The sequence below is a fragment of the Rhizobium sp. SVR5-9E genome, assembly GCF_056755095.1.
In genome coordinates, this window is sequence record NZ_JBNDHS010000036.1 from 1 (window position 1) to 53,407 (window position 53,407).

At 60.5% G+C, this 53,407-nt stretch carries 66 protein-coding genes and 1 pseudogene (1 of these 67 cut by a window edge); 42 read left to right on the plus strand and 25 right to left on the minus strand.

Annotated elements, in window-relative coordinates; genetic code table 11:
- Positions 1-810 (plus strand): annotated as a pseudogene (locus ACPYOJ_RS17140) (DNA-directed RNA polymerase subunit beta'); the annotation flags it as partial.
- 170 nt (positions 811-980) lie between these two features.
- On the opposite strand, the gene ACPYOJ_RS17145 reads toward ACPYOJ_RS17140, so the two are convergent.
- Complete coding sequence (locus ACPYOJ_RS17145; RefSeq protein ID WP_168829313.1) at positions 981-1,274, minus strand: transcriptional regulator; 294 nt, start codon at positions 1,272-1,274, stop codon at positions 981-983.
- 500 nt (positions 1,275-1,774) lie between these two features.
- Here ACPYOJ_RS17145 and rpsL point away from each other — a divergent pair, with 500 nt between their 5' ends.
- The 32 genes from rpsL (at position 1,775) to ACPYOJ_RS17305 (ending at position 21,658) form a co-directional block, all read left to right on the plus strand.
- On the plus strand, positions 1,775-2,146 hold the full coding sequence (gene rpsL / locus ACPYOJ_RS17150) for a 30S ribosomal protein S12 (protein WP_003547537.1): 372 nt from the start codon (positions 1,775-1,777) through the stop codon (positions 2,144-2,146).
- A gap of 76 nt (positions 2,147-2,222) precedes the next feature.
- A complete protein-coding gene (gene rpsG, locus ACPYOJ_RS17155; RefSeq protein WP_168829314.1) occupies positions 2,223-2,693 on the plus strand; it encodes a 30S ribosomal protein S7 in 471 nt (156 codons plus the stop codon).
- A 30-nt stretch (positions 2,694-2,723) separates the two neighbouring features.
- The gene (gene fusA, locus ACPYOJ_RS17160; protein ID WP_481417336.1) at positions 2,724-4,823 is read left to right on the plus strand and encodes an elongation factor G; all 2,100 of its coding nucleotides are present in this window, start codon (positions 2,724-2,726) and stop codon (positions 4,821-4,823) included.
- Positions 4,824-4,891: 68 nt separating this feature from the next.
- Complete coding sequence (tuf, locus tag ACPYOJ_RS17165; protein WP_039844630.1) at positions 4,892-6,067, plus strand: elongation factor Tu; 1,176 nt, start codon at positions 4,892-4,894, stop codon at positions 6,065-6,067.
- Positions 6,068-6,375: 308 nt separating this feature from the next.
- The gene (gene rpsJ, locus ACPYOJ_RS17170; RefSeq protein ID WP_003547547.1) at positions 6,376-6,684 is read left to right on the plus strand and encodes a 30S ribosomal protein S10; all 309 of its coding nucleotides are present in this window, start codon (positions 6,376-6,378) and stop codon (positions 6,682-6,684) included.
- 34 nt (positions 6,685-6,718) lie between these two features.
- Positions 6,719-7,360 carry a 50S ribosomal protein L3 gene (rplC, locus tag ACPYOJ_RS17175; protein WP_008521348.1) on the plus strand — a complete coding sequence of 214 codons (642 nt, stop codon included), beginning with the start codon at positions 6,719-6,721 and terminating at the stop codon, positions 7,358-7,360.
- 13 nt (positions 7,361-7,373) lie between these two features.
- Positions 7,374-7,994, plus strand: coding sequence for a 50S ribosomal protein L4 (gene rplD, locus ACPYOJ_RS17180; RefSeq protein WP_168829316.1), 621 nt, complete (start codon positions 7,374-7,376; stop codon positions 7,992-7,994).
- Entirely contained in the window at positions 7,991-8,284 is a 294-nt protein-coding gene (locus ACPYOJ_RS17185) for a 50S ribosomal protein L23 (RefSeq protein WP_022718390.1), read from the plus strand. Before rplD ends, ACPYOJ_RS17185 begins: the two co-directional genes overlap by 4 nt.
- An 11-nt stretch (positions 8,285-8,295) precedes the next feature.
- Complete coding sequence (gene rplB, locus ACPYOJ_RS17190) at positions 8,296-9,132, plus strand: 50S ribosomal protein L2 (protein ID WP_168829317.1); 837 nt, start codon at positions 8,296-8,298, stop codon at positions 9,130-9,132.
- Between the two features lie 15 nt (positions 9,133-9,147).
- Positions 9,148-9,426, plus strand: a complete 279-nt coding sequence (gene rpsS / locus ACPYOJ_RS17195) for a 30S ribosomal protein S19 (protein WP_003573797.1) — start codon at positions 9,148-9,150, stop codon at positions 9,424-9,426.
- 2 nt (positions 9,427-9,428) lie between these two features.
- Positions 9,429-9,818 carry a 50S ribosomal protein L22 gene (gene rplV / locus ACPYOJ_RS17200; RefSeq protein WP_022718388.1) on the plus strand — a complete coding sequence of 130 codons (390 nt, stop codon included), beginning with the start codon at positions 9,429-9,431 and terminating at the stop codon, positions 9,816-9,818.
- Positions 9,818-10,537 (plus strand): 30S ribosomal protein S3, encoded by a 720-nt coding sequence (rpsC, locus tag ACPYOJ_RS17205; protein ID WP_168829318.1) that lies wholly within the window; start codon positions 9,818-9,820, stop codon positions 10,535-10,537. The genes rplV and rpsC overlap by 1 nt, the downstream gene beginning before the upstream one ends.
- Before the next feature lie 36 nt (positions 10,538-10,573).
- Positions 10,574-10,987 carry a 50S ribosomal protein L16 gene (gene rplP, locus ACPYOJ_RS17210; protein WP_003573792.1) on the plus strand — a complete coding sequence of 138 codons (414 nt, stop codon included), beginning with the start codon at positions 10,574-10,576 and terminating at the stop codon, positions 10,985-10,987.
- A 10-nt stretch (positions 10,988-10,997) separates the two neighbouring features.
- Positions 10,998-11,198: a 50S ribosomal protein L29 gene (rpmC, locus tag ACPYOJ_RS17215; RefSeq protein ID WP_007531673.1), complete on the plus strand. Its 201-nt coding sequence runs from the start codon at positions 10,998-11,000 to the stop codon at positions 11,196-11,198.
- Between the two features lie 12 nt (positions 11,199-11,210).
- On the plus strand, positions 11,211-11,450 hold the full coding sequence (rpsQ, locus tag ACPYOJ_RS17220) for a 30S ribosomal protein S17 (RefSeq protein WP_168829319.1): 240 nt from the start codon (positions 11,211-11,213) through the stop codon (positions 11,448-11,450).
- A 264-nt stretch (positions 11,451-11,714) separates the two neighbouring features.
- The gene (rplN, locus tag ACPYOJ_RS17225) at positions 11,715-12,083 is read left to right on the plus strand and encodes a 50S ribosomal protein L14 (RefSeq protein WP_018900268.1); all 369 of its coding nucleotides are present in this window, start codon (positions 11,715-11,717) and stop codon (positions 12,081-12,083) included.
- 12 nt (positions 12,084-12,095) lie between these two features.
- Complete coding sequence (gene rplX / locus ACPYOJ_RS17230) at positions 12,096-12,398, plus strand: 50S ribosomal protein L24 (protein WP_168829320.1); 303 nt, start codon at positions 12,096-12,098, stop codon at positions 12,396-12,398.
- Positions 12,398-12,955 carry a 50S ribosomal protein L5 gene (gene rplE / locus ACPYOJ_RS17235; RefSeq protein WP_037127220.1) on the plus strand — a complete coding sequence of 186 codons (558 nt, stop codon included), beginning with the start codon at positions 12,398-12,400 and terminating at the stop codon, positions 12,953-12,955. The genes rplX and rplE overlap by 1 nt, the downstream gene beginning before the upstream one ends.
- Positions 12,956-12,987: 32 nt before the next feature.
- Positions 12,988-13,293 (plus strand): 30S ribosomal protein S14, encoded by a 306-nt coding sequence (gene rpsN / locus ACPYOJ_RS17240; protein WP_018115514.1) that lies wholly within the window; start codon positions 12,988-12,990, stop codon positions 13,291-13,293.
- 12 nt (positions 13,294-13,305) lie between these two features.
- Positions 13,306-13,704 carry a 30S ribosomal protein S8 gene (gene rpsH, locus ACPYOJ_RS17245; protein ID WP_003547562.1) on the plus strand — a complete coding sequence of 133 codons (399 nt, stop codon included), beginning with the start codon at positions 13,306-13,308 and terminating at the stop codon, positions 13,702-13,704.
- Between the two features lie 42 nt (positions 13,705-13,746).
- Entirely contained in the window at positions 13,747-14,280 is a 534-nt protein-coding gene (gene rplF / locus ACPYOJ_RS17250) for a 50S ribosomal protein L6 (RefSeq protein WP_088691790.1), read from the plus strand.
- A 12-nt stretch (positions 14,281-14,292) separates the two neighbouring features.
- Positions 14,293-14,655, plus strand: coding sequence for a 50S ribosomal protein L18 (gene rplR / locus ACPYOJ_RS17255; protein ID WP_168829322.1), 363 nt, complete (start codon positions 14,293-14,295; stop codon positions 14,653-14,655).
- A gap of 131 nt (positions 14,656-14,786) precedes the next feature.
- Positions 14,787-15,356, plus strand: coding sequence for a 30S ribosomal protein S5 (rpsE, locus tag ACPYOJ_RS17260; RefSeq protein ID WP_481417337.1), 570 nt, complete (start codon positions 14,787-14,789; stop codon positions 15,354-15,356).
- A gap of 14 nt (positions 15,357-15,370) precedes the next feature.
- On the plus strand, positions 15,371-15,580 hold the full coding sequence (gene rpmD, locus ACPYOJ_RS17265; RefSeq protein ID WP_168829323.1) for a 50S ribosomal protein L30: 210 nt from the start codon (positions 15,371-15,373) through the stop codon (positions 15,578-15,580).
- Between the two features lie 16 nt (positions 15,581-15,596).
- On the plus strand, positions 15,597-16,070 hold the full coding sequence (rplO, locus tag ACPYOJ_RS17270) for a 50S ribosomal protein L15 (protein ID WP_168829324.1): 474 nt from the start codon (positions 15,597-15,599) through the stop codon (positions 16,068-16,070).
- A gap of 235 nt (positions 16,071-16,305) precedes the next feature.
- Positions 16,306-17,646: a preprotein translocase subunit SecY gene (gene secY / locus ACPYOJ_RS17275; protein ID WP_168829325.1), complete on the plus strand. Its 1,341-nt coding sequence runs from the start codon at positions 16,306-16,308 to the stop codon at positions 17,644-17,646.
- On the plus strand, positions 17,643-18,293 hold the full coding sequence (locus ACPYOJ_RS17280) for an adenylate kinase (RefSeq protein ID WP_481417338.1): 651 nt from the start codon (positions 17,643-17,645) through the stop codon (positions 18,291-18,293). The genes secY and ACPYOJ_RS17280 overlap by 4 nt, the downstream gene beginning before the upstream one ends.
- Positions 18,294-18,519: 226 nt before the next feature.
- The gene (gene rpsM, locus ACPYOJ_RS17285; protein ID WP_168829327.1) at positions 18,520-18,888 is read left to right on the plus strand and encodes a 30S ribosomal protein S13; all 369 of its coding nucleotides are present in this window, start codon (positions 18,520-18,522) and stop codon (positions 18,886-18,888) included.
- Between the two features lie 132 nt (positions 18,889-19,020).
- Complete coding sequence (gene rpsK, locus ACPYOJ_RS17290) at positions 19,021-19,410, plus strand: 30S ribosomal protein S11 (protein WP_022718372.1); 390 nt, start codon at positions 19,021-19,023, stop codon at positions 19,408-19,410.
- 100 nt (positions 19,411-19,510) lie between these two features.
- On the plus strand, positions 19,511-20,521 hold the full coding sequence (locus ACPYOJ_RS17295; protein ID WP_481417339.1) for a DNA-directed RNA polymerase subunit alpha: 1,011 nt from the start codon (positions 19,511-19,513) through the stop codon (positions 20,519-20,521).
- A gap of 45 nt (positions 20,522-20,566) precedes the next feature.
- A complete protein-coding gene (gene rplQ, locus ACPYOJ_RS17300) occupies positions 20,567-20,989 on the plus strand; it encodes a 50S ribosomal protein L17 (RefSeq protein ID WP_168829329.1) in 423 nt (140 codons plus the stop codon).
- 168 nt (positions 20,990-21,157) lie between these two features.
- Positions 21,158-21,658, plus strand: coding sequence for a type III-B CRISPR module-associated protein Cmr5 (locus tag ACPYOJ_RS17305; RefSeq protein WP_481417340.1), 501 nt, complete (start codon positions 21,158-21,160; stop codon positions 21,656-21,658).
- On the opposite strand, the gene msrQ is transcribed toward ACPYOJ_RS17305, so the two are convergent.
- Together msrQ and msrP are read right to left on the minus strand one after the other, a co-directional pair.
- On the minus strand, positions 21,639-22,304 hold the full coding sequence (msrQ, locus tag ACPYOJ_RS17310) for a protein-methionine-sulfoxide reductase heme-binding subunit MsrQ (RefSeq protein WP_481417341.1): 666 nt from the start codon (positions 22,302-22,304) through the stop codon (positions 21,639-21,641). The genes ACPYOJ_RS17305 and msrQ overlap by 20 nt on opposite strands.
- Positions 22,304-23,251, minus strand: a complete 948-nt coding sequence (gene msrP / locus ACPYOJ_RS17315) for a protein-methionine-sulfoxide reductase catalytic subunit MsrP (protein ID WP_481417342.1) — start codon at positions 23,249-23,251, stop codon at positions 22,304-22,306. Before msrP ends, msrQ begins: the two co-directional genes overlap by 1 nt.
- Before the next feature lie 326 nt (positions 23,252-23,577).
- Here msrP and ilvD point away from each other — a divergent pair, with 326 nt between their 5' ends.
- Both ilvD and ACPYOJ_RS17325 read left to right on the plus strand, forming a co-directional pair.
- Positions 23,578-25,416, plus strand: coding sequence for a dihydroxy-acid dehydratase (gene ilvD / locus ACPYOJ_RS17320; protein ID WP_481417343.1), 1,839 nt, complete (start codon positions 23,578-23,580; stop codon positions 25,414-25,416).
- A gap of 49 nt (positions 25,417-25,465) precedes the next feature.
- On the plus strand, positions 25,466-25,849 hold the full coding sequence (locus ACPYOJ_RS17325; RefSeq protein ID WP_481417344.1) for a YybH family protein: 384 nt from the start codon (positions 25,466-25,468) through the stop codon (positions 25,847-25,849).
- A gap of 30 nt (positions 25,850-25,879) precedes the next feature.
- On the opposite strand, the gene ACPYOJ_RS17330 is transcribed toward ACPYOJ_RS17325, so the two are convergent.
- Together ACPYOJ_RS17330 and ACPYOJ_RS17335 are read right to left on the minus strand one after the other, a co-directional pair.
- A complete protein-coding gene (locus ACPYOJ_RS17330) occupies positions 25,880-26,230 on the minus strand; it encodes a lysozyme inhibitor LprI family protein (RefSeq protein WP_481417345.1) in 351 nt (116 codons plus the stop codon).
- 35 nt (positions 26,231-26,265) lie between these two features.
- Positions 26,266-26,637 carry a YkvA family protein gene (locus ACPYOJ_RS17335; RefSeq protein ID WP_481417346.1) on the minus strand — a complete coding sequence of 124 codons (372 nt, stop codon included), beginning with the start codon at positions 26,635-26,637 and terminating at the stop codon, positions 26,266-26,268.
- A gap of 139 nt (positions 26,638-26,776) precedes the next feature.
- Here ACPYOJ_RS17335 and ACPYOJ_RS17340 point away from each other — a divergent pair, with 139 nt between their 5' ends.
- Positions 26,777-28,180: a DegQ family serine endoprotease gene (locus ACPYOJ_RS17340; protein ID WP_481417347.1), complete on the plus strand. Its 1,404-nt coding sequence runs from the start codon at positions 26,777-26,779 to the stop codon at positions 28,178-28,180.
- Positions 28,177-29,493 carry a replication-associated recombination protein A gene (locus tag ACPYOJ_RS17345; protein WP_481417348.1) on the plus strand — a complete coding sequence of 439 codons (1,317 nt, stop codon included), beginning with the start codon at positions 28,177-28,179 and terminating at the stop codon, positions 29,491-29,493. Before ACPYOJ_RS17340 ends, ACPYOJ_RS17345 begins: the two co-directional genes overlap by 4 nt.
- A 10-nt stretch (positions 29,494-29,503) precedes the next feature.
- On the opposite strand, the gene ACPYOJ_RS17350 is transcribed toward ACPYOJ_RS17345, so the two are convergent.
- The 6 genes from ACPYOJ_RS17350 to ACPYOJ_RS17375 form a co-directional block, all read right to left on the minus strand.
- Complete coding sequence (locus tag ACPYOJ_RS17350) at positions 29,504-29,806, minus strand: DUF1883 domain-containing protein (RefSeq protein ID WP_481417349.1); 303 nt, start codon at positions 29,804-29,806, stop codon at positions 29,504-29,506.
- Positions 29,807-29,932: 126 nt separating this feature from the next.
- On the minus strand, positions 29,933-30,196 hold the full coding sequence (locus tag ACPYOJ_RS17355; protein WP_168829338.1) for a hypothetical protein: 264 nt from the start codon (positions 30,194-30,196) through the stop codon (positions 29,933-29,935).
- 113 nt (positions 30,197-30,309) lie between these two features.
- Positions 30,310-31,233: a 4-hydroxy-tetrahydrodipicolinate synthase gene (gene dapA / locus ACPYOJ_RS17360; protein WP_481417350.1), complete on the minus strand. Its 924-nt coding sequence runs from the start codon at positions 31,231-31,233 to the stop codon at positions 30,310-30,312.
- On the minus strand, positions 31,230-31,397 hold the full coding sequence (locus tag ACPYOJ_RS17365; protein ID WP_481417351.1) for a hypothetical protein: 168 nt from the start codon (positions 31,395-31,397) through the stop codon (positions 31,230-31,232). The genes dapA and ACPYOJ_RS17365 overlap by 4 nt, the downstream gene beginning before the upstream one ends.
- Before the next feature lie 85 nt (positions 31,398-31,482).
- Complete coding sequence (locus tag ACPYOJ_RS17370; protein WP_481417352.1) at positions 31,483-32,496, minus strand: ketopantoate reductase family protein; 1,014 nt, start codon at positions 32,494-32,496, stop codon at positions 31,483-31,485.
- Between the two features lie 99 nt (positions 32,497-32,595).
- Complete coding sequence (locus tag ACPYOJ_RS17375) at positions 32,596-32,817, minus strand: hypothetical protein (protein ID WP_481417353.1); 222 nt, start codon at positions 32,815-32,817, stop codon at positions 32,596-32,598.
- 195 nt (positions 32,818-33,012) lie between these two features.
- On the opposite strand from ACPYOJ_RS17375, the gene ftsZ reads away from it, so the two are divergent.
- On the plus strand, positions 33,013-34,035 hold the full coding sequence (ftsZ, locus tag ACPYOJ_RS17380; protein WP_168829341.1) for a cell division protein FtsZ: 1,023 nt from the start codon (positions 33,013-33,015) through the stop codon (positions 34,033-34,035).
- A gap of 77 nt (positions 34,036-34,112) precedes the next feature.
- On the opposite strand, the gene ACPYOJ_RS17385 is transcribed toward ftsZ, so the two are convergent.
- Positions 34,113-34,958: an oxidoreductase gene (locus tag ACPYOJ_RS17385; RefSeq protein ID WP_481417354.1), complete on the minus strand. Its 846-nt coding sequence runs from the start codon at positions 34,956-34,958 to the stop codon at positions 34,113-34,115.
- 129 nt (positions 34,959-35,087) lie between these two features.
- On the opposite strand from ACPYOJ_RS17385, the gene ACPYOJ_RS17390 reads away from it, so the two are divergent.
- Positions 35,088-35,975, plus strand: coding sequence for a LysR family transcriptional regulator (locus ACPYOJ_RS17390; protein WP_481417355.1), 888 nt, complete (start codon positions 35,088-35,090; stop codon positions 35,973-35,975).
- A gap of 48 nt (positions 35,976-36,023) precedes the next feature.
- Here ACPYOJ_RS17390 and ACPYOJ_RS17395 read toward each other — a convergent pair whose 3' ends face one another.
- Positions 36,024-36,617, minus strand: a complete 594-nt coding sequence (locus tag ACPYOJ_RS17395; protein WP_481417356.1) for a carboxymuconolactone decarboxylase family protein — start codon at positions 36,615-36,617, stop codon at positions 36,024-36,026.
- Positions 36,618-36,791: 174 nt separating this feature from the next.
- On the opposite strand from ACPYOJ_RS17395, the gene ACPYOJ_RS17400 reads away from it, so the two are divergent.
- Positions 36,792-38,573, plus strand: a complete 1,782-nt coding sequence (locus ACPYOJ_RS17400; RefSeq protein WP_481417357.1) for an adenylate/guanylate cyclase domain-containing protein — start codon at positions 36,792-36,794, stop codon at positions 38,571-38,573.
- A 75-nt stretch (positions 38,574-38,648) separates the two neighbouring features.
- Here the strand turns inward: ACPYOJ_RS17400 and ACPYOJ_RS17405 are convergent, their stop codons facing one another.
- The 12 genes from ACPYOJ_RS17405 to ACPYOJ_RS17460 form a co-directional block, all read right to left on the minus strand.
- Positions 38,649-38,915: a hypothetical protein gene (locus ACPYOJ_RS17405; protein WP_168829346.1), complete on the minus strand. Its 267-nt coding sequence runs from the start codon at positions 38,913-38,915 to the stop codon at positions 38,649-38,651.
- A 311-nt stretch (positions 38,916-39,226) separates the two neighbouring features.
- On the minus strand, positions 39,227-40,555 hold the full coding sequence (locus ACPYOJ_RS17410; RefSeq protein WP_481417370.1) for an MFS transporter: 1,329 nt from the start codon (positions 40,553-40,555) through the stop codon (positions 39,227-39,229).
- Positions 40,556-40,735: 180 nt separating this feature from the next.
- Positions 40,736-41,830, minus strand: coding sequence for an extracellular catalytic domain type 1 short-chain-length polyhydroxyalkanoate depolymerase (locus tag ACPYOJ_RS17415; protein WP_481417358.1), 1,095 nt, complete (start codon positions 41,828-41,830; stop codon positions 40,736-40,738).
- 166 nt (positions 41,831-41,996) lie between these two features.
- Positions 41,997-42,638, minus strand: coding sequence for a dihydroxyacetone kinase subunit DhaL (gene dhaL / locus ACPYOJ_RS17420; protein ID WP_481417359.1), 642 nt, complete (start codon positions 42,636-42,638; stop codon positions 41,997-41,999).
- Positions 42,639-42,640: 2 nt separating this feature from the next.
- Entirely contained in the window at positions 42,641-43,651 is a 1,011-nt protein-coding gene (locus tag ACPYOJ_RS17425) for a dihydroxyacetone kinase subunit DhaK (protein ID WP_481417360.1), read from the minus strand.
- Between the two features lie 203 nt (positions 43,652-43,854).
- A complete protein-coding gene (gene derI / locus ACPYOJ_RS17430; RefSeq protein WP_481417361.1) occupies positions 43,855-44,310 on the minus strand; it encodes a D-erythrulose-4-phosphate isomerase in 456 nt (151 codons plus the stop codon).
- A gap of 10 nt (positions 44,311-44,320) precedes the next feature.
- Positions 44,321-45,091: a triose-phosphate isomerase gene (locus ACPYOJ_RS17435; protein WP_481417362.1), complete on the minus strand. Its 771-nt coding sequence runs from the start codon at positions 45,089-45,091 to the stop codon at positions 44,321-44,323.
- Positions 45,088-45,864, minus strand: coding sequence for a DeoR/GlpR family DNA-binding transcription regulator (locus ACPYOJ_RS17440; RefSeq protein WP_481417363.1), 777 nt, complete (start codon positions 45,862-45,864; stop codon positions 45,088-45,090). The genes ACPYOJ_RS17435 and ACPYOJ_RS17440 overlap by 4 nt, the downstream gene beginning before the upstream one ends.
- Positions 45,865-45,937: 73 nt before the next feature.
- Positions 45,938-46,927 (minus strand): sugar-binding transcriptional regulator, encoded by a 990-nt coding sequence (locus ACPYOJ_RS17445; RefSeq protein ID WP_481417364.1) that lies wholly within the window; start codon positions 46,925-46,927, stop codon positions 45,938-45,940.
- A 147-nt stretch (positions 46,928-47,074) separates the two neighbouring features.
- The gene (locus ACPYOJ_RS17450; protein WP_481417365.1) at positions 47,075-48,007 is read right to left on the minus strand and encodes a sugar phosphate isomerase/epimerase family protein; all 933 of its coding nucleotides are present in this window, start codon (positions 48,005-48,007) and stop codon (positions 47,075-47,077) included.
- Between the two features lie 11 nt (positions 48,008-48,018).
- Entirely contained in the window at positions 48,019-49,530 is a 1,512-nt protein-coding gene (locus tag ACPYOJ_RS17455; protein ID WP_481417366.1) for a glycerol-3-phosphate dehydrogenase, read from the minus strand.
- A gap of 38 nt (positions 49,531-49,568) precedes the next feature.
- The gene (locus ACPYOJ_RS17460; RefSeq protein WP_481417367.1) at positions 49,569-51,143 is read right to left on the minus strand and encodes an FGGY family carbohydrate kinase; all 1,575 of its coding nucleotides are present in this window, start codon (positions 51,141-51,143) and stop codon (positions 49,569-49,571) included.
- A 906-nt stretch (positions 51,144-52,049) separates the two neighbouring features.
- Here ACPYOJ_RS17460 and ACPYOJ_RS17465 point away from each other — a divergent pair.
- Positions 52,050-52,703, plus strand: a complete 654-nt coding sequence (locus ACPYOJ_RS17465; RefSeq protein ID WP_481417368.1) for a DUF2291 domain-containing protein — start codon at positions 52,050-52,052, stop codon at positions 52,701-52,703.
- Positions 52,700-53,407 carry the beginning of a sugar ABC transporter ATP-binding protein gene (locus ACPYOJ_RS17470; protein WP_168829359.1) on the plus strand. Its footprint extends 837 nt past the window's final position, so 708 of the gene's 1,545 nt are visible here — the first part of the coding sequence; it begins with the start codon at positions 52,700-52,702; its stop codon lies off the right edge, out of view. Before ACPYOJ_RS17465 ends, ACPYOJ_RS17470 begins: the two co-directional genes overlap by 4 nt.

Here is a 53,407-nt window from a genome sequence, read left to right on the forward strand (position 1 = left end):
GTTGCCGAACTGTTCGAAGCTCGTCGTCCGAAGGACCACGCCATCATCGCTGAGATCGATGGTACGATCCGCCTCGGCCGCGACTACAAGAACAAGCGTCGCGTCATCATCGAGCCGGCGGAAGACGGTGTCGAGCCTGTCGAGTACCTGATCCCGAAGGGCAAGCCGTTCCATCTGCAGGATGGCGACTATATCGAAAAGGGTGACTACATCCTCGACGGTAACCCGGCACCGCATGACATCCTGGCGATCAAGGGCGTGGAGGCTCTGGCTTCCTACCTCGTCAACGAAATCCAGGAAGTCTACCGCTTGCAGGGCGTTGTCATCAACGACAAGCACATCGAAGTGATTGTCCGTCAGATGCTGCAGAAGGTGGAAATCACCGATGCGGGCGACTCGACCTATATCGTCGGCGACAATGTCGACCGTATCGAACTCGAGGACGTCAACGACGCGCTGATCGAACAGGGCAAGAAGCCTGCCTACGGCGATCCGGTTCTCCTCGGCATCACCAAGGCGTCGCTGCAGACTCCGTCCTTCATCTCGGCGGCTTCCTTCCAGGAAACGACGAAGGTGCTGACGGAAGCTGCGATCGCCGGCAAGACCGACGGCCTGCAGGGTCTCAAGGAAAACGTCATCGTCGGCCGTCTCATCCCGGCTGGTACGGGCGGCACCATGACCCAGATCCGGCGTATCGCCACATCGCGCGACGAGCTGATCCTCGAAGAGCGCCGCAAGGGCACGGGTGCGGAGGCCGCAACGCCGATGCTTCAGGACATGGCCAGCGAAAACGCCCCGGCTGCCGAGTAACGGCAGCTTCGGCCAGCGAATTGAAAACCGCCCGGAGCGATCCGGGCGGTTTTTGTTTTTCGTCGTGATGGCCTGCAGTTTGCTCAGCCCTCGCGATTTTCCAGGGACAATCCGCGGTCTCTTTCGTGGGAGGGCTGGAGACTGGCCGGTCGTCCGGCTCCGTCATGCTTTCAATTGAATCGAATGATGGAGACTTCGCCTTCGAGGGCGCCCTGGTAGGCCGAGGCGTGCGGCTCCTCTTCCGGCACATCGGTCAGCAGGCCGATCTGGTCGAGGTCGGCTTCGATGAAGCCTTCTTCGGCGAGCGCGTTCAGCGCCTCGCGCACCGCGCTGTCATCGTCGGCCGCCCTCAACATGACGTGCAGGTCGACGCCCTCGCTGCCATCGGACTCGTATCCCTTGCCAATGATGATGAAGATCATCGGCTCGGCGGTGTTATTGTCGTTGTCGGGCTTCTCGATCATTCATCATCCTTTTGAACATTAACGATTCGAACACTCGAATCCGTTTACACGGGCGCGCAGCCTGCCAAGGCCGATTCCTTAGCCGCTTTTGCTGCAATGCCCAAGTTCAAGTTGGAGCGCAGCGTGCAATTCGTCTAAAAGCCTTCAAAGAGCGCAGGAAGCCCGGGTTTCAAGGCGATCCGCCGAAGATTATTTCTTAACCGGCCTTGACGAAGCTGTGGGAAACCAGTAGTACCCGCGCCATCGGAACCCATGTGAGGCATGGCTGTCTGGAGCGTCGCGCTCTGGAGTTTTCCTCAAACAAGGTTCGAAACGCACGTTGAAGATATGATGCCTGCACGCATGACGCATGTCTTTTTTGCGTCCTCTGCCTCCAGTGGTCCATCTGCGCAAGCGGATCGGGCCACATTTTGCGCATTGACGACAGCCGTGTGGTCTTGCCGGAGACGGCGTGAGTTGCGCCCGCAAGGGTTCGAAAGATAAACGTAAGGGATGGTTGAATGCCTACCGTAAACCAGCTGATCCGCAAGCCTCGCCAGGCGAACGTAAAGCGTAACAAGGTTCCTGCGCTGCAGGAGAACCCGCAGAAGCGCGGCGTTTGCACCCGCGTCTACACCACGACGCCGAAGAAGCCGAACTCGGCTCTGCGTAAGGTTGCCAAGATCCGCCTCACCAACGGCTTTGAAGTCATTGGTTACATCCCCGGCGAAGGTCACAACCTTCAGGAACACTCTGTCGTCATGATCCGTGGCGGCCGCGTCAAGGACCTTCCGGGTGTTCGTTACCACATCATCCGCGGCGTTCTCGATACTCAGGGTGTCAAGAACCGCAAGCAGCGCCGTTCGAAGTACGGTGCGAAGCGTCCGAAGTAATTCGGTTTTGGTTTTCCGGCGCTGCGCGAGGTTCTCCGCGTGATAAAGCGCCTTAACAGTTAAAGAGACGAGAAGTATGTCCAGACGTCACAGAGCAGAAAAGCGCGAGATCAACCCGGACCCGAAGTTCGGCGACCTGGTTGTCACGAAGTTCATGAATGCCATCATGCTCGATGGCAAGAAGTCCGTCGCCGAAAACATCGTCTACGGTGCGTTCGACTCCGTACAGGGCAAGTCCAAGCAGGAGCCGCTCGCGGTTTTCCATGCTGCGCTCGACAACATTGCCCCGCACGTTGAAGTCCGCTCGCGCCGCGTCGGTGGCGCGACCTACCAGGTTCCTGTCGATGTTCGTCCGGAGCGCCGTCAGGCTCTTGCCATTCGCTGGCTCATCGCTGCTGCCCGCAAGCGCAACGAAACGACCATGGTTGACCGCCTTTCCGGCGAGCTTCTCGATGCATCCAACAACCGCGGCAGTGCCGTGAAGAAGCGCGAAGACACGCACAAGATGGCTGATGCCAACCGTGCGTTCTCGCACTATCGCTGGTAATCCCGAACGGGTATCGAAAGGCAGTCCACAATGGCTCGCGAATATAAAATCGAAGACTACCGAAATTTCGGTATCATGGCGCACATTGACGCCGGCAAGACCACGACCACCGAGCGTATTCTCTATTACACCGGCAAGTCGCACAAGATCGGTGAAGTTCACGATGGCGCAGCCACCATGGACTGGATGGAGCAGGAGCAGGAGCGTGGCATCACGATCACCTCCGCTGCGACCACGACCTTCTGGAAGGGCCGTGACGGCAAGATGCGCCGCTTCAACATCATCGACACCCCCGGCCACGTCGACTTCACCATCGAAGTCGAGCGTTCGCTGCGCGTTCTCGACGGTGCTATTGCTCTTCTTGACGCCAACGCCGGTGTTGAGCCGCAGACGGAAACCGTCTGGCGTCAGGCTGAGAAGTACAATGTTCCGCGCATGATCTTCTGCAACAAGATGGACAAGACCGGTGCGGACTTCTACCGCTCCGTCGAGATGATCAAGACTCGTCTCGGCGCAACGGCTGTCGTCATGCAGCTGCCGATCGGCGCAGAAAGCGACTTCAAGGGCGTTGTCGACCTGGTCGAGATGAACGCTCTCGTGTGGCGCGACGAGTCGCTTGGCGCACAGTGGGACGTGGTTGAAATTCCGGAAGACCTTAAGGCCAAGGCTGAAGAATATCGCGAAAAGCTGATCGAGACCGTTGTCGAGATCGACGAAGCCGCGATGGAAGCCTACCTCGAAGGCAACATGCCCGACAACGATCAGATCCGCGCGCTCGTCCGCCGCGGCACGATCGACGTCAAGTTCCACCCGATGTTCTGCGGCACCGCCTTCAAGAACAAGGGCGTTCAGCCGCTTCTCGACGCTGTTGTCGACTACCTGCCGTCGCCGCTCGACATTCCGGCGATCAAGGGCATCGACTTCAAGACCGAAGCCGAAATCGAGCGCCACGCTGACGACAGCGAGCCGCTTTCCATGCTCGCGTTCAAGATCATGAACGACCCGTTCGTCGGCTCGCTGACCTTCGCGCGCATCTACTCGGGCAAGCTCGAAAAGGGCTCCTCGGTTCTGAATACGGTCAAGGACAAGCGCGAGCGCGTCGGCCGCATGCTGCAGATGCACTCGAACTCCCGTGAAGACATCGAAGAAGCCTTCGCAGGCGACATCGTTGCTCTCGCCGGTCTCAAGGAAACCACCACGGGTGACACGCTCTGCGACCCGCTGAAGCCGGTTATCCTCGAGCGCATGGAGTTCCCGGAGCCGGTCATCCAGATCGCTATCGAGCCGAAGTCCAAGGGCGACCAGGAAAAGATGGGCCTCGCGCTCAACCGCCTGGCAGCCGAAGACCCGTCCTTCCGCGTGAAGACGGACCAGGAATCCGGTCAGACGATCATCGCCGGCATGGGCGAACTGCACCTCGACATCATCGTCGACCGCATGCGTCGTGAGTTCAAGGTAGAAGCAAACGTCGGCGCGCCGCAGGTTGCTTACCGCGAAACCATTACCCGCATGACCGAAGAAGATTACACGCACAAGAAGCAGACCGGTGGTACCGGCCAGTTCGCGCGCGTCAAGATCATCTTCGAACCGAACCCGGAAGGCGAAGACTTCAAGTTCGAATCGAAGATCGTCGGTGGTTCCGTTCCGAAGGAATACATCCCGGGCGTCCAGAAGGGCATCGAAAGCGTTCTGTCCTCTGGCCCGCTCGCTGGCTTCCCGATGCTGGGCGTCAAGGCGACGCTCATCGACGGTGCCTTCCACGACGTCGACTCGTCGGTTCTGGCGTTCGAAATCGCCTCGCGTGCTTGCTTCCGTGAAGCAGCCAAGAAGGCCGGCGCTCAGCTCCTCGAGCCGATGATGAGGGTCGAAGTCGTCACGCCGGAAGACTACGTCGGTGACGTTATCGGCGACCTCAACTCCCGCCGTGGTCAGATCCAGGGCCAGGAAAGCCGCGGTATTGCCGTCGTCATCAACGCCAACGTTCCGCTGGCGAACATGTTCAAGTACGTGGATAACCTGCGCTCCATGTCGCAGGGCCGTGCTCAGTACACGATGACCTTCGATCACTACTCGCCGGTCCCGTCGAACGTCGCAACTGAAATCCAGGCAAAGTATTCCGGTCAGAAGTGACCGGAATACCAATTGACCGATAACAAGAATTAGATCCCTTCGGGGGCTAGCAAAATGGAGAGCCGAAAATGGCAAAGAGTAAGTTTGAGCGCAACAAGCCGCACGTTAACATCGGCACGATCGGCCACGTTGACCACGGCAAGACGTCTCTGACGGCAGCGATCACCAAGTACTTCGGCGAGTTCAAGGCGTACGACCAGATCGACGCCGCTCCGGAAGAAAAGGCCCGCGGCATCACCATTTCGACGGCGCACGTCGAATACGAGACGGCCAACCGCCATTATGCTCACGTCGACTGCCCCGGCCACGCCGACTACGTCAAGAACATGATCACCGGTGCCGCCCAGATGGACGGCGCGATCCTGGTTTGCTCGGCCGCCGACGGCCCGATGCCGCAGACCCGCGAGCACATCCTGCTTGCCCGTCAGGTCGGCGTTCCTGCTATCGTCGTGTTCCTCAACAAGGTCGACCAGGTTGACGACGCCGAGCTTCTCGAACTCGTCGAGCTCGAAGTGCGCGAACTGCTGTCGTCCTACGACTTCCCGGGCGACGACATTCCGGTCGTCAAGGGTTCGGCTCTGGCCGCTCTCGAAGACAGCGACAAGAAGATCGGCGAAGATGCGATCCGCGAGCTGATGGCTCAGGTCGACGCCTACATCCCGACGCCTGAGCGTCCGATCGACCAGCCGTTCCTGATGCCGATCGAAGACGTGTTCTCGATCTCCGGCCGCGGTACGGTCGTGACCGGCCGCGTCGAGCGTGGCATCGTCAAGGTTGGCGAAGAAGTCGAGATTGTCGGCATCCGCCCGACCTCGAAGACGACGGTGACCGGCGTTGAAATGTTCCGCAAGCTGCTCGACCAGGGCCAGGCCGGCGACAACATCGGCGCGCTGATCCGCGGTGTGAACCGTGACGGCGTCGAGCGTGGCCAGATCCTGTGCAAGCCGGGTTCGGTGAAGCCGCACAAGAAGTTCAAGGCCGAAGCCTACATCCTGACGAAGGAAGAAGGCGGCCGTCATACGCCGTTCTTCACCAACTACCGTCCGCAGTTCTACTTCCGCACGACTGACGTGACGGGCATTGTCACGCTGCCGGAAGGCACGGAAATGGTCATGCCGGGCGACAACGTCACGGTTGACGTCGAACTGATCGTTCCGATCGCCATGGAAGAAAAGCTGCGCTTCGCCATCCGCGAAGGCGGCCGCACCGTCGGCGCCGGCATCGTTGCAAGCATCGTAGAATAATGGAATTCGGCGCAGACCTGGTCTGCGCCGATTGCATGGAAATCTTTTAAGCAAGCGGCGGATAGCCGCTTGCTTATGACATAAAAATGTAGCAAATGGCGCGCGAGCGCGATTTGCGCCCTGCTTCGTTCACTGAAGCGGGGGAATACAACGAACAATAAGGTGGCCGTAAGGCCTGAAGACTGGATAGGGATACCGCATTCCGGTGTCCCTCTCGATCTTTGAAACCGGTGGTCCGCCTTAGGAAAAAGAACAACCCGTGTCCTGCCTGACAGGCACGTGGGAAACAAAGACAAGGATAACGTCGAATGAACGGCCAAAATATCCGCATTCGCCTGAAGGCGTTCGATCACCGAATTCTCGATGCTTCCACGCGCGAGATTGTGTCGACGGCGAAGCGCACCGGAGCTAGTGTCCGGGGCCCCGTTCCGCTTCCGACCCGCATCGAGAAGTTTACGGTCAACCGGTCCCCGCACATCGACAAGAAGAGCCGCGAGCAGTTCGAGATGCGCACGCATAAGCGCCTCCTCGACATCGTAGACCCGACCCCGCAGACGGTAGACGCGCTGATGAAGCTCGATCTCGCCGCCGGTGTCGATGTTGAGATCAAGCTCTGAGCTTTGCTCGAGCGGATTTGGAAGGATTGAACCGATGCGTTCAGGTGTGATTGCACAGAAGGTGGGCATGACCCGCGTCTACAACGACGCAGGTGAACATGTTCCGGTAACGGTACTGCGTATGGACGGCTGCCAGGTCGTCGCGACGCGCACTGTAGAAAAGAATGGCTATACCGCAGTTCAGCTCGGTGCTGGCCAGGCGAAGGTTAAGAACACGTCCAAGGCGATGCGCGGCAACTTTGCCGTTGCCAACGTCGAGCCGAAGGCCAAGCTCCAGGAATTCCGCGTTTCGGAAGACAACCTGCTTGAAATTGGCACCGAGCTCAAGGCTGGTCACTTCGCAGCAGGTCAGCTTGTCGACGTGACGGGCACGACCATCGGTAAGGGCTTTGCCGGCGCCATGAAGCGCCACGGCTTCGGCGGTCTGCGCGCTACGCACGGTGTGTCTGTTTCGCACCGCTCGCATGGTTCGACGGGTTCGCGCCAGGATCCGGGTAAGGTTTTCAAGAACAAGAAGATGGCTGGTCACATGGGCCAGACGCGCGTAACGACCCAGAACCTGGAAGTGGTTTCGACCGATGAAGATCGCGGTCTGATCCTGATCAAGGGTGCAGTACCCGGTTCCAAGGGTGCCTGGATCATCGTGCGCGATGCCGTCAAGTCGGCAGCGAAGTAAGGGAGCCGGACCAATGGAATTCAACGTCAAGACCCTCGAGGGAAAAGACGCAGGGAAGGTTTCTCTCTCTGACGCAATTTTCGGCCTCGAGCCCCGCCAGGACATCCTCGCCCGCGTCATCCGCTGGCAGCTTGCCAAGAAGCAGCAGGGCACGCACCAGGCAAAGGGCCGCGCAGACGTCGCGCGCACCGGCGCCAAGATGTACAAGCAGAAGGGTACGGGCCGCGCTCGTCACCATTCGGCTCGCGCTCCGCAGTTCCGCGGCGGTGGTAAGGCTCATGGACCTGTCGCCCGCAGCCACGAGCATGACCTTCCCAAGAAGGTTCGCGCTCTCGGCCTGCGTCACGCTCTTTCGGCAAAGCTGAAGGCCGATGATGTCATCATCATCGACAACCTCGTTGCTACAGAAGCAAAGACCAAGGCTCTGGCCGCGACTTTCGAGACGCTCGGCCTGACCAATGCGCTCTTCATCGGCGGCGCTGAGCTCGACGGCAACTTCAAGCTCGCTGCCCAGAACATCCCGAACATCGATGTTCTGCCGATCCAGGGCATCAACGTTTACGACATCGTGCGCCGCGGCAAGCTCGTGCTTTCCAAGGCTGCCGTTGAAGCTCTAGAGGAGCGTTTCAAGTGACCGATCTTCGCCACTACGATGTGATCGTCTCGCCGGCGATCACCGAAAAGTCCACTCTGGTATCGGAAAACAACCAGGTTGTTTTCAATGTCGCCAAGGCGGCCACGAAGCCGGAAATCAAGGCTGCAGTCGAGGCGCTCTTCGGCGTCAAGGTCACGGCCGTCAACACTCTGCTCCGCAAGGGCAAGACCAAGCGTTTCCGCGGTTTTGTCGGCAAGCAGAAGGACGTGAAGAAGGCTGTCGTGACGCTGGCTGAAGGCCAGACGATCGACGTCTCCACCGGTCTCTGAGGATTAAGAAAATGGCATTGAAAACATTCAATCCGACGACCCCGAGCCAGCGCCAGCTGGTCATCGTCGACCGCTCTTCGCTCTACAAGGGCAAGCCGGTCAAGACGCTGACGGAAGGTCTGACCAAGAGCGGCGGTCGTAACAACCTCGGCCGCATCACCGCCCGTTTCATCGGCGGCGGTCACAAGCGCACTTATCGTCTGGTCGACTTCAAGCGTCGCAAGTTCGATCTCGAAGGCACCGTTGAGCGTATCGAATACGATCCGAACCGCACGGCTTTCATTGCGCTGGTGACCTATGCTGATGGTGAGAAGGCTTATATCCTCGCTCCGCAGCGCCTCGCTGCCGGCGACAAGGTCATCGCTTCGGAAAAGGCTGTCGACGTAAAGCCCGGCAACACCATGCCGCTGCAATTCATCCCGGTCGGCACCATCATCCACAACGTGGAAATGAAGCCGGGCAAGGGTGGTCAGATCGCACGTTCGGCTGGCGGTTACGCACAGCTCGTCGGTCGCGATGCCGGCATGGCGATCCTTCGCCTGAACTCGGGCGAACAGCGCCTCGTTCATGGCTCCTGCCTTGCTTCGATCGGCGCCGTTTCCAACCCTGACCATGCCAACATCAACGACGGCAAGGCCGGTCGTACGGTTTGGCGCGGCAAGCGTCCGCATAACCGCGGCGTCGTCATGAACCCGGTCGACCATCCGCACGGCGGTGGTGAAGGCCGCACCTCGGGTGGCCGTCATCCGGTTACCCCGTGGGGCAAGCCGACCAAGGGCAAGCGCACCCGGTCGAACAAGTCGACCGACAAGATGATCATGCGCTCGCGTCATCAGCGTAAGAAGTAAGAGAGGAAGTCTCCAATGGCTCGTTCAGTATGGAAAGGTCCGTTCGTTGACGGCTATCTTCTCAAGAAGGCTGAGAAGGTTCGTGAAGGCGGACGTGCAGAAGTAATCAAGATCTGGAGCCGTCGCTCCACGATCCTGCCGCAGTTCGTGGGTCTGACCTTCGGCGTCTACAACGGCAGCAAGCATATTCCGGTCAGCGTCAATGAAGACATGGTCGGCCACAAGTTCGGTGAATTCTCTCCGACCCGTACCTACTACGGTCACGGTGCGGACAAGAAGGCAAAGAGGAAGTAACAATGGGCAAGGCAAAAGCCGAACGCCGGCTGAAGGACAACGAGGCGCAAGCAGTCGCCCGCACGCTCCGCGTCAGCCCACAGAAGCTCAACCTGGTTGCTGCGGCCATCCGCGGCAAGAAGGTTGACCGCGCACTCGCTGAGCTGGAATTCTCCCGCAAGCGCATCGCAGGCGCCGTCAAGAAGACGCTGGAATCCGCGATCGCCAACGCTGAGAACAACCACGATCTCGACGTTGACTCGCTGGTCGTCGCAGAAGCCTACGTTGGCAAGTCGATCGTCATGAAGCGTTTCCACGCTCGTGGCCGCGGCCGTGCATCTCGCATCGAGAAGCCGTTCGCGCACCTGACGATTGTTGTCCGCGAAGTGCAGGCACAAGAGGAGGCCGCATAATGGGTCAGAAAATCAATCCAATCGGTTTCCGTCTTGGCATCAACCGTACCTGGGATAGCCGCTGGTTCGCGGACAATGCCGAGTATGGTCAGCTGCTGCACGAAGACCTGAAGATGCGCAAGTTCGTCATGAGCGAACTGAAGCAGGCTGGTATCGCAAAGGTCGTCATCGAGCGTCCGCACAAGAAGTGCCGCGTCACGATCCACTCGGCTCGCCCGGGTCTGATCATCGGCAAGAAGGGTGCAGACATCGACAAGCTCCGCAAGAAGCTGTCGGACATGACGAGCTCCGAAACGCACCTCAACATCGTTGAAGTGCGCAAGCCGGAAGTCGACGCGACGCTCGTCGCACAGTCGATCGCCCAGCAGCTCGAACGCCGCGTGGCTTTCCGCCGCGCCATGAAGCGCGCTGTTCAGTCTGCAATGCGTCTTGGCGCCGAAGGCATCAAGATCACCTGCGCGGGCCGTCTTGGCGGTGCGGAAATCGCTCGTACCGAATGGTACCGCGAAGGCCGCGTTCCGCTGCACACCCTGCGTGCGGACATCGATTACGGTACGGCTGAAGCTGAAACCGCATTCGGCATCTGCGGCATCAAGGTCTGGATCTTCAAGGGCGAAATCCTTGAGCACGATCCGATGGCCTCCGAGCGCCGCGCACTCGAGGGTGACGCTCAGGGTCCGGCAAGCCGCGACCGCGATCGTCGCCGCGACAACGCTTGATAGCGTTGGTGGCAAAGAAGTTCGGAGAATAAGAAAATGTTGCAGCCAAAGCGTACCAAGTACCGCAAGCAATTCAAGGGCCGCATCAAGGGCGTTGCCAAGGGAGGTTCCGACCTCGCCTTCGGTGAATTCGGCCTGAAGGCTCAGGAGCCCAACCGCGTCAATGCACGCGAGATCGAAGCGGCCCGCCGCGCGATCACGCGCTACATGAAGCGTGCCGGCCGTGTATGGATCCGCGTGTTCCCGGATGTTCCGGTAACCGCAAAGCCGACCGAAGTCCGCATGGGTAAGGGTAAGGGCTCCGTTGAATACTGGGCATGCAAGGTCAAGCCCGGCCGTATGATGTTCGAGATCGACGGCGTCAGCGAAGAGATCGCCCGCGAGGCGCTGCGCCTCGGCTCCGCCAAGCTCTCGGTCAAGACGCGCTTCGTTCAGCGCATTGCAGAGTAAGGAGAGGCAGATGAAAGCCGAAGAAGTCCGCGGCCTCACGGCCGATCAGCTCAAGGACAAGCTTGCCGACCTCAAGAAGGAGCAGTTCAACCTGCGCTTCCAGAAGGCGACCGGCCAGCTCGAAAAGTCCTCGCGCATCAACGAAGTTCGCAAGGACATCGCCCGCGTGAAAACCATTGCCCGCCAGAAGGCGGCAGAAGCAAAGGCGTAAAGGAAGAAAAAAATGCCGAAGCGCATTCTGCAGGGCGTCGTCGTTGGCGACAAGAACGAGAAGACTGTCGTAGTTCGCGTTGAGCGCCGTTTCGCTCACCCGCTGCTTCAGAAGACCGTTCGTCGTTCCAAGAAGTACAAGGCCCACGACGAAAACAACCAGTACAAGATCGGCGATACCGTTTCCATCGAGGAATGCGCACCGATCTCCAAGGACAAGCGCTGGACGGTCGTTTCCGCCCAGGGCAAGTAAGAGAATTTTGTGCGAGGCCTTGCGTCTCGCACAGATTTCTGTATGAAGCAGCGTCGGAACGCTCGAATGCCGGGCGTTCTTTTGCTTTGAGCGCACGGAAGGTCCCGTCGGGAAACCACCTTGGCACGATTTTTCCCGCGCTATTCAAGCTATTGCCGCATCTGTGCCCGTCCGTGAGACGGGTTCGGGCGGCTGACAATTTTCATATGCCGGGGTAGGGGGTGCAAACCCAACCATTCCGGTAAAACAAGAAGGCGACCTGATATGATTCAGATGCAAACAAACCTCGACGTCGCGGATAATTCCGGCGCGCGTCGTGTCATGTGCATCAAGGTGCTGGGCGGCTCGAAGCGCAAGTATGCCTCGATCGGCGACGTTATTGTCGTTTCGATCAAGGAAGCGATCCCGCGCGGCCGCGTGAAGAAGGGTGACGTGATGAAGGCGGTGGTCGTTCGTACCGCCAAGGAAATCCGTCGCGTTGATGGCAGCATCATTCGCTTCGACACCAATGCAGCAGTCCTCATCGACAACAAGAAAGAGCCGATCGGCACCCGTATCTTCGGACCGGTTCCGCGCGAACTTCGCGCCAAGAACCACATGAAGATCATCTCGCTGGCTCCCGAAGTACTGTAAGGAGCGGGAACGATGCAGAAGATTCGTAAGGGCGACAAAGTCGTCATGCTCGCAGGCAAGGACAAGGGCCGTACCGGCGAAGTCCTCCAGGTTCTGCCTAAGGAAGATCGTGCGGTTGTCCGCGGCATCAACGTCGTAAAGCGCCATCAGCGCCAGACGCAGAGCCAGGAAGCCGGCATCATCAGCAAGGAAGCCTCGGTTCACCTCTCCAACGTTGCGATCGTCGATAAGGACGGCAAGCCGACCCGCGTCGGTTTCAAGGTTGTTGACGGCAAGAAGGTCCGTGTGGCCAAGCGTTCCGGTGAGGTGATCTGATGGCTGAGGCAAAGTACGAGCCGCGGCTCAAGAAGGAATATGTCGAGCGTATCCGTAAGGCTATGCAGGAGAAGTTCTCCTACGCCAACGAGATGATGATCCCGAAGCTCGACAAGATCGTAATCAACATGGGTGTTGGTGAAGCGACGGCTGATTCGAAGAAGCCGACCGTCGCTGCAGCCGACCTGGCCGCTATCGCTGGCCAGAAGCCGGTCATCACCCGTGCACGCAACTCCATCGCTGGCTTCAAGGTCCGCGAGCAGATGCCGATCGGCGCAAAGGTCACCCTGCGCGGCGCTCGCATGTACGAGTTCCTGGACCGCCTCGTGAACATCGCACTCCCGCGCGTTCGCGACTTCCGCGGCCTGAACCCGAAAAGCTTTGACGGCCGTGGCAACTTCGCCATGGGCATCAAGGAGCACATTGTGTTCCCTGAGATCAACTACGACAAGGTTGATCAGATGTGGGGCATGGACATCATCGTTTGCACGACGGCAACGAAGGACGACGAAGCACGGGCTCTGCTGACAGAGTTCAACTTCCCGTTCCGTCAGTAACCGTAACGACGAGCGTAGAAAAGGAACCGCACATGGCGAAGACAAGCGCAGTTGAAAAGAACAAGCGCCGCCGTAATACGGTCGCAAACCAGGCTGCCAAGCGCGCAGCTCTGAAGGCGATCATCATGAACCAGGCTCTTCCGATCGAAGAGCGGTTCAAGGCCTCGATCAAGCTGGCATCCCTGCCGCGCGATGGATCCAAGACCCGCATTCGCAACCGTTGCGAAGTATCGGGCCGTCCGCGCGCATACTACCGCAAACTGCGCATGTCGCGTATCGCGCTGCGTGAACTCGGCAATCTCGGCAAGGTGCCGGGCATCGTCAAGTCGAGCTGGTAAGGAGCAGGTTAGATGACAATGACTGATCCGTTGGGCGATATGCTCACTCGCATCCGCAACGGCGCTTCTCGCCGCAAGTCGTCGGTCTCGACGCCTGCTTCGAAGCTCCGTGCACGCGTTCTCGATGTCCTGCAGTCCGAAGGCTACATCCGTGGCTATTCCGTTGTCGATTTCGGCAATGGCAAGTCGGAGCTCAGCATCGAGCTGAAGTACTACGAAGGCGCATCGGTGATCCGTGAGATCGGCCGTGTGTCCAAGCCGGGCCGCCGGGTTTATGTCTCGGTCAAGTCCATTCCGCAGGTCGCGAACGGCCTCGGCATCACCATCCTTTCTACCCCGAAGGGCGTGATGGCCGATCACCAGGCTCGCGAACAGAACGTTGGTGGCGAGGTTCTTTGCTCGGTCTTCTAAGATCGCGCAGAGATCTCCATAGCGAACAGACAGGATTGAAACATGTCTCGTATCGGTAAAAAGCCCGTTCAGGTGCCTGCTGGGATCACGGCTACGGTCGATGGCCAGAAGGTTACTGCAAAGGGCCCGAAGGGCGAGCTGTTCTTCGTCGCGAATGACGAAGTCGGCGTAAAGCTCGAAAACAACGCGGTCGTCGTAACGCCGCTCAGCCAGACGAAGGATGCTCGTGCAAAGTGGGGCATGTCCCGCACGATGATCGAGAACATCTTCAAGGGCGTCAAGGACGGCTTTGAGCGCAAGCTCGAAATCAACGGCGTCGGTTACCGCGCGTCGCTTCAGGGCAAGAACCTGCAGCTGGCACTCGGCTTCAGCCATGACGTTGTTTATGAGCCGCCGCAGGGCATCACGATCGCTGTGCCGAAGCCGACGGAAATCGTCGTCACCGGCATCAACAAGCAGCAGGTCGGCCAGGTTGCCGCTGAAATCCGCGAATACCGCGGTCCTGAGCCTTACAAGGGCAAGGGCGTCAAGTATGCCGAAGAGCGGATTGTCCGCAAAGAAGGCAAGAAGAAGTAAGGATCACGCGAAATGGCTAGCAGGAAAGAAGCACTTGCACGTCGTGCCAACCGCGTGCGCCGTCAACTCAAGTCGGTGGCCAATGGCCGTCCGCGCCTGTCGGTTCATCGCTCCTCGAAGAACATCTACGTTCAGGTCATCGACGATGTTGCAGGCAAGACGCTCGCGTCTGCCTCGACTCTCGATAAGGATCTGCGCGGTTCTCTGAAGACCGGTGCTGATACAGCAGCAGCTGCCCTCGTCGGCAAGCTCGTTGCAGAGCGCGCAACGAAGGCAGGCGTCAGCGAGGTCGTATTCGACCGTGGCGCCTTCATCTACCACGGCCGTATCAAGGCCCTGGCAGACGCAGCCCGCGAAGGCGGTCTGTCCTTCTGATCAAGTTTCCGGCCGGACGCTTTCGAGCGCCGGCCGGATCTCACCGGACCGCATACGCTCCCTAATGGGAGGCCGCTGCGGTCCTCGCTTTGTTTGCCCGTTGCACCCGGAAAAGAAAAAGGAAAAGGACAATGGCACAGGAAAGAAGAGGCCCGCGGGATGACCGCCAGAGCCGCGAAGAGCGCGATAGCGAATTCGTCGACAAGCTGGTCGCGATCAACCGCGTCGCCAAGGTCGTCAAGGGTGGCCGCCGTTTCGGTTTTGCCGCTCTCGTCGTCGTCGGTGACCAGAAGGGCCGCGTAGGCTTCGGTCACGGCAAGGCACGCGAAGTGCCGGAAGCCATCCGCAAGGCAACGGAAGCCGCAAAGCGCGAGCTCATCTTCGTGCCGCTGCGCGAAGGCCGTACCCTGCATCACGACGTCCACGGCCGTCACGGCGCCGGCAAGGTTCTGCTGCGCTCTGCTAAGGTCGGTACCGGTATCATCGCCGGTGGTCCGATGCGTGCCGTTTTCGAAACGCTCGGCGTTCACGACGTTGTCGCCAAGTCGACCGGTTCCTCGAACCCATACAACATGGTTCGCGCCACCTTCGACGCTCTGAAGCACCAGGTTCACCCGAAGGACATCGCAGCTCAGCGCGGCATCAAGTATGCTACGCTTCAGGCTCGCCGTGCCGCCTCCGGCAACGCCTCTGAAGAATAAGAGGAGTCTGACCCATGGCCAAGGCTACCAAGAAGACCGAAGCGAAGACGGTTACCGTCGAGCAGATCGGCAGCCCGATTCGCCGTCCGGACGTACAGCAGCGCACGCTGATCGGTCTGGGCCTCAACAAGATGCACCGTCGCCGCACGCTGGAAGATACCCCGGCTGTTCGTGGCATGATCCGTGCTGTCCAGCATCTCGTTCGCGTCGTCGACGAGAAGTAAGCCGGAGGGAACGCACATGAAACTGAATGAAATCAAGGACAACGAAGGTTCGACCCACAGCCGCAAGCGCCTCGGCCGCGGTATCGGTTCGGGCTCGGGCAAGACCGGTGGTCGCGGTGTCAAGGGTCAGAAGTCCCGTTCCGGCGTCGCCATCAACGGTTTCGAAGGCGGCCAGATGCCAATCTACCGCCGTCTGCCGAAGCGCGGCTTCACGAACATCTTCAAGGCCGACTTCGTCGTCGTTTCGCTCGCACGCATCCAGGCTGCGATCGACGCCGGCAAGCTCGATGGCAAGGCGACTGTCGATGCCGCTGCTCTCAAGGCAGCCGGCGTCATCCGCCGCGCCAAGGACGGCGTTCGCGTTCTCGCTGACGGCGAGCTGAAGGCAAAGATCAAGCTCGAGGTCGCAGGCGCTTCCAAGCCCGCCGTCGAGAAGATCGAAAAGGCCGGCGGTTCGATCACGCTTCTTTCTGTCGCAACGGCAGAATAATAATCTTATGATATGTCGCCCGGGGTGCTTCACACCGGGCGATTTTGCTCCCATATGTGGGCCTCACAAAAACCTGTATCGTTGCACCCCGCAGCGTACCGGTTTCGATGAAATCAAGGGTGAGGCATTGATTGCGCCCGCAATCCGTCCGAAGCCCGGTTGTGAATAATTAGAGTACTGATTCTGGGGCCGGCTCTCGTTCGAGGCGCCCCGAATGGGTAGCGCGGAGAATCGCATGGCATCTGCAGCGGAACAGTTGGCCTCCAATCTTAATTTTTCGACCTTCGCCAAGGCTGAGGATCTCAAGAAGCGCCTGTGGTTCACGCTGGCAGCTCTCCTCGTCTATCGTCTTGGTACGCACATTCCGCTTCCGGGCCTGCACCCCGAAGCCTATGCCCAGGCCTTCCGCGGCCAGGCGGGCGGCATTCTCGGTCTCTTCAACATGTTCTCGGGCGGCGCCGTCCAGCGCATGGCGATTTTCGCGCTCGGCATCATGCCTTATATCTCTGCCTCGATCATCGTACAGTTGATGACGTCGGTCGTGCCTGCGCTCGAGAACCTGAAGAAGGAAGGCGAGCAGGGCCGCAAGGTCATCAACCAGTACACCCGTTACGGCACCGTGCTGCTCGGCGCGCTTCAGGCCTACGGCATCGCAGTCGGCCTCGAAAGCGGCAACGGTCTGGTGGTCGATCCAGGCTGGTTCTTCCGTATTTCCACCGTTATCACGCTGCTCGGCGGCACGATGTTCCTGATGTGGCTTGGCGAGCAGATCACCTCGCGCGGCATCGGCAACGGAATTTCGCTGATCATCTTCGCCGGCATCGCCGCCGGCCTTCCGCAGGCTGTGGGCGGTACGCTGGAACTCGGCCGCACCGGTGCACTTTCGACGACGCTCATTCTTGCCGTCATCGTGATCGCAATCGGCGTTATTGGCGTCATCGTCTTCGTCGAACGCGCCCAGCGCCGCCTGCTGATCCAGTATCCGAAGCGTCAGGTCGGCAACCGCATGTTCCAGGGTGATACCTCGCACCTGCCGCTGAAGCTCAACACCTCTGGCGTTATCCCGGCGATCTTTGCCTCGTCGCTGCTGCTTCTGCCGGCAACTCTCGCAGGCTTTGCCAATACGGCGGCCATGCCGTCCTGGGCGACGGCGATCGTCGCAGCGCTGGGCCACGGGCAGCCGCTCTACATGCTGCTGTACGCCGGACTGATTGCCTTCTTCGCCTTCTTCTACACGGCCATCGTCTTCAATCCGAAGGACACGGCCGATAACCTGAAAAAACATGGCGGCTTCATTCCGGGCATCCGTCCGGGTGAGCGCACCGCCGAATATATCGATTACGTCCTGACCCGAATCACGGTCATCGGCGCGATCTATCTCGTCTTCGTCTGCATCCTGCCCGAGATACTGGTGTCGCAAACTGGCATCCCATTATCCCTTGGTGGCACTTCGCTTTTGATCGTGGTTAGCGTAACTCTTGATACGGTGGCACAGATTCAGGGCCACCTGATAGCACAGCAGTACGAAGGCCTGATCAAGAAATCGAAGTTGCGCGGAGGTAAGAGGGGGCGATGAGACTTATACTTTTGGGGCCGCCGGGTGCGGGCAAGGGGACCCAGGCCCAGAGGATCGTGGAGAAGTACGGCATTCCGCAACTTTCCACGGGCGACATGCTCCGTGCTGCCGTCCAGGCTGGCACGGAGGTCGGCAAGCGGGCAAAGGCTGTCATGGACGCCGGCAAGCTTGTCTCCGATGAGATCGTCAACGCCATCGTTTCCGAACGTATCGATCAGCCCGATTGTGAAAACGGCTTCATTCTCGACGGTTTTCCGCGGACGCTTGTCCAGGCGGATGCCACCGAGGAGATGCTTCGCGCCAAGGGGCTCGATCTGTCGGTCGTCATCGAGCTGAAGGTTGATGACGCCGAACTGGTGCGCCGCGTTGCGGGGCGCTATTCCTGCGCCCAGTGCGGCAGCGTTTACCATGACACCGACAAGCGTCCGGTGCAGGAAGGTGTGTGCGACAAGTGCGGTTCGACGCATTTCAAGCGCCGCCCGGACGATAATCCTGAAACAATGACGGCGCGGCTTCAGGTCTACTATAAAGAGACGTCGCCGTTGATTGGCTATTATCACGCCAAGGGGAAGCTCAGGAGCGTGGATGGCATGGCCGACATGGACCACGTCACTCAACAGGTCGAGGCCATTCTTTCGAAGCTGTAAGGCTTTGAAAATAAACTTGGCGGGACCGGTTGCCTTTCGGCACTGATTCCGCTAAACACCGCGCCAACTCGCGACATTCGATGCGATCGGCGCGGATTTCCCAAAGGAAGTCCGGGTTCGGTCGTTTTGACATGTTACGAACCCAAATTTGAACGAGCGGCCCTTCGGAGGGCGGCGTAACGAAGCCCTCTTGCCGGATGGCAACTGGAACTCAAGGAGAATAGGCGTGGCACGTATCGCTGGCGTCAACATCCCGACTGCGAAGCGCGTCGTTATCGCGCTGACCTACATTCACGGGATCGGTTCGAAATTCGCACAGGAAATCGTCGAGAAAGTCGGTATCCCGGCTGATCGCCGCGTGCACCAGCTCACGGACGCTGAAGTTCTTCAGATCCGCGAAACCATTGACCGTGACTATCAGGTCGAGGGTGACCTTCGTCGCGAAACCTCGATGAACATCAAGCGTCTGATGGACCTTGGCTCCTACCGCGGCCTGCGCCATCGTCGCGGCCTGCCGGTTCGCGGTCAGCGTACGCACACCAATGCCCGCACCCGCAAGGGTCCGGCAAAGGCGATCGCTGGTAAGAAGAAGTAATTTCCGGGAAACCGGGAAGGGGAGGCTGGCGGTCCGCCGGCCTCTTTTGAGTTTGGAGCGGCGCCCTAAGGGGTGCCGTTCCGGTGTAGCCGCTGGCATTACGGCGGTGAGGATATCCAAGAAAGGGATACAATGGCCAAGGAAGCCGTCCGCGTTCGCCGTCGCGAACGTAAAAACATTTCATCGGGTGTGGCGCACGTCAACTCGACCTTCAACAACACGATGATCACCATCACCGACGCACAGGGCAACGCAATCGCCTGGTCGTCGGCTGGTGCCAAGGGCTTCAAGGGTTCGCGCAAGTCGACCCCGTTTGCTGCCCAGATCGCTGCTGAAGATGCTGCCAAGAAGGCGCAGGAACATGGCATGAAGTCGCTGGAAGTCGAAGTTTGCGGTCCGGGTTCCGGTCGTGAATCCGCTCTGCGCGCGCTCCAGGCTGCTGGTTTCATGATCACGTCTATCCGCGACGTGACGCCGATCCCGCACAATGGCTGCCGCCCGCGCAAGAAGCGCCGCGTCTGATCATCGCCAATCACAACACCGGTGAGCGGTTTTTCGCTCCCGGTGCTTCTCAAGCTCGGTTGCCACGATTGGATGGTGGCAACGAACGGAAGGCAAAACAATGATTCAGAAAAACTGGCAGGAATTGATCAAGCCGAACAAGGTCGAGTTCTCTTCCAACTCGCGCACCAAGGCGACGCTCGTTGCAGAGCCGCTGGAGCGCGGTTTCGGCCTGACCCTCGGGAACGCGCTTCGTCGCGTTCTGCTCTCGTCGCTGCGCGGTGCTGCTGTTACGGCCGTGCAGATCGACGGCGTACTGCACGAGTTCTCCTCGATTCCGGGCGTCCGCGAAGACGTCACGGACATCGTGCTCAACATCAAGGAAATCGCCATCAAGATGGATGGCGATGACGCAAAGCGCATGGTCGTCCGCAAGCAGGGCCCGGGCGTTGTGACGGCTGGCGACATCCAGACGGTCGGCGATATCGAAATCCTCAACCCCGAGCATGTCATCTGCACGCTCGATGAGGGCGCCGAAATCCGCATGGAATTCACGGTCAACAACGGCAAGGGCTACGTTCCGGCCGAACGCAATCGTGCGGAAGATGCTCCGATCGGCCTTATCCCGGTCGACAGCCTCTATTCGCCGGTCAAGAAGGTGTCCTACAAGGTTGAAAACACCCGCGAAGGACAGGTTCTCGACTACGACAAGCTGTCGATGACCATCGAAACCGATGGCTCGGTTTCCGGCGAAGATGCCGTCGCGTTTGCGGCTCGCATCCTGCAGGACCAGCTTGGCGTCTTCGTCAACTTCGACGAGCCGCAGAAGGAAGCCGAAGAAGAAGCAGTCACCGAACTTGCTTTCAACCCGGCGCTCCTGAAGAAGGTAGACGAACTCGAACTGTCGGTTCGCTCGGCAAACTGCCTGAAGAACGACAACATCGTCTACATCGGCGACCTCATTCAGAAGACCGAAGCAGAAATGCTCCGCACGCCGAATTTTGGTCGCAAGTCGCTGAACGAAATCAAGGAAGTTCTCGCTTCCATGGGCCTGCACCTCGGCATGGAAGTGCCGGCATGGCCGCCCGAGAACATCGAAGATCTCGCCAAGCGGTACGAAGACCAGTACTAAACATTCAAACGGCAGGCGAATGCCTGCAAGTGAAGGAGAATAGCCATGCGCCACGGTAAAGCCGGCCGCAAGCTGAATAGAACCGCAAGCCACCGCAAGGCGATGTTCGCCAACATGGCGGCTTCGCTCATCACCCATGAGCAGATCGTGACGACCCTGCCGAAGGCAAAGGAAATCCGTCCGATCGTTGAGAAGCTCGTCACCCTCGGCAAGCGCGGCGACCTGCACGCTCGCCGCCAGGCGATCTCGCAGATCAAGGACGCCGCAGTCGTTTCGAAGCTTTTCGACACGATCGCTTCGCGTTACGCAACCCGCAACGGCGGCTACCTGCGTATCATGAAGGCCGGCTTCCGCCAGGGCGACAACGCCGCTCTCGCCGTCATCGAATTCGTTGACCGCGACACCTACGCGAAGGGCGCAGCCGACAAGGCCCGCGTCGCCGCCGAAGAGCAGGCCGCAGCCGCTTAATCAATCATCCGGTTCGCCGGAAGCAAAACAGCCGGGCTGCAAAGCCCGGCTGTTTTTGTTTGTGAAAGATGCTAGCGCCGCCCTAAAACTTGCGTTGCATATATTATTTTCTACAGCTGTAACTGGTATAACGTTGTGATTATAGCTAGGTCATAATTGGGTGCGCGTATGCAAGAGACTGAAAAGGAATTTGATCTTCGAATTAAGACAGCCGAGAGGGCACATGACTTTGCGCGTAAAGGAGCAGAAGCGCATAACGGTCAGGTTCAAGCATTCGCTTTGGCAGCAATGAAAGCGCCTGCATTTGTTTCTGCTGGCGGACTAGCTGCTGCTCTCGCCTTCTACAGCGCAAATCATCAATTGATTTCCGCCAGCGCTGGAGCAAATCAGCAGTTTTCCAACGTACTGACATGGCTCTTAGCGGCGTTGCTTCTCACGGTTGTCGCCCCGGGGTTGGCGTATTTCAGTCAGTTGGCTTATTTCGACGCGAACTCCAATTTCACGCATCACTATGAGAGCCCATACGTCCGCCACACAAAGCGAAGCAAGATCGCTAATGCCATCGGCGACATTTGCCGCTGGACAGCAGTTATCTTCATTGTTTGCTCGATCGGATGTGCGGCGCTTGGCGGCGTTTCGCTCCTGCGGCTTATATCCGTACTGGTTTAGCTTCCGTCCGGCCGCGCGTGCGCCCCTGACTTTGTTTCTTCTTACTGCGCGCGATCGGCCGGTAGGACCGATAGAGGATCATGAGGATCAGCAGGACGATATAGATCGATTGCTCGAGGCCGAAGACCTTGGTGGACAGCGAAAAGTGCAGCGCGCCGCAGGCTGCCACGATGTAGACGAGGCGGTGCAGCCTGATCCAGTTCTGGCCGAGGCGGCGAATCGAGAAATTGTTGGACGTCACCGCAAGCGGGACCAGAAGTGCCAGGCCGCCCATGCCGAACATGATGAAGGGTCGCTTCGCGACGTCATCGATGACGGCTTGAATGACCAATGCCTGATCCAGCACCATGTAGACCGTGAAATGCATCAGCGCGTAGTAAAAGGTGAGCAGCCCAAGAGCGCGCCGATAGCGGAGATAATTCCAGCCGAAGAGATCGCGCGCGGGCGAGACGGCGAGCGTCAGGATCAGGAAGCGAATCGTCCAGAGCCCGAGGAAGAGCTCGAAGGTCTTCACCGGATCGGCTCCGAGCTGATCCGTCGCGCCGAGATAGAAGGTCCAGACTGCCGGGATCAAGCCCACCGCGTAGAGCGCCCAAACGGAAGCAGGCTGCCAGCGTTTCGGAAGCGCGAGCGAAAGTCCGGCCATCAGAAATTCGCCCTCAGATCCATGCCGGCATAGAGGCTCGCCACTTCGTCGGCATAGCCGTTGAAGGGCAGCGTCGGGTGACGGCTTGCGCCGAAAAATCCGCTCTCGCCGATCCGCCGCTCGGTCGCCTGGCTCCAGCGCGGATGGTCGACCGCGGGGTTCACATTGGCGTAGAAGCCGTATTCCTGCGAGTTGGTAACCTGCCAGGTATTCTTCGGCTCCTTGTCGGTGAGCGTGATGCGCACGATCGACTTGATTCCCTTGAAGCCATATTTCCACGGCACGACGAGGCGGATCGGCGCCCCGTTCTGATTGGGCAGGGTCTCGCCGTAGAGGCCGACGGCCAGCAGTGTCAGCGGGTGGCGGGCTTCGTCAAGGCGCAGGCCCTCGACATAGGGCCAATCCAGCGACTGGAATATCCCTTTCTGCCCCGGCATTTCGTCCGGCCGGACAACCGTTTCGAAGGCGACGTATTTGGCGCTTCCCAGCGGCTCGACCTTGTCGAGCAGCGCCGCAAGCGGGAAGCCGTCCCATGGAATCACCATCGACCAGGCCTCGACGCAGCGCATCCGGTAGGTACGACTTTCGATCGGGAACTCCTTCATCAGGGCTTCGATGTCGAAGGTCCCCGGCTTGCTGACCATACCGTCGACCTTGACCGTCCATGGCAGGGGCTTGAAATCACCGGAAAGGGCTGACGGGTCCCCCTTGTCGAGACCGAATTCATAGAAATTGTTATAGGTCGTGATGTCCTTCAGCGGCGTCGCCTTCTCATCGACCTTGTACTTGCTCTCGACGGCGGAAAGCGCCGCAGCGCTCGCCTGTCCGGCGCCGTAGAGCGCCATGGCGCCAAGCGTTGCTGCTCCGAGGAATTCGCGACGGCGCAGATAAATCTGGCGCGGTGTGATCTCCGAAGATGGGATCTTAGGCGGACGGTAGGCTGGCATTTCGAAATCCTCCTGGGCGGGGGCGGCCCGATATCTTAATAAACGCATCAGCAGCGTTTCAGACTAATGTGTAGGCCTTGAAGATCACTTTCGTGAAGCCAATTTTTTGTGTTTGGTTGTGATGGAATAGCCTGTAACAAAAGGCTGCGCTTCATCGTATATGCTCGATGGCGCAAATGAGTGGCGTACCGGATTTGCCCCTGCCGGTAGTGACAGCCCCGGCCGATTGGAATAGGACAGTTCCAAAAAGCAGCGATCGCCCGGTTCCGCAAGCCTTTTGCCGCCCGCATCGCTCGCATTATTCCGCTAGATCGAGGAAGACGCCGATGCCCGCATATCGTTCCAGAACCACGACCCACGGCCGCAACATGGCGGGCGCGCGCGGCCTTTGGCGCGCGACGGGCATGAAGGATTCGGATTTCGGCAAGCCGATCATCGCGGTGGTGAACTCCTTCACGCAGTTCGTGCCGGGACACGTGCACCTCAAGGATCTCGGCCAGCTCGTCGCCCGCGAGATCGAAGCGGCTGGCGGCGTCGCCAAGGAGTTCAACACGATCGCCGTCGACGACGGTATCGCCATGGGCCATGACGGCATGCTCTATTCGCTGCCGTCGCGCGAACTGATCGCCGACAGCGTCGAATACATGGTCAACGCCCATTGCGCCGATGCCATGGTCTGCATTTCCAATTGCGACAAGATCACCCCCGGCATGCTGATGGCATCGCTGCGTCTCAACATTCCGACCGTCTTCGTTTCCGGTGGTCCGATGGAAGCCGGCAAGGTCGTGCTGCAGGGCAAGAAGGTGGCGCTCGATCTCGTCGATGCCATGGTCGCCGCGGCCGACGACAAGATCAGCGACGAGGATGTCCAGATCATCGAACGCTCGGCCTGTCCGACCTGCGGCTCGTGCTCCGGCATGTTCACCGCCAACTCCATGAACTGCCTGACCGAGGCGCTCGGCCTGTCGCTGCCCGGCAACGGCTCCACGCTCGCAACCCATGCGGACCGTAAGCGCCTCTTTGTCGAAGCCGGTCATCTCATTGTCGATCTCGCCCGCCGTTATTACGAGCAGGAGGATGACAAGGTCCTGCCGCGCAATGTCGCTTCCAAGCAGGCCTTCGAAAACGCGATGACGCTCGATATCGCCATGGGCGGCTCCACCAATACCGTGCTGCACATCCTTGCGGCCGCTCATGAAGGCGAGATCGATTTCACGATGGATGATATCGACGCGCTGTCGCGCCGTGTGCCGTGCCTTTCCAAGGTCGCCCCGGCCAAGAGCGACGTTCACATGGAAGACGTTCATCGCGCCGGCGGCATCATGTCGATCCTTGGCGAACTTGATAAAGGCGGGCTTCTGAACCGCGATTGCCCGACCGTTCATACCGAAACGCTGGGCGATGCCATCGACCGCTGGGATATCACCCGCACCAACAGCGAGACGGTCCGCGACTTCTATCGCGCTGCACCCGGCGGCGTGCCGACGCAGGTCGCCTTCAGCCAGAGCGCCCGCTGGGAAGAGCTCGATACCGACCGCGAAAACGGTGTCATCCGCTCGGTCGAACATCCGTTCTCGAAGGATGGCGGCCTGGCCGTGCTCAGAGGCAACCTCGCGCTCGACGGCTGCATCGTCAAGACGGCGGGCGTCGATGAATCGATCCTGAAATTCTCCGGCCCGGCCAAGGTCTTCGAAAGCCAGGACTCGGCCGTGAAGGGCATTCTCAGCAACGAGGTGGTGGCAGGCGACGTCGTCGTCATCCGCTACGAAGGCCCGAAGGGCGGCCCCGGCATGCAGGAAATGCTCTATCCGACCAGCTATCTGAAATCCAAGGGCCTCGGCAAGGCCTGCGCGCTGATCACCGACGGCCGCTTCTCGGGCGGTACGTCGGGCCTCTCGATCGGCCACGTTTCGCCGGAAGCGGCAAACGGCGGCACGATTGGCCTCGTGCGCCCGGGCGATATGATCGATATCGACATCCCCAACCGCACGATCAGCCTGCGCATCAGCGACGCCGAACTTGCGACCCGCCGTGCCGAGCAGGAGGAGAAGGGCTGGCATCCGGCCGAGCATCGCAAGCGCAATGTCACGACAGCGCTCAAGGCCTACGCGGCCTTCGCGACGAGCGCGGACCGCGGCGCGGTGCGCGACCTCGGCGGGCGTTGAGCGGATCGCCGATGCGCCGGCTGCCGCTCGGGACAACGGGAGGCAAATGATGTCTGATGACGAAGCCGCCATACGGGATGTGTTGGAAAGGTGGTTCGCCGCGAGCAAGCGCGGCGACACGGCCACGGTTCTCAGCCTGATGACCGATGACGTCGTGTTTATGGTGCCCGGCCGCAAGCCTTTCGGCCGAGAGGAGTTCGCGGCGTCGGCGGCACAAATGAGCGATGTCAAACTCGACGGTAGAAGCACGATCGAGGAGCTGAACGTGCTTGGCGACTGGGCCTATATGCGCAGCTTCATTGAGCTGACCATAACGTCACCTAGCGGACCGACGGTGCAGCGATCCGGTTATACGCTGACGATCTTCCGCAAGACCGATGACGGGCGATGGCTGCTCGCCCGAGACGCCAACCTAATGACCGCCGGCAATTGACCCGATGCGTTGAAGTGGCTTCCGGTCAGATCAAAGCGGCCGGTTGATGTTCTTGTAGGTCTCGCCGAATTGCTTCATCCGCTCGTCATAGGCGGCCTTGATGCAGGCGGCGTCCGCCTCGCATTCCTCGCGCTTCTTGAGCCACGCTGTCTGTTCGTCCTGTAGGGTGCCTCGCGCGCCCATGGCCAACAGGCCCGAAAGCAGATCGAAGGTCGTTGCCATCCTGACGTCGGCGTCGTTCAGCGCCCGGTTCGCGCAGATGACCTTTTCGTCAGGCTTCAGTTCCTTCGCGTCGCAATCGAAGCTGGCGGCCCAACCGGTCCCGGCGTTCCAGCCCGACAGAGAGAAAACAAGTATGGCGAAGGCGAGGGGAGGTCTCATCAAGTTTTCCTGTTTCGCAAGGCAGGGGCGGCACCTCAAAGGAACGCCTGCGCCAGAAAGATGATGCAGCAGGCCCAGACGGCAAGGATGAAAACGAGCCCTGTGCGGCTTGTCGGGCGGCTGGCGCGCGATGCGGCCTCTGCCCGGAGTTCGGCCATGACCTGCCGCGGGACGAGCTTGACGGCAAGCAGAATGCCGAGCGGCACGATGATGAGATCGTCGAGATAGCCGAGGACGGGGATGAAATCGGGGATCAGGTCGACGGGCGAAAGCGCATAGGCCGCCACTGCGCCGGCCATCACCTTGGCGTACCAAGGAACGCGCCGATCGCGGGCGGCGAGCCACAAAGCGACGATGTCACGCTTCAGTGACTTCGCCCATATTTTAGCTTTCGATATCAGCTCCATGCCGTGCTTTCCTGATTCAACGTTGCAGGTCCCTCAAGTGCTTTCAAGGCCGCCTCATTCTTCCATCCTTCCGCCCTCTTTCCTTTCTAGCGTCCGGCGCTACAACACATTCTCAATACCAATTTCAGAAGGGATTCCAATGCAAGGCCTGTTGAAACCCGCTTTCATTTCGCTCGTTGCGCTGGTCGTCGCTTTGCCGCTCGGCGCATACGCGCAAGACGCCAGGGCGGTGCCGCAGAGCCGGACGGAAATGCAGCTTTCCTTTGCGCCACTCGTTAAGCAGACGGCAGGGGCGGTGGTGAATGTCTACGCGGAAAAGACGGTGCAGCGTCAGTCCCCCTTTGCGGGCGATCCGTTCTTTGAACAGTTCTTTGGCCAGCAGATGCCGAACCGCACGGAGAAGCAATCCTCGCTGGGCTCCGGCGTCATCGTCGAGGCCAACGGCACGGTGGTGACGAACAACCACGTCATCGAGGGTGCGGACGATATCAAGGTGGCGCTGTCGGACGGGCGCGAGTTCCCGTGCAAGGTCATCCTGCGTGATGACCGGGTCGATCTGGCGGTGCTGAAGATCGAGACGAAGGCGAATTTCCCCACGCTTGCAATCGGCAATTCCGATGCCGTCGAGGTTGGCGACCTGGTGCTTGCGATCGGCAACCCCTTCGGTGTCGGCCAGACGGTGACATCAGGCATCGTTTCCGCGCTTGCGCGCAATCAGGTTGTCAAGAACGAGTTCGGCTTCTTCATCCAGACAGACGCCTCCATCAACCCAGGCAATTCGGGCGGCGCGCTGATGAACATGAAAGGCGAACTGATCGGCATCAATACCGCGATCTTTTCGCGCGGCGGCGGGTCGAACGGTATCGGCTTCGCGATCCCCGCCAATCTCGTGAAGGTGTTCCTGACATCGGCCGATGCGGGTGCGAAGTCGTTCGAGCGTCCTTATGTCGGCGCCACGTTCGATGCGGTGACCTCCGAAGTTGCGGAGGCCCTCGGTCTCGACAAGGCCCGCGGCGCGCTGGTCGTCAAGGTGACAGAGGGCGGGCCTGCCGCCAAGGCCGGCATCAAGGCAGGCGAGATCATAACCGCGGTGAACGGCATTCCGGTCGAACACCCGGACGCGCTCCTCTATCGCCTGACGACCGCCGGGCTGGGAAGCGCTGTCAATCTGAGCGTGGTCGAGAACGGCGGCGAACAGCAGCTCCCACTGACGCTTGAGCGGGCGCCGGAAACCTCGCCGCGCGATCAGCGGACGATCGGCGGGCGCACGCCCTTCACCGGCGCGGTCGTCGAGAACCTTTCGCCGAGGGTAGCCGACGAACTGCGCATGCCGACCGAATCGACCGGCGTCGTCATCGCGGAAGTGAAGGATGGCTCGCCCGCCGGCCGCCTGGGTTTCGAACCGAAGGATATCATCGTTTCGATCAACGGCTCGCCAGTGCAGACGACGCAGGTGCTGGAACAAATGGCTGACGCCGATCCAGGCTTCTGGCGGGTCGAGATTGAGCGTGACGGCCAGCGGATACGGCAGTTTTTCCGATGAGCAACGATCTCTTCGCACCGCGTATTCCTGAAGAGGTGGCCAACAGGCGGCCTCTCGCCGATCGGCTTCGGCCGCAGTCGCTCGCCGAGGTCACTGGCCAGGAACATCTGACGGGCGAAGATGGCGTGCTGCGCCGGATGATCGAGAGCGGTTCGCTCGGCTCCATGATCTTCTGGGGTCCGCCGGGCACCGGCAAGACGACGGTTGCCCGGCTGCTTTCCGGCGAAGCGGGTCTCGCCTTCGAACAGATCTCGGCAATCTTCTCCGGTGTCGCCGACCTCAAGAAGGTGTTCGAATCGGCGCGCCTGCGCCGTATGGACGGCCGCCAGACGCTGCTTTTCGTCGACGAGATCCACCGCTTCAACCGCGCCCAGCAGGACAGTTTTCTGCCGGTCATGGAAGACGGCACCGTCATCCTCGTGGGTGCAACGACCGAGAATCCGTCATTCGAGCTCAACGCCGCTCTTCTTTCCCGCGCCCGCGTCCTGACCTTCAAACCGCTCGATGAAGAAAGCATGGAAGTGCTGTTGAAGCGCGCCGAGACGATCGAGCACAAAGCCCTGCCATTGGCGGATGATGCGCGGGCGAGCCTCCTGCGCATGGCAGATGGCGATGGCCGCGCCGTGCTGACGCTTGCCGAAGAGGTCTGGCGGGCCGCCCGTCACGGCGAGACCTTTGACACGGAGGCTCTGACGCGCATCGTGCAGCGCCGCGCGCCGGTCTATGACAAGGCGCAGGACGGCCATTACAATCTGATATCGGCATTGCATAAGTCGGTGCGCGGCTCCGATCCGGATGCGGCACTCTATTATCTCGCCCGCATGTTCGACGCCGGCGAGGATCCGCTCTATCTCGGGCGGCGGCTGGTGCGCATGGCGGTGGAGGATATCGGCCTTGCCGATCCGCAGGCGCTGGTGATCTGCAATGCGGCCAAGGACGCCTATGACTACCTCGGGTCACCGGAGGGTGAATTGGCGCTGGCGGAGGCTTGCGTCTATCTGGCGACCGCCCCGAAATCCAATGCCGTCTATACGGCGTTCAAGGCCGCGACGCAGGCTGCCAAGCAGTACGGCTCGCTGCTGCCGCCGAAGCACATCCTGAACGCACCGACCAAGCTGATGAAGGGCGAAGGCTACGGCGAAGGCTATCGCTACGACCATGACGAGCCGGACGCCTTTTCGGGGCAGGACTATTTTCCGGAGAAGATGGGCCGGCAGACCTTTTACGATCCTCCGGAGCGCGGCTTCGAGCGGGATATCCGCAAGCGCCTGGAATACTGGGCGAAGCTGAGAAAAGAGCGCAGTCCACGTTAATCGCCGCTCTCTAGGCCCGCTTCTGGCCGGCCGATCCGCCGATCATCTTCACCGAGGATTCGGCAAGGCCGTGATGGCCTTCCATATCGACGACCAGATGCCAATGACCGCTGTCCGGGATGGTTAGCCTGACGGGCGATTTCTTGGCGACGCCTCCGACGTATTTGAAGTCAAGTACCTCGGTAAAGCGCTGATAGTTCGGCGCTGTCATCAGCCGTACATTGTTGACCGCGCTCAGCGTCACCTCGATGACGGTTCCGGCGCGCTGCTCCTTGAGGTCAAAGTGGGTAAAGCGAAAGTTCGGTTTCGGCATCGGTCTCGGTAGCGGAGTGTCTGGACCATCGATCTTAACGGATGCCGGTTAAGGAAGAGTTGGCTACGAGAGATCGTAACGCGTCAGGTGCTCCCGCTGTGGGATAGCAGGAGCACCGTAAATCAATCAATGCATTCGGGGTTCTGGTGTGCTGAGCAGCGCAGAGTCTGGCACGAGGCCGTCCGCGCGGCAGATATCGGCCGGGTTGTGATTGCACTCAGCCGCAGCAAAATGAAGGGCGGCGGACTCATTGATGAAGAGACCGCCGACCAGCCCGTCGCGGTCTGCGACGATCCACTGACCGCGCCTGTTTCTGCCAATCGTGAAGCGGGCAGGCGCGGTGTTGCGTTGGAGTGGATCGGCGGACGCGCCGGAAGAAAGACGTGACATCGATTTTTCCTTTCGAGGTTTTCAACGTGCCGGCGATTCCTGCCGGCGAAGTCACGGTGCTGAAGTTAAGGTCTGCCCGGTAAGCGTTCCATGCGGCACTATCGGCAGAAATATCAAAATCTCATAGGGATAGCGGTGGCCGCTTGCCGCCCGAGAAAGGGCTCGAGAGCGGCCGTGATGGCAGCCTCCGTTTCGCGATCTGCTCGTACGAGCGGCAGCCGCATCTCGTCATCGACACCGCGCAGGAGACGGAGCGCCAGCTTTATGCAAACGGGATCCCGGTCGGCTCCCACCACCTTGAGGAGCGGCATCAGGCGATCGAGGATCGCGAGCGCTCCCGCGAGGTTTCCGCCCTGCGCGGACTGCTGCATGGAGGAGAACAGGCGCGGAAGGATATTCGCTCCCGGTGAGATCAGCCCGTCGCCGCCCTGAGCGGCGAAGGCGGATGCCGTCAGGTCGTTGCCGGTGAACCAGCGGAAACGTGCAAGATGGGCAGTCGGGATTGCCGCCAAGCGGCGGACATCGCCTGCTGCGTCGCAAATGCCGTGGATCGGGGGAATATCCGCCAACTTCTCCAGCACAACCTCCGAAAGATCGCTCGCCGTGCGCGTCGGGTCGGTTTCGACGATCAACGGCAGCGGCGACGCGCGGCCGAGCTGTTCGAAGTGATGCACGATGCCCTTCGGCCCCGGCTTCGAATAGTAGGGCACCGTCACCAGGGCAGCCGATGCGCCGAGATCAGCGGCTCTCTGCGTGAACTCGATCGTGGCCGCGGTACAGTTCGTGCCGGTGGCCGCGATCACCGGTATGCGGCCCGCGGCGGCCTGAACGGCCGTCGAAACGACGATGTTGCGTTCGTCCGGTGCAAGGGCCGGGCCTTCACCGGTAACGGTGCAGACCGCGATGCCGGCAATGCCGTTGGCAATCTGCCATTCGACAAGTGCGCGCAGCAGTTCCCGGTCGACGGCACCGTTACGGAAGGGGGTGATCATCGCGGCGATCGCGCCGCGAACTCGAAGCGCATTCGGGTGTGTCACGAAAGATGCCAGATATTGCCGAAGACGATGCAGAGCTCGACGCAGGCGAGCACGATTCCGAAGACCATCAGGATCTGCGCCGTGCGCCGTTCGCGCATTTGGCGCACCGCAGTCTTGCGGCGCGTCGGCATAAAGGGGTGAGGCGGAAACATGATACGTCGCATGGCATTACCTCTGCATGGATGGCAAAGGCTACTGCCGCTGCGGATAGGAAATCCATTCGCGCTCAAGGCTGAGAATATAGGAATATCATAAAGACGCGTGAGGTCGACGGTTCTCGCGATCCAGCTGGGAGACTAGCGCGAAAACCGTCTCGGAGACCGGTGTCGGCACCGAGCCGAGCCGCCCCAGCACAACGACCATGCCGGTGAGCGGCACGATTTCGAGAGACTTTCCGGCCAGCAGATCCTGAAGCATCGAGGTGCGCACCGGGCCGATGTCCCGAGATTGTTCGAGCCGCTGTTCGACGGTGCTACCGAAACGGGCGCCGAGCGCGGTGCCGACGGCGCGCACTTCGTTCATCACCTTGCCGACGGTATTGGAGAGCGCCGGATCGGCCATAATGTCGCGCATCAACGCCCGTGTCAGCGCGCTGATCGGATTGAAGGCGGCATTGCCGGTGAGCTTGTTCCAGATTTCGTCGCGGATGCGCGGGGTGGTCGTGACGCTGAGGCCCGCCCGGGAAAAGAGCGCAGCGATCGATTCCAGATCGGCGGTGGCTTCTCCGGACGGTTCACCGAGAACGAAGCGGCCATTGTTCGACAGCTTGATTTCGCCGGGATTGATCACTTCCGCGCCCTGATAGGCGACGCAGCCGATGACGCGGTCCGGACCGATCAGCCGCCAGAGGTGGCCGCCGGGATCGAGCTCCTCGAACTGCAGTCCGGCATGCGGGCTTTGTGTATCGCCATGGAAGTACCACCAGGGAATGCCGTTGAGGATCATCACGACTCGCGTGCCTTGCTTCAGCAGTTTGGCGATACCTTCGGCGGCCGGGCCGAGCTGATGCCCCTTGAGACCGGTGACGATCAAGTCCTGCGGCGGAAGCGAGGATGGGTCTTCCGTCGCGACGATGCGCGCATTGACCGGCGTCTCGGATCCGGCCTCGAAAAGGTTGAGGCCTTTGTCCTTGATCGCATCGAGATGGGCGCCGCGCGCCACCACGGAAACCGTTGCGTCCGCGCCGAGGCCAGCCGCGAGCTTCACCGCTATGGCGCCGCCGAGCGCGCCGGCACCATAGATGCAGATGGTCTTGAAGGTCATGCAGGTAGGCTCCACGATAATTGCTTTCGCGGTAGACTTAAGCCCTCCGGCCGGGATGGCGAGTGAATTTTCGGTTACCGGCCCGATTTGGTTCGGAGATCAATGAGACGTGGCGCCGCCGGTCAAAAGCTCGTTGCGGCGCAGTTCATCGATTGCGGCGACGGCGTCTTCGGGAGTCCATCCGGCGCGGACCGCTGCGGCGATCATCTGCACCTCGACCTCCTGCTCAAGAGCCAGAAACAGCGGCTCCAGGGCTTCCTGGGCCGTGAGGATATGCTCGCGTGGCGAGGCAATATGCTGGCGTGTGGCTGACAAAGCCATTTCGGCAGTTCTCCTCTTTTGATGGCACAAGAATAAAACAACCTTCGAAGCGGGAAAAGAGTTCCGGAGGGAATTTCATAAAGCGTCATCTTGTTCTTTCGCCCCGCCTCTGCCTTGTTGCGCGCTTAGCCTGATGCTCCGATTCGGTTTGCCGCACGAGGGGCGGGGACAAAGATGCCATCAAAGGAGAAGATGATGACGGACGCCAAGAGCGGGATTTCGGGATTGCGGCCGCGGATCACTGTGATCGGCGTAGGCGGCGGCGGCGGAAATGCGATCAACAACATGATCAACGAGAGTCTGGAAGGCGTGGATTTCATCGCCGCCAACACGGATGCCCAGGTGCTGGCGACATCCAAGGCGTCGCGCCGCATCCAGCTCGGCACGCATGTGACCGAGGGACTGGGTGCCGGGTCGCTGCCGGAAGTCGGACGTGCGGCGGCCGAAGAATCGATCGACGAGATCATGGATCACCTGGCAGGTTCGCATATGTGCTTCGTCACCGCCGGCATGGGCGGCGGCACGGGGACGGGCGCAGCACCCGTGATCGCGCATGCCGCGCGCTCCGCCGGCATCCTGACGGTGGGCGTCGTGACCAAGCCGTTCACCTTCGAGGGCAACCGGCGCATGAGGACGGCCGAGGTCGGCATCGAAGCGTTGCGGCAGGCAGCCGATACCGTCATCGTCATTCCGAACCAGAATCTTTTCCGCATCGCCGATGCAAAGACCACCTTTGCCGACGCCTTCATGACGGCAGACCGCGTGCTTTTTGCCGGTGTCGGTTGCATCACCGACCTGATCGTCAAGGAAGGCCTGATCAATCTCGACTTCGCCGACGTCAAGTCGGTAATGCGCGGCATGGGCCGGGCGATGATGGGAACGGGCGAGGCCGCCGGCGACGAGCGCGCCCTCAAGGCCGCGGAAGCCGCGATCGCCAATCCCTTGCTCGACGACATCTCGATGAAGGGCGCCAGGGGCGTGCTGATCTCGATCTCCGGCGGTTCGGACATGACGCTCTTCGAAGTGGACGAGGCCGCGAGCCGCATCCGCGACGAGGTACAGGATGATGCCGATATCGTGGTCGGTGCCATCTTCGACCGGAATCTCGACGGCATGTTCCGCGTGTCCGTGGTCGCAACAGGTCTCGACAGCGTGGTCGCGACCACAGGAATACCGGGCGTCGGCGCGCAGGAAATGGCCACGCGCACGCTGCAGTAAGGCTGCGGCAATCAAAACGGCATTGCGCTCCGCCTGGGGCTTTTCCGCAGGCGGAGCGATATCATGGGAGCCGCTGCTCAGGCAGTGGCTTCTTTCGCGAAGTCCGTCGAGACGGCGAGTTCGCGCCATTCGGCAAGTTCCTTGGCAACGCTGGCATTCTGTTCCTCGATCACCGCGACCGTATCGCTGCCGAAGGGCATGCGAAGCGGCGGGTTCGGCGCGTTCGCAAGAGTGATGATGCCGGCTGCGAGCTTTGCCGGGTCGCCGGGCTGGGCATGGTTCGCATCGCTGGCGAAATCGCGCATGTTGCCGGCCGGCGTTCCGACGTAATCCGGGATCGAGGCGGGGCTGACCGACAGCGAGTTGTCGGCCAGGAAGTCGGTGCGGAAGAAGCCTGGCTCGACGATCGTCACCTTGATCCCGAATGGCTCGAGTTCGGCGGCCAGCGATTCCGAGAGGCCCTCGACCGCGAACTTGGTCGATCCATAGACGCCCCAGCCGGGGTAGCCGAAATAGCCTCCGATCGAAGAGAAGTTGAGGATATGCCCCGAACGCTGGCGGCGCATATAGGGCAGGACCGCGCGGGTGATCTTCAGAAGGCCGAAGACATTGGTGGCGTAGAGCTTCTCGATCTCCTCGGCAGTGGCTTCCTCAACGGCGCCGAGGAGACCGTAACCGGCGTTGTTGGCGAGGGCGTCGATGCGCCCGAAGCGTTCGACGGCCTTGGCGGCGGCCTCCTTCGCTTGTCCCTCGTTGGTGACGTCAAGCGCGACGGCGAGAAGATTCGGATGGTCGCCGAACTGTTCGGTCACAGTCTTGGGGTTGCGAGCGGTTGCGACGACGGCGTCGCCGGCTGCAAGGGCTTCCTTGGTCATCAGCGCGCCGAAGCCGCGGGATGCACCAGTAATGAACCAGACTTTCATGACACGTTCCTTTCAACTCTCTGAGGTTGTTGACGTCCGCATCTCCCTGCTGACGAAGAGAATTTGACCGAAAACTCGCTGCTGTATAAGATTTGTTATTATCGAAACTATAATGAGCAAGATTCAGTAATGCGCGCCACCGATCTTTCCGAGCTTGCCGCCTTCGCCGCCGTCGCCCGGCACAGGAGTTTCCGGAAGGCGGGCGAGGAACGCGGCGTGACGGCTTCCGCCGTCAGCCATGCGGTCCTCAACCTTGAAGACCGGATAGGCATCCGGCTCTTGAACCGGACGACGCGCAGCGTCTCGCTGACCGAGGCGGGCGAACTTCTGAAATCGCATCTCGATCCGGCCTTCGGCGAGATCACCACGGCCCTCGATGCATTGAACCGGTTTCGCGACACACCCTTCGGCAAGGTTCGGATCAACGTGCCGAATTCGATCGCGCCTTTCGTGATCGGGCGGGTGATCGGGCCGTTGCTCGAAAAGAACCCGAACCTGCAGCTCGAAATCAGCGCTACCGACCGCCTGGTCGATATCGTCGAGGAAGGTTTCGACGGCGGCATAAGGTTCGGCGAGCGCGTGACCGAGGGCATGATCGCATTGCGCATCAAGCCGCAGTTGCGCCTTGTCGTCGTCGGCTCGCCCACCTATTTCGAGCGGCATCCGAAGCCGGTCACGCCCCACGATCTAAAGCGCCATCTCTGCATCCAGAACATGTTTCCCTCCGGCGCACGCTACCCATGGGATTTCGAGAAGGACGGGCAGGGGATCACATTCCACCCGACCGGGCCGCTCTCGCTCGACGACCACGAACTGATGACGCAGGCAGCGCTTGGCGGAGTAGCGCTCGCCTATGTCTGGGAAAACCGCGTGGAGAAGATGGTGGCAGCCGGCGATCTGATCCAGGTGCTCGACGACTGGTGCCAGCCGGAGGAGCCGCTTTACCTCTATTACCCCAGCCGCCGCCATATGTCGGCCGGCTTCCGTGCGCTGATCGAGACGTTGAAAGCGGAGTAGGATCAACGGCCCGGCGGGTGGTGAAGACCTGCGCGATCACAGCGTGGCTCAGGCAAGCCCGCTGACCGGGCGGCCGACGGTGAGCGCTCGGCGGAGGTTGGGGTCGAGCCGTTCGGCATAGACGTGGTCGGGTGCGGTTCCCAATGCATCCAGCATCTTCGAGAAGAAACAGCGGGCCGCCGCCGCCGCCGTGATATCGAAGATCTCCTCATCGGTGAGGTGGTGTTTCTTCAGTCCGTTGACGTCGTCCTGCGTCACGGAGGTGGCATCGCGCACGACCTTGGCGGCGAAGGCCATGACGGCGCGTTCGGCCGCGTCGATCGGTGCCTTCTCTGTCTCGTTTGCAACCGCCGCCAGCCCATCATTGGTGAACCCTTCGCGCAGCAGCACGGAGCCGTGCGCCAGCATGCAATAAGAGGATTTCAGTTCCTTCGCTGCCGCCAGCGTCACCAACTCATAGCGCCTGGGGGTCATATGTCCGCGGATGCTCGAAAGCAGCGCGCCCCAATGCTCCATCACCTCGGGCCTGTGCCCGAAGGCGCGGTACATGTTGGGAACGTAACCGTAATTCGCTTCGGCGGACGCGTACATCGACGCGGTCTTCTCGTTGACGGATGCATCGGGGGTCTGGATGAATGGCATGGCGTGGTCCTCCTCTTGATGGATAAAGGATAGGCGTGAAACGAACGACGGCAATCTGTTTGGGACGAATTCGGGTGGCCAATCAGCGGTAGCGCGCGCCATATATCCATGCCGCTTCAGACCTGATGTGATACACTCCGACCTGACGGCGACCTGACGATCCGAGACACAGTTATGAATCGTAAGCTGGCGACCATCCTCGTAGCCGATGTCGTGGGTTCGACGGCGGCGATGGAGCGCGACGAAGAGGCGACCGTCGCACGAATTCACGACTGCCTCAGAGTCGTCGAGGATGTCGTCGTGCGCCACGACGGCCGGGTGTTCGGAACGGCGGGCGACGCCATTCTGGCTGAATTTGGCAGCCCCGTGAACGCAATCAGGTCGGCTATCGAGGCACGCTACAGCGTGTCTGCCGTTCCGGGAGCCGCACCCGTCGACATGCGCTTCGGACTGCACATCGCCGATGTGGTGGTTGTCGGGAGCGATCTTCGGGGCGACGGTGTCAATATTGCAGCGAGGATCCAGGCCTCCGCCAATCCCGGCGCGATAGACGTGTCCGGAGCGCTCTATGATCAGGTCCATCGCGTGTCGCCTTGCAAGTTCGTGCACGCAGGTGACAGGACGCTCAAAGGTATCTCGGAGCCCATGCGGATCTATCGAGTCGACGCCGTGATGGATCGCCACGTATTTCAGGTCGCTCCGACCCGGCTGGATCCGAAGCCTGAAATGCCGGTACGCGCAAATTCGATCGCCGTTGCCCGGTTCACGGTGGCGCCGGGGGCGGATCAGGACCAGCTCTATCTGGCGGAAGGCATTACCGATGATCTGACGCTCGAGTTGAGCCGTCTCAAGGGCCTCTTCGTCAGCTCGCGATCCGCTTCCACGGCCCTGACCACGACCGATCCCCTGGAAATCGGCAAGCTTCTTGGCGTCCGCTACGTTGTCGGCGGCTCCATCCGGAAGTCCCTGACGAATAATTGCGTGAACATTTCGCTGACGGAGACGAGCGAAGGCCACGTGATCTGGAGCGAGTCGATTACCCGCCCGTTTCAGGAAATTCTGGATGTGATGGACGATGTGATTGCGCGGGTGGCGGCGACGGTGTCCGGGCGCGTGGAGCAGTCGGAACTCGTGGCGGCGAGGCTCAAGCGGCCGGAAAACATGAGCGCCTACGAGTATTATCTCAGGGGGCTGGATCACCACCGGCTTGTCGGCGTTTCCGACGATCACATTCGCAAGGCGATGAGCTGGTTCGAGAAATCCATGCAGGCAGATCCGGGCTTCGGCCGGTCCTTCGCCATGCATATCTGTTCATGGAGCAATCTGCCGGACTTCGACATGCTCATGGGCGAGAAGCAGGTGGCACATGCGCTGGAACTCGATCCGACCGATCCCGAAGCTCACAGGATCATGGGGTCGATCAAGATGAAAGTGGGCGACTTCACGACATCGCACTACCATCACCACAAGGCCTGCGAGCTTGCGCCCAATGATGCTTACATTATCGGCAGGAGCGCCGCACTCTTCGTCTTCTCGGGTGAACCCGGCAAAGCGCTTGAATTGCTCGACCGGGCGGAGGCTTTGGATCCCTTCCTGCCGGTCTGGATCACCGAGGAGCGGGTTGCGGCCCTCTATGTTCTTGAACGGTACGAGGAAATGTTCTGCGTCGCGCGTGCACTGCGCTTCCAAACCAGGCGGACATTCATTTACCAGATCGCGGCTCAGATGGCCGTCGGCAGAGTTGACGAAGCCCGGAAGCTTGTCGCTCAGGCCATGGCGCTCGATCCTCATCTGTCGATAGAGTACGTGCGAATCCAGGAAACCTATCAGGACGAAGGTGTGATCGACGCGTTGGTCGCAAGGGTTGGCGGCGCCGGTATTCCAATGTTTCCCGCCGCCTTGAGCGAAGCCCAAGTCGGCGTTGCCGAAGTTTTATCGGCGGCATCGAAACGTTGAGCGTCGCGGCTGATCGATGCCCACGGGTGGCTCGGCTTGACCAAATCAGCCACTAACTTCACCGATCGCCTGACGTCACACCCGGTTGTGAGCGATGCGGCGTTCGATGAGAGCCTGCAACGTTTTGGCTTGCTGCTCGCTCGCGACCCTGATCGCTTCGAGATTCTCGATGATATTCGCGAAGCCGATCACAATCGCGCCCGATACCAGGACGGGGAGGGCCATGGCGAGGAAGTAAAGCGAAAAGCCTTGGCTGTTTACCTGCGGGAGCGCCAGCAGCAGTGTGACAACCACAGGGCCGATCAACAGAATCCCACCTACAGCCTTGAGAAACTTGTGCATCCTGTCTGTTCCTTGTTCTCCTACTCTCTGGAGAGCATCTGCCCCTGGAGCTGTCACCGGCGCTCCAGAACACCGGCGCGACTATGGGCAATCTTAATTCGACGAATTTCGTCCATGCCAGCCCCTTAAGCGAAACGAGGCAAGTGGCTTCATAGCCCGCTCCTCCCGCATAAGAGGCAACCTCGATCTAAGTTCCGCGGGCGCGCGCCCTCGGCCAGCCTACGGTCAGAAAAGCCCTGCCGAAGCAGGGCAGTGTCGCAGTCGGAGAGAAAGCGTGTGGGGCATAGCCGCCCCGCACGCTGGCGAGCTTGCTATGGATGGGCTCTAGGCTCAAGCGGTTCCCAGATGCTTATTTGACGGGTCTCCGGCATCAGGAACAGGGCGAGTATGAAACAGACGGCAGGGACCGCGATCGGGTAGATCAGCGCGGAGCCGATGCTGCCGGTCGCCGCGAAGGCCGCCGAAGTGACGAACGGCACCAACCCACCGCCCCAGCCGTTGCCGATGTGATATGGCACGGATACCGACGTGTACCGGATCCTGCCGGGGAAGTATTCCGCCAGGAACGCCCCGACCGGCCCATAGACCATCCCGACATAGCAAACGAGGATGAAGATGATGAAGATCGCGACCGGATAGTTGATGGCGCCGGGCTGCGTGACTGTGCCCAGCCACAAATACAGCGGATAGTACGTGAGCGCGGCAAGCAGCATGCCTCCCAGGATCACAGGTTTGCGGCCGATATGATCGGATAGCCAGCCAAAGAAGATCAAGCTCGGCGTTGCGAGAAGCAGCGCGGCTCCGACGATGTAGGACGAGGTCAGCGCGTCCACCTTGGAGACCTGCTGCAGGAAGTACAACGCCCAGAACTGGCCGCTGTACCAGACCACGCCTTGCCCGATCAGCACGATGGTGGCGATGCCGACGTATTTCATGTTGGAGCTGAGGAACGCCTCCTTCCAGGGATTTCGGGTCATCTGGCCCCGCGCCTTGATGTCCTGGAAGATCGGTGTCTCCTGGAGCTGGAGCCGGATGTAGATTGCGATGGCTACCAGCAGGAAAGACACCAGGAACGGTACGCGCCACGCCCACCGGTCGAAAACTTCATTGCCGAAATAGGTGCGTGTCGCGATGATCACAGCCAGCGATACCACGATCCCGAGGGTGGGAGAGGTCTGAAGCCAGCCGGTATAGTAGCCGCGGCGCTCGTCCGGGACGTGTTCGGCGACGTAGGTAATGGCGCCGCCGTACTCGCCGCCCAGGCACAGGCCCTGAATCATCCGTAGGCCGAAGAGGATGAAGGCAGCGGCCAGACCGATCGACTGATAGGTCGGTATCAGGCCGATCGCGCCGGTGCCCAATCCCATTCCGCTGAGCGTGATGAGGAAGGTGTATTTGCGGCCGACCCGGTCGCCCATCCAGCCGAAGAGGAATGCCCCCAGCGGACGGATCAGGAAACCTGCGGTGAACAGCGCAATCGTGCTCAACAAAGCTGCGACGGGGTGGGATTGCTCAAAGAACTTGACCGACAGAACGGCCGCCAAGCTCCCGAAGATATAGAAGTCGTACCATTCGATGATGTTTCCGACCGACGCGGCAACGATCACGCGGCGGAAATCCCTGGGGACTTGAATAGCCATGGTTTTCTCCTCCCAGCTCAAGTCAATTCCCAAATGCCAACATTTTAACACGAAAATTGCTGGATCAAAACCGGAACGCGATTTCGCGATCTTCTGGCAAGGTGACGCCAGATCAACGACGTGCCGTGATTTCGAACGGTCCGCCGCTACTAGAAACGGGCGCGCAAAAAACCAACCGCGTCAGCGCATCAGCCCCGCTGAGCGCAGGGCTCTTTCGATCACCGCTTGAATGTTGCCCGCCCGATCTGGCTGTGGTTGGCTGGCTGCAAGCTCTGGACTGGCGGGTTTGGCATAATGAGGCCTTTCCCGCCGACGTTCAAACGATGGGGTCAGGCCCCACGAGCGCGCGATATGGAGGGTAGAGGAAATTCCTACGTCCAGCATGTATGGCGCCGCGTTTCCGTAGCCCGACGCGACGTCGAGCGGTGTCCCGTGGTCCATGCCCTCGACGACATAGAGCTCGATCGCGTCCCTGCCGGACTTATCTTGCCAGAAAAGCCTTTGGTACCCGTCGACTGTTTCGACCGATCTTGGAGAGGGTGGAACGCCGTGGACGCCACTCCATTGAGCGATGATGGCATGGGCGTTTGCCTCCACGACGGTCCTGTCGCGCGTACCATGCCAGACCGATATCGCCGGCCAGGGCCCACGATGCGGTGAGGCGCCGGACAGCCGTTTCCGCAACTCGTCCGCATTGGGAATGCCGTGTCCGCGCATGCGGTCGAAGGCCTCGGGTACGGAGGTAGCGGAGGCGTAGGGAAGACCGGCCATGACAGCCCCGCCGGCGAAGACCTCGGGATAGGCACAGAGCGCGGCATTCGCCATCGCACCACCCGCCGAGAGCCCTGTGACGTAGATCCGGCGACGGTCGATGCCGTGTTCGGCAATCATCGTCTCCACCATCTGACGGATCGAAAAGACCTCGCCTTGGCCCCGACGGACGTCTGTCAGGTTGAACCAGTTGAAGCACAGGTTGGGATTGTTGGCGTGCACCTGTTCGGGATAGAGGACCGCAAAGCCGAAGTCCTCGGCGAGCTTCGACCAGCCGGATGCGTGATCATATCCGGCGGCATTCTGAGTACACCCATGCAGGACCACGACCAATGCCGGCGGTTCGCTCAGGCCTTCCGGGACATGGTACCAAGCTTTCAACGCCCCGGGGTTTGCACCGAAGCGCTGGAGTCGAGACAGCTTCGATGGTGGTGCGAGGGTGTGGTTGCTCTTAGCTGTATGAAATCTTGCAAGCCGCTCGAGTGTATCGGAAAGGGAACGCATGTCGCCTCCTGGCCCTGTCGCCGGATGGCGATGACGGATACAACGCGGCAGATCGCCTTTGGTTGCTGCGGTGCACAATAATCTAATTCGACTGTCCTGTCGTTTAGAAATGACGTGTTCGTGCCAATTTCACGGGTCTCGCCAAGCGGACGACCATCCAGTGCCGCTAGCCCTCGAAATACTCGGCCATCGCGCCAATGAGCACGACAGCGGAGGCCGCGCCCGGATCCATGTGGCCGATCGATCGGTCGCCAAGCCGCGATGACCGGCCCTTAGTGGCGACCATCGCCTTGGTGTCCTCTGCGCCTTTCGCTGCGGCTTGCAAGGCAGCGCCAAGGCTTTCAGACCATCCCGCGCCAGCCACTCGCGCCGCCTGGCAGGCTTGAGCAGCCGGCATCCAGGCATCGATCATCGTTTTTTCGCCAAGCTCGGCCTTGCCGCGATCCTGGATCCCCTTCGCCATGGCGATGAAAGCTTCGACGACATCATCATCGGAGAGAACGCCTTTTCCCTTCACTGCAGCGCCGGCCCGCATGAAGGCGGTGGCGTAGAGCGGCCCCGAGGACGCGCCGACAGCGTTGAGAAAGGCCTTTGCTGCGGTATTGAAGACGATCGACGGTTCGCTCGTGCCCGCCTCCAAAGCGGCAACGGCCTTGGAGGCTGCCGAAAAGCCGAGTTCCATTGCGATACCATGATCGGCGTCTCCGATAACGCCATCGAGTTCGCAGAGCCGGTCTTTCTCCTTCGCCATGGCGTCCGCGATGGCCGTAAACATCCGCTGTAGCGTTTCGACGTTGATCTCGGTCATGATTATTTGCCCGCCCGGAATATGGCGCAGTCGCATGGATGGTCGATCAGGCGCTGCAGTTCATCATCAAGATGCATCAACGTGATCGACGCACCCGCCATTTCAAGGGAGGTGCAATAGTTGCCGACGAGCGATGAATGCACCACGATGCCGGCGTCATCCAGCCGCGTCTTGACGCGGCGCATCATAATGTAGAGTTCCATCAGTGGTGTGGAGCCAAGCGAGTTGACGAGTACGGCGACCCGATCGCCCTTCGCGGCCTTCATTTCACCGAGAATCCTGTCCAGCAATTCGTCGGTGACTTCGTTGGCAGTTCGCAATGAACCGCGCATGACGCCGGGCTCTCCATGGATGCCCATGCCGATTTCCATCTCGTCCTCGCCGATCTGGAAGTTTGGCTTGAGGGTCTGCGGCAACGAGCATGGGGAGAGGGCGACGCCCATAGTGTAGGTGCGCGCGTTCGCCCAGCGCGCAACGCGCTCGACCTCATCGAAGGAATACATGAGATCGCAGGCGGCGCCGGCCGCCTTGAAGATGAAGACGTTTCCAGCAACGCCGCGGCGCTTTTCCCGCTGATCGGCGGGGGCGGACGCCACGTCGTCGGTCGTGAGCACAGTGCGAACCTCGATATCGTCCATGGCGAGCATTTCTGCCGCCATGTCGAAATTCATCACGTCGCCGGCATAATTCCCGTACATGAAGAGAACGCCGGCGCCGCCGCTAGCCGCCTTTGCGCAGGCCATGATCGGATCGGGAGGCGGGGAGGCGAAGACATTGCCGACTGCAGCGGCGTCGGCGAGACCCTTCCCGACGAAACCCAGGAAGGTCGGCTCGTGGCCCGAGCCGCCACCGATGACCAGACCGACCTTGCCTTGGCGTGGTCCATGCCGCGCCGCGATTGCCCGCGGCACTCCGTCGACGGCATAGAGATGGTCCGGATGTGCCGCCAGAATGCCTTCCAGCATCTCGTCGACGGCATCGGCGCCCGCGTTGATGAGCTTCTTCGTCTTCACGCCATCCTCCCCATTGTGTGCTGACAGGACTACATGCCCGCCTCCACGAGCAATATCAATCCGTGACCGTGAACGACACACGCGCGGGCAGAGCGTGAACGTCAATTTGACCGGCCATGGACCTTGCTCAAAATGACGTCACAGCCTTCCCGCAGGCGCCCTCTCACGAGATGAGATTATGCCGTTTGGCCTTCGTCTCAAGCTCAGCGCGCGTTGTACTTCGAGTCGAGTTCGTCCATCGCCTTGACGTTACCGGCCGAGCGGCCGTTTTCGTCGAAAGTCTGGGCGAGAAAGGCATCGGCGATCGACTTGGCGAGCTCCGGTCCGATGACGCGGGCGCCCATCGTGATGATCTGCGCGTTGTTGGAGAGTGCAGCACGTTCGGCCGAATAGGTGTCGTGCGTCAGCGCGGCGCGGATGCCCGGAACCTTGTTGGCCGAGATGCAGACACCGATGCCGGTGCCGCAGACGAGGATCGCCTTGTCGTAAGTGCCGTCGATGACGCCCGAGGCGACGCGGTCGGAGAGATTGGCATAGAAGGGATCGGGACCGGTGTTCGTGCGCGAGACTTCGTGCACCTCGTAGCGGTCCTTTAGGTGATCGGCGAGAACCTTGGCCAGGCCTTCACCGGCGCTGTCTCCTGCGATGGCAAGTTTCATGTTTTTCTCCTTAGAGTTTGGCGGCACATTTGCTCAGGATGTCGAGGTAACCTTCGACATTCCAGGCGGAACGGCCGATGAAAAGCCCGTCGATATGCGGGCTCGAAATCAGTTCTTCGCAGTTCTGCGGATTGACCGACCCGCCGTAGAGGCAGGGGATCTTGCGGCCGAGCACCTCTTCGGCAACGGCGATGATTTCGGCCTGGCGCGCGTCGGCATAGTCGGCGGTTGCCGGAATGCCGTTTTCGCCGATTGCCCAGACCGGCTCGTAGGCGAGCAGGATTTCAGCAGACCGCTGGTCGCCAGACAGTTTGGAAAGCGCACCGCGCACCTGTGTTGCGAGGATGTCCGCTGCCTTTCCGCTCTCGCGATCGGAGAGCGTCTCGCCGATGCAGATCAGCGGGATAAGTCCGTGGCGGACGGCGGCTTCCGTCTTGAGGCCTACCGTTTCATCGGTCTCGCCGAAATGTTCGCGACGCTCCGAATGGCCGAGCTCGACGATATCGAGATTGCAATCCTTCAGCATCAGCGGCGAAATCTCGCCCGTCCAGGCGCCCTGGTCTGCCCAGTGCATGTTCTGCGCGCCGACCTTCACGGAGGTCTTGGCGAGCATTGACTTGACTTCCCGCACAGCGGTGAAAGGCGGAATAACGAAGCGCTGGATGCGCGGATCGCGCGCCGCATCGGCGGTCTCGAGGCCACGCGCAAAGTGCTGCGCTTCCGCGAGCGTCTTGTTCATCTTCCAGCTGGTGCCAATCCAGAAGCGCGGCTTTTCGGTCATGTCGGATCCTGCGTTGATGCGATGGTGAGCCTGATGCCCGCCTGTTCGAATTCCTCAAGGACGGCGGCGTCGGGCGCGCTGTCGGTGATGACGGCATCGAAATCCGCCAGATCCGCCATAACGTGGAGGGCGGTGTGACCGATGCGTTCGTGATTGACGAGCAGGCAGGTCTTGGTTGCCGAGGAAATCATCGCCCGCTTGGCGCGCACGACGTTGTCATCCATGTGGTAGGCGAGCCTGCCCGAAACCGCCGGGGTCGAAATAAAGGCGATGTCGGCTCTGAGGCGGAAAAGCGCCTCCTCGGTCACAACGCCGAGAAAGGCGTTGAACTTTGCCGAATAGATGCCGCCGAGCGCTATGAGGGTAATGCCGCTTTCACCCTTGAGTTTCTCCATGATCGCCGCGTTGTTAGTGATCAGCGTCAAGGGCCGCTTCTGCAGCAGCATTTCACCCAGAACGGCGGCCATCGATCCGTCATTGACCATCACCGTCATGCCGGGCTCGACAAGCTCAAGCGCACGCTGCGCCATGCTCAGCTTTGCTTCATGTCCCTGCCGCTCGCGAATGCGGAAATCGCTTTCGAACTGCGTGCCGGCATCGATCGTCGCGCCGCCTCGAACCTTCCGCAGGACACCCGCCTGTTCCAGGTCGTCGAGATCGCGGTGAATGGTCATTTTGGAAACGGTGAAGCGATCCGCAAGATCCTCGAGATCGACGGTCTTGTTCTCGACGAGGAGATTTATGATTGATTGCTGCCGTTCTTCTCGCTTCATCGCATTCTCAACCCGTTTGTCCTAAAATAACAGAAAATACGCACAGGACAACACAAAGAATGTTAAATTGTTTTCAAGTTGTGTTGCGTTTCGGCTCGCGGCGGGCGATCGGCACAACATCTTCGCTAGCTTTCAGGAGCGCCTGAGCCGTACGCTCATCCGTGATCAATCCAAACAGGCGGCGGCTGTTCAAGATCGCGCGAATGGCCGGAACCTTCGCCACGCCGCCGGCCAATGCGACCAGTCTTTCGGTCTTCGTCGTCGGAAACGATGCGGAGAGCGTCCGCATCGTCAGCGCGGTCTCGAGAATATGGCCACTGGCGTCGAAGAAATGTCCGAGGATTTCGCCAACCCCGCCCACGGCAGCAATGTCTTCGATCTCGCGCGGCTCGACCATGCCTGAGAGGACGAGTTGTGCTTCGGCGTCTACAGTGCCAAGGCCGACGAATTTGAGATCGGCGTGGTTGGCCAGGTCCAAGACCTCCTTGACGCCGCGTTGCGCTCGCAGCACCTCCCGGTCTTCTCCAGTGTTGGCGAAGAAAGGCACCGGCATCACGTAAGCCTGCGTCCCGGTCTTCTCGGCGATGCGATGCATCACGTCGTAGGGATTTGCGCCGAAATTTCTCGTCAGCCCGCCCAATAGGGAAACGAAACGCAGACCTTTGGCATTGACGCGCGGCATGTACTGGACGGCCGCAGACAGCGTGCGTCCATGGCCAAGGCCGATCACCTTGTTGTCGCCCCTTTCGATTTCCCGCTTCAGGAATCCCGCGCCGGCGTGTCCGAGCGCGCGCAGGGGGAGGCCCTCCTCACCCAAGTCGGGCGCCACCTCGCAATATTGCAAGCCAAAGCGCGCAGCGAGTTTCGTTTCCAGTTCGACGCATTCAACGATGTCGCCATCGATCGTCACTTTCACGACGCCTTCGGCGACCGCTCTTGCGATCAAGCGGTGCGCTTTCACCGAGGGCAACCCCAAGCGCTTGGCGACCTCCGACTGGGTCAGGCCGCCCGCGTAATGAAGCCAGGCAGCGCGTACCGCAAGCGTGTCATCGGCATCCGTCATCACCCGTTCCTTCTTGGTCTGTCGCGCATCGGTCCTGCTTCTGTTTGCCGGTGACGTTCCTGCGACTTTGCGCCGCCGCCCGATCCTGTCAATGTCGATGATGGGCGAGGCGGAACGCCGATCATGCTGCCGCGCTTATAGTTCTCCTCAGATGTTCAAATCGTTTACCCCGGTGTCGATGTAAGGCGCCCAAAAGGCGACGCTTTCCGCGATCTGGGGTACGACTTGGCGATCGTTGGGCTCTCTCTCCTTGAAGGAAAGCTCAAGACAGATTTCATTGTCTCGCGCGCCACCTTCGGCAAAGGCTCGAAGCAGCGGCTCGGGTTGGATGCGGCCCTTCGCATTGAATTCGGCCGTAAACGGCCGGTGGCCACCCTTGTCCATCAAACTCTGCTTAATGTGAATGATCGGCGATACCTTGGGCACGGCGCGAGCCCAGGCATAGGGGTCGAAGTCATCAGGATTGGCCGAAGTTACATCGCCGTGGTCGATGTCGGCCATCATCCACATCGGCACGGCCATCTTCGCTGCGGTCAGCCGTTCCTGCAGCGACAGGCAGGCGGCAATCGTCTCGCCGAACTCGCGGCCGATGCTCATCGGCTCCCAGAAGATGTAGGAGAGGCCGGCGGCACGGGCATGTTCGGCCACTTCCGCCCAGCAGTCGGTCGCGATCTTGATCAGCTCTTCGCGCCTCGCCGGATCGTCGAAGTCCTTGTAGGTGAAGATCGCGAACTGCGTGCCGACGGAATGGCCGCCGAGATCGGCGGTGATGTCGGCAAAGGTCTTGAACCAGTCGATGTAATAGCGCCGGACATCGGCATCCGGATGCCCGAAATGATTGAGGCGCCCATAGGGGCCCGTCATGCCGGACGTGACGCGGACGCCGGTGCGCTTCAGCGCGGCGTTCATGGTGCGGGTCAGACGACGGATGACGGGTGCCTGCCAGCTTGGATTGATGAATTCATGCGTGAGCTGGAGGTCGCGGATCTTCAGGTCGCGGGCAACCGTCTCGATCAGATCGTCAGGATCGGCGAAGCGGTTTACCAGCGGATTGGTATTAAGCGAAAGGGTCAGCGGCATCAAAGCATCCTTCAGGCGGCGGCAAGACGGGAAGACGCAAACCACTCGGTAAAGGCTGCGCGTTCGGCTTCGGTCAGGTGCAGGTAGTGCTTGGTGCGGCGGTAAATGATGTCCTCCGCCGTCTCTGCCCATTCCGTTGCGGCGAGATAACGGGCTTCGGCCTCGTAAAGCTGTCCGCCGAAATGCCGGCCAAGCCCTTCGAGGTTCGCCGCACCGGCGACAACGTTCTTCGTGCGGGCGCCATAGAGGCGGCCGTAGTGATGGACGAGCCTGCGCGGCATCCAGGGATAGGTTTCGCGTAAGGTGTTGGCGAAGGTCTCGTAGTCGGCATTGGGGATTTCACCGCCGGGCAGGGGCGCTTTCTCCGTCCAGTCGCCACCCATGTTCGGGAAGATGTGCTTCAGGCGCTGCATGCCGCGTTCGCCAAGTTCGCGGAACGTGGTGATCTTGCCGCCGAAGACGTTGAGCAAGGGGGCGCCCCCCGTCTCGTCGAGATCGAAGACATAGTCGCGGGTGACGGCGGACGGATTGCCCTTGCCGTCGTCGAAGAGTGGGCGAACGCCGGAGAAGCTGTGCAGCACGTCCTGCCGGCGCAGCTTTTCCTTGAAGTAGCGATTGACGGCCTTGAGCAAGTATTCGATTTCCGCTTCGTCGGCGGCAACGTCCTCGGCCCGGCCTTCATAGGCGATGTCGGTGGTCCCGATCAGCGCCTTGTCGCCCTCGTAGGGGTTGATGAAGATGACTCGCCTGTCGTGGTTCTGGACGAGATAGGCGTTCGAGCCCGCCCAGAACTTCGGGACGATGATGTGGCTGCCCTTGACGAGGCGCACGTTGCGAGCGGAGTTCGAGCCTGCGACGCGGTTGATGATGTCCGTCACCCATGGGCCGCCACAATTGACAAGACACTTCGCGCGGAAGGTCCGCGTCGCTCCGGTCGCATTGTTCTTCGTCGTAATGGTCCAGCTGCCATTTTCGCGCCGGGCGGAGACGGCCGGCGAGCGGGTGAGCACGATTGCGCCTTTCTCCGCGGCGCCGACCGCATTCAAGACGACCAGGCGCGCATCATCGACCCAGCAGTCGGAATATTCGAAGCCGCGCGTGTATTGATCAAGGATCGGCGTGCCTTCCGGATCGCGCAGCAGGTTGAGCGTGCGCGTCCCTGGCAGTTTCTTGCGGCCGCCGAGGTGATCGTAGAGGAAGAGGCCGAGCCGGACGAGCCATGCCGGGCGATCCTGAGGGCTGTGGGGCAGGACGAAGCGCATCGGCCAAATGATGTGCGGCGCTGCATTGAGCAGCACCTCGCGTTCGATCAGGGCTTCGCGCACGAGGCGAAACTCATAATATTCGAGATAGCGCAGGCCGCCATGCACGAGCTTGCCCGAGCGCGACGATGTTCCCTGCGCGAGATCATCCTTTTCGCACAGCGCGACCTTCAGCCCGCGGCCTGCAGCATCGCGCGCAATCCCCGCGCCGTTGATGCCGCCGCCGATGACGAAGAGATCCAGGATTTCGGGTTCGGTCATGTCATGCTCCTCTGGATGCCTGCTGCATCAGAACTGAATTACTCGCTGTCCGGCGGAGTCGTTGCGGCGGCGGCGAGCTTGTCCCAGGCGGGCGCCATTGCCTTGCGGACATCGGTATAGGCGGAAAACAGCCGATCGAACCTCGCCGCCTCGGCGGCGTCCGGAACTTCCGGTTCGCCGAGAAGCGGCGTCACCCAGTCGGCAATGCAATCGTCGATGCTTGAGTAGACACCGACGGCCACTGCGGCCATCATCGCCACACCGGCCGCACCGGTCTCCTCGCGCCGTGACTGGCGGATCGGGGCGTTCACCGCAGCCGAAAGCGAGCGGCGCAGGCCGACCGAACGTGTCGCGCCGCCGGTGATGCGCAGTTCGCCCGGCATCGCACCCATCGCCGCGTAGCAGTCACGGGTGGCAAGTCCCAGCCCCTCGACCACGCTGCGTACCAGGTCCGGGAACCCATGGCGGGTCGAGAGCCCGGTGAAGCCGGCACGCGCATTGGCGTTGACGAAAGGCCCGCGCTCGCCAGCTTCCGAGATGTAGGGATGATAGAGAACCGAACCCGGCTTGCTCTCCGCAAACCAGCCGTCGATGCGCGCGATAAGGTCGGCGTGCGACACGGACTTGCCGGCATCGGCCATGAGATAGGCGGCGATATCGAGGATCCAGTCAATGTTGATCGTCGAGCCCATGTTCGTCTGCACCTGGGTGACGATGCCGGGGATGGGCAGGGCGATCACATAGCCTGTGCCTTCGCGATTGAGATGAACATCAGCAACCGGCTTGGCGCGCATATGAACACCGGTCGAGCCGATCGTCGAACAGGCGGCGTTGCGGCCGCCGCTGCGCACGCCTGCACCGAGCGCGGTCATCACCATGTCCACGTATCCGAGGCAGACCGGCGTTCCGGCCAGAAGCCCGCAGGCGCGCGCAGCCTCTGCCGTCAGCGGGTGACTGATTTCCGTGCCGTCGATGATCTCCGGCAGGAGCGATCGCCGGTGCTCGAGGCCCAGAGCATCGATCACCGCCGCATCATATTGGCGCGTCCTGAAATTGCCGAATGTGAAGCTCGCTTCCGACGGATCGGTCACGCGAATACCGGTCAGGTTGAGATAGAGCCAATCCTTGCAGTGCAGGGCGGTTTCTGCCTGCTCCAGCAACTCCGGCATGAGGCTGTCCATGTAAGCGAGTTGCGCTCCCTGCTGGCAGGTATTGAGGCCGGTACCGGTCGCTTCAAAGCGCGCACGATTCTCCTCCCGCCTGCTCAGACGCGAAACGGTCGAGGCCGCGCGCGCGTCGAGCCAAAGCCAAGCATCGCCGACAGGTGCGTTGCCGGAGCCGACGAGCCAGGTTCCATCTCCTTGTCCGGTCACCGCAATTGCGGCGGTGCGCGTGGCAAGGTCGGGCACCTTGCCGGAAAGGCCGCGCAATGCCGTCACGCAATCCAACCAGGTCTGAGAGAGCGATTGCGTCGCGGAGCCGTCATCCCCGGTTGCGTATTTGTTGCGTGCCGACGCCGAAGCGATCTGGCGACCGGAAAGCTCGAACGCCACGGCCTTGATGACCGAGGTTCCGGCATCGATGCCGATGATGATCTGCTCGCTGTTAGGCATTCGGAGGCTGTCCTGCCATGAGGAAGCATGCCGCGTCCGGCAACGATCCTGTCAAATTCATTCTCCTCATCCCCGATCGACCTGATGCATCATTAACACATCGTTCGTTCCACCCAGGACGACGCTTGAACGCGCGCATCCTGCGACCGGCATATTCGGCATCGGCTAATGCATTGCCCGCGCTCCTGTCTTCAGCGCGGTCCGCTCCGATCTCGCCGCAGGCTGCCGCAAAATCGAATATAACATAGAGATACCACCTTACTAGCAATATTTTTCTGGTGTTGAAATTTTTTTCAGGTAAAATGAATGATGCAAGGGCCGTTACAAGCGGACCGGGTTGTGACGGGCGCGCGACCCTTATGCAAAAGACCTGATGGCAACTTCTTGCTTGGCAGGCGATTGAAAAGCGCCGGTCGTGGCAAATGGAAGCGGAGTAAAGCTGTTGTTTTCAATAGTTTATGGCCGATGGAAGAGAGGCGGCCTTTCGTCAAACTCTGTGTTGCGGCGTTCATCGTACGATGGTGTCTGCGCGAGATTCTGGACGCTCAGCGGCTCGCTTGTTGAAACTTCACGTTCGCCGCGTGGCGCTCCACTTGGATTAGAATGCCATTGACAGAATGGCAAAACATAACATAGCCTGCGTGTTAAATAACACTTAGCTATCACGAGACTTAGAATTAACGGATAGTGAGTGGTGATCCGGGCGGTTGGGGGGAGACAAGCGCCTATAGACCGAGGAGGATGCCCATGAGCTTGTTTTTGCCAAGCTGCGAACATGCAGCGCTTGTGCGGTTTGATCGACAAAAGCCGCCTCGGCTACGCTGACGTTTTGACGTCAGAACGTCACACTCGCTCCTCCCCACGCACGGCGTAATCCGACCAGCAACGCAAAAAGGTCGTCCGAACATGAGCACGCAGACTGAATACGTAGCAGCCAAATCTGGCGGGAGAATGAAAACCCTGGCGAGCGTCGCTGTCGCAGTGATTGTCCTTGGAGCAATCGCGCTCGATACCACGGTTGTGAAGATCGGATCCGATCACGATGTCCGGGAACAGGCATTTTCGCCCGCCGCTTATGGGGCCCAGGAATTCCCCAAGATACAGGCCAATGTTCAGGAGCGCGCCGTTGCCGCGGCCGAGCTCGCGACCGCTATTGCTGCCGACAAGAAAGCTGCAGGCGTGAAATACGGCACTGCGACGAGCACCGGTCCGGTCATCCCGGTCACGCTGACGGGCACGTTCGGTACCCGCAAGTCCAATACCAACGAGATGAAGATTGATGGATTGCCTCCCGAGACGGTGGTCCGTGTCCAGACCGGCCCTGCGGTCAATGGCACGGACCTCCGCGATGCCACCGGCTCCATCGAGTTCGGTCAGTTCACCAATCAGATCCAGTATCAGGATGCCGGATCGGCCATCAACAATGAGATGAAGAAGACGGTCTTCGCCGGCCTTGACCCGGATACGCTGGATGGCAAGTCCGCGACCGTTGTCGGCGTCTTCAAGCTCGTCAATCCCAAGAACTGGCTTGTAACTCCGGTTAAGGTGGAAGTGAAATGAGCCAGGCAGCACGTGTTAACGGCAAGCTCGGCGAGGTCGTCCTTGCGGCACGCAACATCGCCAAGTCCTATGGCAATGTTCATGCGCTGAAGGGTGTGAACTTCGACATTCATCGTGGCCAGGTCACCACGCTCTTTGGTGAAAACGGAGCCGGCAAATCAACGCTGATGAAGATCCTGTCCGGCGTCGTTCAGCCGAGTTCGGGTGAAATCATCCTCGACGGAAATCCGGTAACCTTCAGTTCCTCCACCCATGCGCGCGAGTGTGGGATTTCGATCATTCATCAAGAACTGAGTCTCGCGCCGAATCTCAGCGTTCGCGACAACATCTTCATGGGCCGCGAGATCATGAAGGGAGGCGTTGTCGACTTCGCCGAAGAGGAGCGCCAGACACGGGCGCTCATGGAGGAGCTGGAAGAAGACATTGACCCGCTTACACCTGTCGAAGACTTGCGTCTTGGCCAGCAGCAAATCGTGGAGATCGCCCGAGCCCTATCGGTCAACTCGCGCATCCTGATCATGGATGAACCGACGTCGGCGCTGAGTGCGACCGAGGTGGAAGTTCTGTTCAAGGTTATCCAGGATCTGACGAGCCGCGGGGTCTCGATCGTCTATATTTCCCACCACCTCGAAGAGGCTTTGCAGATCACCAATCATGCGGTCGTGCTTCGCGACGGCAAGATGACTGCCTATGCCGAACGCAAA

Excerpts from the sequence above, each read along its gene's own strand:
- ACPYOJ_RS17370 (WP_481417352.1), bottom strand. The coding sequence starts at position 32,496 with ATGACCTTCAAGACCATCTGCATCTATGGTGCCGGCGCGCTCGGCGGC.
- ACPYOJ_RS17435 (WP_481417362.1), bottom strand. The coding sequence starts at position 45,091 with ATGACCGAAAAGCCGCGCTTCTGGATTGGCACCAGCTGGAAGATGAAC.
- rplN (WP_018900268.1), top strand. The coding sequence starts at position 11,715 with ATGATTCAGATGCAAACAAACCTCGACGTCGCGGATAATTCCGGCGCG.
- derI (WP_481417361.1), bottom strand. The coding sequence starts at position 44,310 with ATGAAACTTGCCATCGCAGGAGACAGCGCCGGTGAAGGCCTGGCCAAG.
- ACPYOJ_RS17325 (WP_481417344.1), top strand. The coding sequence starts at position 25,466 with ATGTCTGATGACGAAGCCGCCATACGGGATGTGTTGGAAAGGTGGTTC.
- ACPYOJ_RS17450 (WP_481417365.1), bottom strand. The coding sequence starts at position 48,007 with ATGCCGCTGACCCTTTCGCTTAATACCAATCCGCTGGTAAACCGCTTC.
- rplB (WP_168829317.1), top strand. The coding sequence starts at position 8,296 with ATGGCATTGAAAACATTCAATCCGACGACCCCGAGCCAGCGCCAGCTG.
- ACPYOJ_RS17385 (WP_481417354.1), bottom strand. The coding sequence starts at position 34,958 with ATGAAAGTCTGGTTCATTACTGGTGCATCCCGCGGCTTCGGCGCGCTG.
- ACPYOJ_RS17445 (WP_481417364.1), bottom strand. The coding sequence starts at position 46,927 with ATGACGGATGCCGATGACACGCTTGCGGTACGCGCTGCCTGGCTTCAT.
- ACPYOJ_RS17295 (WP_481417339.1), top strand. The coding sequence starts at position 19,511 with ATGATTCAGAAAAACTGGCAGGAATTGATCAAGCCGAACAAGGTCGAG.
- ACPYOJ_RS17400 (WP_481417357.1), top strand. The coding sequence starts at position 36,792 with ATGAATCGTAAGCTGGCGACCATCCTCGTAGCCGATGTCGTGGGTTCG.
- ACPYOJ_RS17375 (WP_481417353.1), bottom strand. The coding sequence starts at position 32,817 with ATGGCTTTGTCAGCCACACGCCAGCATATTGCCTCGCCACGCGAGCAT.
- ACPYOJ_RS17460 (WP_481417367.1), bottom strand. The coding sequence starts at position 51,143 with ATGCCTAACAGCGAGCAGATCATCATCGGCATCGATGCCGGAACCTCG.
- rpsE (WP_481417337.1), top strand. The coding sequence starts at position 14,787 with ATGGCACAGGAAAGAAGAGGCCCGCGGGATGACCGCCAGAGCCGCGAA.
- ACPYOJ_RS17280 (WP_481417338.1), top strand. The coding sequence starts at position 17,643 with ATGAGACTTATACTTTTGGGGCCGCCGGGTGCGGGCAAGGGGACCCAG.
- ACPYOJ_RS17355 (WP_168829338.1), bottom strand. The coding sequence starts at position 30,196 with ATGTCACGTCTTTCTTCCGGCGCGTCCGCCGATCCACTCCAACGCAAC.
- ACPYOJ_RS17405 (WP_168829346.1), bottom strand. The coding sequence starts at position 38,915 with ATGCACAAGTTTCTCAAGGCTGTAGGTGGGATTCTGTTGATCGGCCCT.
- ACPYOJ_RS17340 (WP_481417347.1), top strand. The coding sequence starts at position 26,777 with ATGCAAGGCCTGTTGAAACCCGCTTTCATTTCGCTCGTTGCGCTGGTC.
- ACPYOJ_RS17440 (WP_481417363.1), bottom strand. The coding sequence starts at position 45,864 with ATGAAGCGAGAAGAACGGCAGCAATCAATCATAAATCTCCTCGTCGAG.
- ACPYOJ_RS17345 (WP_481417348.1), top strand. The coding sequence starts at position 28,177 with ATGAGCAACGATCTCTTCGCACCGCGTATTCCTGAAGAGGTGGCCAAC.
- rplC (WP_008521348.1), top strand. The coding sequence starts at position 6,719 with ATGCGTTCAGGTGTGATTGCACAGAAGGTGGGCATGACCCGCGTCTAC.
- rpsJ (WP_003547547.1), top strand. The coding sequence starts at position 6,376 with ATGAACGGCCAAAATATCCGCATTCGCCTGAAGGCGTTCGATCACCGA.
- fusA (WP_481417336.1), top strand. The coding sequence starts at position 2,724 with ATGGCTCGCGAATATAAAATCGAAGACTACCGAAATTTCGGTATCATG.
- ACPYOJ_RS17390 (WP_481417355.1), top strand. The coding sequence starts at position 35,088 with ATGCGCGCCACCGATCTTTCCGAGCTTGCCGCCTTCGCCGCCGTCGCC.
- ACPYOJ_RS17415 (WP_481417358.1), bottom strand. The coding sequence starts at position 41,830 with ATGCGTTCCCTTTCCGATACACTCGAGCGGCTTGCAAGATTTCATACA.
- secY (WP_168829325.1), top strand. The coding sequence starts at position 16,306 with ATGGCATCTGCAGCGGAACAGTTGGCCTCCAATCTTAATTTTTCGACC.
- rpsG (WP_168829314.1), top strand. The coding sequence starts at position 2,223 with ATGTCCAGACGTCACAGAGCAGAAAAGCGCGAGATCAACCCGGACCCG.
- ACPYOJ_RS17145 (WP_168829313.1), bottom strand. The coding sequence starts at position 1,274 with ATGATCGAGAAGCCCGACAACGACAATAACACCGCCGAGCCGATGATC.
- rplE (WP_037127220.1), top strand. The coding sequence starts at position 12,398 with ATGGCTGAGGCAAAGTACGAGCCGCGGCTCAAGAAGGAATATGTCGAG.
- rplD (WP_168829316.1), top strand. The coding sequence starts at position 7,374 with ATGGAATTCAACGTCAAGACCCTCGAGGGAAAAGACGCAGGGAAGGTT.
- rpsK (WP_022718372.1), top strand. The coding sequence starts at position 19,021 with ATGGCCAAGGAAGCCGTCCGCGTTCGCCGTCGCGAACGTAAAAACATT.
- rpmD (WP_168829323.1), top strand. The coding sequence starts at position 15,371 with ATGGCCAAGGCTACCAAGAAGACCGAAGCGAAGACGGTTACCGTCGAG.
- ACPYOJ_RS17350 (WP_481417349.1), bottom strand. The coding sequence starts at position 29,806 with ATGCCGAAACCGAACTTTCGCTTTACCCACTTTGACCTCAAGGAGCAG.
- ftsZ (WP_168829341.1), top strand. The coding sequence starts at position 33,013 with ATGACGGACGCCAAGAGCGGGATTTCGGGATTGCGGCCGCGGATCACT.
- rpsC (WP_168829318.1), top strand. The coding sequence starts at position 9,818 with ATGGGTCAGAAAATCAATCCAATCGGTTTCCGTCTTGGCATCAACCGT.
- rpmC (WP_007531673.1), top strand. The coding sequence starts at position 10,998 with ATGAAAGCCGAAGAAGTCCGCGGCCTCACGGCCGATCAGCTCAAGGAC.
- rpsQ (WP_168829319.1), top strand. The coding sequence starts at position 11,211 with ATGCCGAAGCGCATTCTGCAGGGCGTCGTCGTTGGCGACAAGAACGAG.
- rpsL (WP_003547537.1), top strand. The coding sequence starts at position 1,775 with ATGCCTACCGTAAACCAGCTGATCCGCAAGCCTCGCCAGGCGAACGTA.
- ACPYOJ_RS17305 (WP_481417340.1), top strand. The coding sequence starts at position 21,158 with ATGCAAGAGACTGAAAAGGAATTTGATCTTCGAATTAAGACAGCCGAG.
- rplV (WP_022718388.1), top strand. The coding sequence starts at position 9,429 with ATGGGCAAGGCAAAAGCCGAACGCCGGCTGAAGGACAACGAGGCGCAA.
- rpsH (WP_003547562.1), top strand. The coding sequence starts at position 13,306 with ATGACAATGACTGATCCGTTGGGCGATATGCTCACTCGCATCCGCAAC.
- rplO (WP_168829324.1), top strand. The coding sequence starts at position 15,597 with ATGAAACTGAATGAAATCAAGGACAACGAAGGTTCGACCCACAGCCGC.
- msrQ (WP_481417341.1), bottom strand. The coding sequence starts at position 22,304 with ATGGCCGGACTTTCGCTCGCGCTTCCGAAACGCTGGCAGCCTGCTTCC.
- dhaL (WP_481417359.1), bottom strand. The coding sequence starts at position 42,638 with ATGACCGAGATCAACGTCGAAACGCTACAGCGGATGTTTACGGCCATC.
- ilvD (WP_481417343.1), top strand. The coding sequence starts at position 23,578 with ATGCCCGCATATCGTTCCAGAACCACGACCCACGGCCGCAACATGGCG.
- ACPYOJ_RS17410 (WP_481417370.1), bottom strand. The coding sequence starts at position 40,555 with ATGGCTATTCAAGTCCCCAGGGATTTCCGCCGCGTGATCGTTGCCGCG.
- ACPYOJ_RS17465 (WP_481417368.1), top strand. The coding sequence starts at position 52,050 with ATGAGCACGCAGACTGAATACGTAGCAGCCAAATCTGGCGGGAGAATG.
- rplQ (WP_168829329.1), top strand. The coding sequence starts at position 20,567 with ATGCGCCACGGTAAAGCCGGCCGCAAGCTGAATAGAACCGCAAGCCAC.
- ACPYOJ_RS17335 (WP_481417346.1), bottom strand. The coding sequence starts at position 26,637 with ATGGAGCTGATATCGAAAGCTAAAATATGGGCGAAGTCACTGAAGCGT.
- rplR (WP_168829322.1), top strand. The coding sequence starts at position 14,293 with ATGGCTAGCAGGAAAGAAGCACTTGCACGTCGTGCCAACCGCGTGCGC.
- ACPYOJ_RS17395 (WP_481417356.1), bottom strand. The coding sequence starts at position 36,617 with ATGCCATTCATCCAGACCCCCGATGCATCCGTCAACGAGAAGACCGCG.
- rpsS (WP_003573797.1), top strand. The coding sequence starts at position 9,148 with ATGGCTCGTTCAGTATGGAAAGGTCCGTTCGTTGACGGCTATCTTCTC.
- ACPYOJ_RS17455 (WP_481417366.1), bottom strand. The coding sequence starts at position 49,530 with ATGACCGAACCCGAAATCCTGGATCTCTTCGTCATCGGCGGCGGCATC.
- tuf (WP_039844630.1), top strand. The coding sequence starts at position 4,892 with ATGGCAAAGAGTAAGTTTGAGCGCAACAAGCCGCACGTTAACATCGGC.
- msrP (WP_481417342.1), bottom strand. The coding sequence starts at position 23,251 with ATGCCAGCCTACCGTCCGCCTAAGATCCCATCTTCGGAGATCACACCG.
- rplF (WP_088691790.1), top strand. The coding sequence starts at position 13,747 with ATGTCTCGTATCGGTAAAAAGCCCGTTCAGGTGCCTGCTGGGATCACG.
- ACPYOJ_RS17365 (WP_481417351.1), bottom strand. The coding sequence starts at position 31,397 with ATGCGACGTATCATGTTTCCGCCTCACCCCTTTATGCCGACGCGCCGC.
- rplP (WP_003573792.1), top strand. The coding sequence starts at position 10,574 with ATGTTGCAGCCAAAGCGTACCAAGTACCGCAAGCAATTCAAGGGCCGC.
- rplX (WP_168829320.1), top strand. The coding sequence starts at position 12,096 with ATGCAGAAGATTCGTAAGGGCGACAAAGTCGTCATGCTCGCAGGCAAG.
- rpsN (WP_018115514.1), top strand. The coding sequence starts at position 12,988 with ATGGCGAAGACAAGCGCAGTTGAAAAGAACAAGCGCCGCCGTAATACG.
- ACPYOJ_RS17330 (WP_481417345.1), bottom strand. The coding sequence starts at position 26,230 with ATGAGACCTCCCCTCGCCTTCGCCATACTTGTTTTCTCTCTGTCGGGC.